This window comes from Amycolatopsis sp. NPDC006125, from assembly GCF_040614195.1.
GTDB classification, from domain to species: Bacteria; Actinomycetota; Actinomycetes; order Mycobacteriales; family Pseudonocardiaceae; genus Amycolatopsis_E; species Amycolatopsis_E tucumanensis.
In genome coordinates this window covers 1-57,671 of the sequence record NZ_JBEXTZ010000014.1, presented here as the reverse complement: position 1 = coordinate 57,671, position 57,671 = coordinate 1, and the positions used below count along the sequence as shown (strand labels likewise).

20 protein-coding genes (1 of these 20 running past the window's edge) are annotated in these 57,671 nt (G+C 72.2%); 10 read left to right on the top strand and 10 right to left on the bottom strand.

The genetic code is table 11. From position 1 onward, the window contains the following. The 3 genes in view from ABZ193_RS09960 to ABZ193_RS09950 are tightly spaced (at most 52 nt apart) and all read right to left on the bottom strand, a layout consistent with a single transcriptional unit that may run on beyond the window. On the bottom strand, positions 1-35,822 hold the 5' portion of the coding sequence (locus ABZ193_RS09960) for a hypothetical protein (RefSeq protein ID WP_354709583.1). Its footprint begins 17,077 nt before the window's first position; only the first 35,822 of its 52,899 coding nucleotides appear in the window; it begins with the start codon at positions 35,820-35,822; its stop codon lies beyond the left edge, outside the window. 52 nt (positions 35,823-35,874) lie between these two features. Beyond that, on the bottom strand, positions 35,875-36,213 hold the full coding sequence (locus tag ABZ193_RS09955) for a hypothetical protein (RefSeq protein ID WP_020416784.1): 339 nt from the start codon (positions 36,211-36,213) through the stop codon (positions 35,875-35,877). Further along, positions 36,210-36,629, bottom strand: a complete 420-nt coding sequence (locus ABZ193_RS09950) for a YbaB/EbfC family nucleoid-associated protein (RefSeq protein WP_027935672.1) — start codon at positions 36,627-36,629, stop codon at positions 36,210-36,212. Before ABZ193_RS09950 ends, ABZ193_RS09955 begins: the two co-directional genes overlap by 4 nt. An 80-nt stretch (positions 36,630-36,709) precedes the next feature. Between ABZ193_RS09950 and ABZ193_RS09945 the strand changes: the two genes are divergently transcribed. Beyond that, positions 36,710-37,987: a S8 family serine peptidase gene (locus tag ABZ193_RS09945; RefSeq protein WP_235716066.1), complete on the top strand. Its 1,278-nt coding sequence runs from the start codon at positions 36,710-36,712 to the stop codon at positions 37,985-37,987. Positions 37,988-38,088: 101 nt separating this feature from the next. Here ABZ193_RS09945 and ABZ193_RS09940 read toward each other — a convergent pair whose 3' ends face one another. From ABZ193_RS09940 to eccD, 4 genes are all read right to left on the bottom strand, one after another. After that, positions 38,089-38,376, bottom strand: coding sequence for a WXG100 family type VII secretion target (locus ABZ193_RS09940; protein ID WP_020416781.1), 288 nt, complete (start codon positions 38,374-38,376; stop codon positions 38,089-38,091). 29 nt (positions 38,377-38,405) lie between these two features. Further along, a complete protein-coding gene (locus ABZ193_RS09935) occupies positions 38,406-38,756 on the bottom strand; it encodes a hypothetical protein (RefSeq protein ID WP_020416780.1) in 351 nt (116 codons plus the stop codon). Between the two features lie 149 nt (positions 38,757-38,905). Further along, a complete protein-coding gene (gene eccB, locus ABZ193_RS09930; protein WP_354709580.1) occupies positions 38,906-40,306 on the bottom strand; it encodes a type VII secretion protein EccB in 1,401 nt (466 codons plus the stop codon). A gap of 9 nt (positions 40,307-40,315) precedes the next feature. Then, positions 40,316-41,716: a type VII secretion integral membrane protein EccD gene (gene eccD, locus ABZ193_RS09925; protein ID WP_354709578.1), complete on the bottom strand. Its 1,401-nt coding sequence runs from the start codon at positions 41,714-41,716 to the stop codon at positions 40,316-40,318. Positions 41,717-41,836: 120 nt separating this feature from the next. On the opposite strand from eccD, the gene eccCa reads away from it, so the two are divergent. The 4 genes from eccCa to ABZ193_RS09905 all read left to right on the top strand — a co-directional run bounded on the left by eccCa (position 41,837) and on the right by ABZ193_RS09905 (position 49,766). Further along, the gene (gene eccCa, locus ABZ193_RS09920) at positions 41,837-45,796 is read left to right on the top strand and encodes a type VII secretion protein EccCa (RefSeq protein ID WP_354709577.1); all 3,960 of its coding nucleotides are present in this window, start codon (positions 41,837-41,839) and stop codon (positions 45,794-45,796) included. Positions 45,797-45,921: 125 nt separating this feature from the next. Beyond that, complete coding sequence (locus ABZ193_RS09915; RefSeq protein ID WP_354709576.1) at positions 45,922-46,920, top strand: hypothetical protein; 999 nt, start codon at positions 45,922-45,924, stop codon at positions 46,918-46,920. Positions 46,921-46,926: 6 nt separating this feature from the next. Continuing rightward, on the top strand, positions 46,927-49,071 hold the full coding sequence (locus ABZ193_RS09910; RefSeq protein ID WP_354709575.1) for a hypothetical protein: 2,145 nt from the start codon (positions 46,927-46,929) through the stop codon (positions 49,069-49,071). A gap of 86 nt (positions 49,072-49,157) precedes the next feature. Beyond that, positions 49,158-49,766 (top strand): hypothetical protein, encoded by a 609-nt coding sequence (locus tag ABZ193_RS09905; protein WP_354709574.1) that lies wholly within the window; start codon positions 49,158-49,160, stop codon positions 49,764-49,766. Between the two features lie 255 nt (positions 49,767-50,021). On the opposite strand, the gene ABZ193_RS09900 is transcribed toward ABZ193_RS09905, so the two are convergent. Together ABZ193_RS09900 and ABZ193_RS09895 are read right to left on the bottom strand one after the other, a co-directional pair. Beyond that, complete coding sequence (locus ABZ193_RS09900; RefSeq protein ID WP_354709573.1) at positions 50,022-51,077, bottom strand: hypothetical protein; 1,056 nt, start codon at positions 51,075-51,077, stop codon at positions 50,022-50,024. After that, the gene (locus ABZ193_RS09895; protein WP_235716065.1) at positions 51,074-52,273 is read right to left on the bottom strand and encodes a type VII secretion protein EccE; all 1,200 of its coding nucleotides are present in this window, start codon (positions 52,271-52,273) and stop codon (positions 51,074-51,076) included. The genes ABZ193_RS09900 and ABZ193_RS09895 overlap by 4 nt, the downstream gene beginning before the upstream one ends. A 231-nt stretch (positions 52,274-52,504) precedes the next feature. Here ABZ193_RS09895 and ABZ193_RS09890 point away from each other — a divergent pair, with 231 nt between their 5' ends. The 3 genes from ABZ193_RS09890 to ABZ193_RS09880 all read left to right on the top strand — a co-directional run bounded on the left by ABZ193_RS09890 (position 52,505) and on the right by ABZ193_RS09880 (position 55,572). Then, complete coding sequence (locus ABZ193_RS09890; RefSeq protein ID WP_020416771.1) at positions 52,505-53,425, top strand: sigma-70 family RNA polymerase sigma factor; 921 nt, start codon at positions 52,505-52,507, stop codon at positions 53,423-53,425. 417 nt (positions 53,426-53,842) lie between these two features. Continuing rightward, positions 53,843-54,718, top strand: coding sequence for a biotin-dependent carboxyltransferase family protein (locus ABZ193_RS09885; protein WP_020416769.1), 876 nt, complete (start codon positions 53,843-53,845; stop codon positions 54,716-54,718). A gap of 422 nt (positions 54,719-55,140) precedes the next feature. Next, entirely contained in the window at positions 55,141-55,572 is a 432-nt protein-coding gene (locus ABZ193_RS09880; RefSeq protein WP_051123479.1) for a C40 family peptidase, read from the top strand. On the opposite strand, the gene ABZ193_RS09875 is transcribed toward ABZ193_RS09880, so the two are convergent. Next, entirely contained in the window at positions 55,548-56,177 is a 630-nt protein-coding gene (locus tag ABZ193_RS09875; RefSeq protein ID WP_354709572.1) for a TetR/AcrR family transcriptional regulator, read from the bottom strand. The two genes, ABZ193_RS09880 and ABZ193_RS09875, sit on opposite strands and share 25 nt — an antisense overlap. A gap of 44 nt (positions 56,178-56,221) precedes the next feature. Here ABZ193_RS09875 and ABZ193_RS09870 point away from each other — a divergent pair, with 44 nt between their 5' ends. Then, positions 56,222-57,073 (top strand): virginiamycin B lyase, encoded by an 852-nt coding sequence (locus ABZ193_RS09870; protein ID WP_354709571.1) that lies wholly within the window; start codon positions 56,222-56,224, stop codon positions 57,071-57,073. A 62-nt stretch (positions 57,074-57,135) separates the two neighbouring features. Further along, on the top strand, positions 57,136-57,671 hold a 536-nt coding region (locus ABZ193_RS09865; RefSeq protein WP_354709570.1), incomplete at its 3' end, for a carboxymuconolactone decarboxylase family protein.

Genomic DNA, 57,671 nt, shown 5'->3' with positions numbered 1-57,671 from the left:
GCCGGCACGAAGTCGGCGTCCGAGCCGGGGAGCAGCGCGTGCGCGGTCAGCCCGTCGGGCAGGCTGTGGAACGCGTCGCCGATGGCGGTGGGGTCGGCTTCCGCGAACTGGCGGCGCTGCGCGGCAGTGACGAAGTGGTCGCCCAGCACCATCAGCGCGGCGACCTCCCGCAGCCGCAGCAGGTCCGCCTGCGTCAGGTCGGCGGGGATGCCGGCCCGCTCCAGCCACTCGGTGAAGGCCGCCGTGTCGTCCGCGCGGAAACCGAACCAGGGCGCGGCGTCCGCGATCGACCGCGCAACCACCTGCGGCGGAGTCGCGTTGAGCGCCGCGGTCAGCCCGGTGCCCAGGTCATCCGGCCAGCGCTGCGCCAGCTGGGTCAGGTACTCGGCGCCGTGGATGTGCGCGGCCCGCACGGCCTGCGGCAGGAGGTCACCGAAGGTGCGGTGCAGCGCGGGCAGGTCGAGGTCCCGGCCCAGCAGCGCGTAGGCGTTGTCCGCGTGCTCGACGGTCTCCCGCAGGACGTCGAACGGCACCGACGGCGTCGGGCGGGCCGGCACGGCGGGGATTTCGGCGCCCTGCCACGCCGGATCGAACCGGTTGAAGGTGAACCCGCGCTCGACGCGCCGCACGTTCCACGGGGCCACCTCGGTCGGCGCGGGTGGCCGCGGCACGGGCCGCTCGGCCAGCATCTCGCGGGTCCGCGTGCTCAGCCGCTCCAGCTTGACCTGCTCGAAGTCGAGTCCCGCCGGCAACGCCCGCCGGATCTCGTCCTCGAGCGCGAGCATGTCGGCGAGCGTGGTGAGCTGACGGCCGGCACGCTGCTGGGCCATGACCTCGAGCACGGCCAGCCGGCCGACCACCTCAGCCGACGGAACCGGGAGCTTGCGCCGCCGCAATCCGCGGAACAGCCGCTCCGCGGGCAGTTCCTCCAGTTCGTGACGGGACTTGCCGATCTGGAAGGCGATCTCCCGCGCGGTCACTTCCGGGGTCAGTCCCGCCGCGACCGCGATCCGGATCGCGGGGCCACCCCGGCCGCCTGGTTCCAGTCTCGACGCGGACCTGGCGCCGCCGAGTTCGCCGTCGTCCCCGATGACCACCTCGGCCGGAACGCTGCCGACGTGGAACCGGACGCGGCCGCTGCCCTCCTCGTCGATCCTGACGCGCGGCAGGCCGGCACGCACGGACTGCATCGCGGGGGCCAGCACTTCACCGGCGCTCGTGTCCACGACGCGAGCGGAGATCACGACCCGGCCGTCCTCACGTGACGTGGTGATCTCCAGCCGCCCTCGCCGCGCGGGCGGTGCCGGGTCCAGGTCGCGCGTGCCGGTGGTGATCCGCACCTCCGATCCCGGAGGCAGCGTGGCGCCGAGCTTCTCCAGCTGGTACCAGCTGAGCTGCCGGGTCGGCCAGTGTTCCATGTGGACGGTCACCGGGTCACGGGTGGCGGCCGGGGCGCCGGCGGCCTCGGCCCGGTGGACCGCGAGCCGCTCCTGAGCGTGCTGCAGTTCGTAGGTGTGGTCGTTCGGCCGGGCGGAGAGACGCTTGACCGCCTCGGTGTAGGCCGCCACGTAAGCCGCCGCGTCGGTGGCGCCCTTGCGCGCGGTCACCGTCACCCCCGGCTCGCCGGTCAGCACGATCTCGGTGGCGCCGAGGGTGACGAGGAGGTCGACGAGATCGCCTGCCTCGTTGCGCACCTTGCTCGCCGGGAAGGTCACGGCGCTCTGCTCGGCGGCCCGTGCCCGGAACAGGCCGCCGTCGCGGAGGGCTTCGAACGCGGCCACGATCTCGCCCGTGGACGGTGGGTGCGAGATCGCCTGCAGGCCGTCGATCGTGACCTCGGCGAAGGAGCCGCGTGCCGGGGCCGCGGGGGCGATGTCCCGTCGCGACTCGGGCCAGGTCAGATGCCGGGCGGACAGGACGACATCGGCGGGGCCGGGGGCCGGCAACGCGGACGCCTCGCCGACCAGCAGGCGCGGGCCCTCGGCTCGCGGCACGGCGGGGAACTCGCGCGGCAGCGCGGCGACGAGCCGGCGTTCGCCGGAATCCGACGTCTCCTCGTGCACGCGCAAGAACCATTCGCCGAACGCCGCACGCGCCTCCACGATGAGGTCCGCGTCGGTGTCCGGGCCGAAGGCGACCACGACGCGGCCGTCGCTGTACAGCAGACGTGCCACGCGGGCCGCGGCCGCGCCCATGCCGCCGGTGACCGGATCGCGGGCGAGCCGGTCCAGGACGATCTCGTCGTACTGCGCCGAGTCCGCCACCTCGTCCAAGCGCCGTGCGTCGAGCGTCCCTGTCCACGGGGTCTCGGCGTGCCACGGCAGCCCGGGTTCGTCCATCTGCGCCCGCGGTTGCTCGTACCGCCCGTCCGCGGCGAACTCCAGCGCGAGCAGCCCGGTGGCGCCCACCGCCGCGATATCTGCGGGCGACGGGAAGCGCTCCGTGCCGAACGGGTGCTCGGCGGCGCGGCGGAGGACCTCGTCCGCCCGCGCGACCTCACCACGCAGGACCTCGGCCAGGTGGGCGCGTACGGCGTCCTGGTCTCCCCGCAGCTCGGAAGGGGTCAGCCGGTGGCCCCGCACGCGACGCTCGACGTCCTTGACCGTCTCGGTGTCCCAGCGCTTGGCGCGCTCGACGCGGGCGAGCAGGTCTGTCACGACGGCGCGCCGTTCCCGCAACAGCTCCACGACCTCCGCGGCGTCCCGGCGGCCCTGGTCGTCGGCGGCCCAGCCATGGGCGCCCGGCTCGAACCGCTTGACGCCGGTAATGGCACGCGAGGGCAGGTGATCGAGGTCGAAGCCGGCGCCGCGCAGGGCGTTCTCGATGACGGCGCGGTCGGCGTTCCGGCCGGTGGTGATCGACACGGTCGATCCGACCGGCAGCGCCGCACCTGCCGCGCGGAGGACCTCACCGGTCAGGTCCGCGTGGTCCCACCGTTCGATCCGCAGCCGCACCGGCGGCCGCGGCTCCACGGTCTGCGCGGCGGCCGCCGCCTGGTGCCGGGCGTGCTCCGCGTGGGCGTGCTCGAGCATCGCCCGCAGCCGCGCGTCGTCGCTCCGCGAAAGCTCCGCTTCGATCCGGTCGATCGCCGTGGCGTAGACCTGGGCGTAGCCGGACGCGTCGGAGGGACCCTTGACCATGTGCACCGCGACGGTGTCGGTCCAGAGGCCGGTGAACGTCAGGTCGGTCGCGCCGAGCGAGACCGCCGCGGCGACCAGGTCGCCGGCGTGCGGCGCGAGGTCCGCACTCGTGACCATCGACACCCGGCCGCCCTCCGGCACGGCCTCGAAGGCGTTGGGCAGCGCCCCGATCGCCGGGCCGGTGAAGGCGTCGATCCGCACACCCTCGAAGTGGACGGCGTCGAACTCACCCACGGGCAGCGGGTTCGCCGCGGCATCAGGCTGGGTCACGGCGTCAGTGTTCACCGCGAGGTCGCCCGGGCCCGGGGGCGGCGTGCCGGGCGCGCGATCGCCCCCGATCACAAGCCGGTTCCCGGCCGGGATGTCCGGGTCCACCGGCCGTGCGCGCTTCGCCCAGCCGACGAGACGTCCGTCGCCCCAGTCGTCGATCTCGGCGCCGATCTCACCGAAGTACCACTCCAGGGCGGCGCGGATCTCCGCCACGGGAGCGCCGCGTTCGACCTCGACCACGAGACGTCCGTCGTGACGCAGCGAGCGCCAGGCCGCGCCGACGACCTCGGCGACGCCACCGGTCGCCGGCTCCGGCCGGACGCCGCGCAGCACGATCTCCGGGGCGGGCTCCCCGCGTGCCGATCGCACGGCGTCGGCGGTGGCGTCGTCGACCACCAGCTGTCCGGACGGCGCCGGCCGCGGACCCGGCGCGGTGCCCGGATCGTCACCACCGTCGTCCCGGGACAGGTCCTGGAACGCGGCCCACGTGCCTGCGGCGCGCAGGACGTCCTCGCCCGGCCAGGGATCGGTGTAGCCGTGCAGCAGGACCGGTGCACCCACCTCGACGACGTCGTTCGGAGACGGGAATCCGGTGGTGCCGAACTCGTGCTCTGCTGCCCGGAGCAGCACGGTGTCGGCATCCCGTACCGCGAGCCGCAGCCGGTCGGCGTGCAGCGGGCCGTGCTCGGTCTGGAACGGGCTGCCCTGCCCGAGCGCTCGGGCCATCGCGTCGCGCTGCTCGCGCAGGTGTGCCAGTGCCCGCGCGGCGTCCTGCCTGCCGCGCTCCCCCGGGTGCCAGCCGTACCCGGCCTTGGCGAGGTCGACGCCACGGTGCCCGCTCACCTCGTGCAGGAGATGGGTGAGACCGGCCTCGCGGTAGTTCGCCACCAGAATCTGGTTCACCTGCGAGGTTCGCTCCGAGTACCGGCGAGCATCAGGAGAGTCCGGGTTGCGGTGCTCGGCCCACATCCGGCCGTCCGGCTCGCGGTGCAGGCGCACCTGCAACGTCGCGTCGTCCGCGTTGCCGCGGCCGATCGCGAAGGTCAGCGTGACGGTGTCCCGGCCGGCGGCGCTGACGGTGGCCAAGTCGGCGAGCCGGACCTCCCGGCTGGTCAGGTCGATGTAGGGGAACCAGCCGCGCACCGTCTGCTCGATGTCCGGCGCCCATTGTCCGCGGTGCGGGAAGAACCCGGCGATGCCGTCCGGCCGCTCACCCGGCTCCGGCGCGGGGGCGCCCTGGAGCGGCACGTCCATCGGCGACCGGGTGTATCCGCGGAGGACGGCCTTGTCGGTGCTCGTCTCCAGGGTGACCTGGACACCCGCGGTGTCCAGGATCGTCCGGATCACGGCCACCGGAGCGGCGGCGGACGTGCTGATGTGGACGGTCGACCCCGCCGGCAGTGCCTCAGCCAGCTGGGCGAGCGTCTCGCTCGTCAGGTCCCGGTGGTTCCAGTGGTCCAGGCGCAGCTCGACCGGGCCAGGGCGCCGTCCCGTCGCGGTGTGGGCGGCGAGCCGCTCGCGCGCGTGCGCCAGCGCGTCCCGCAGCTCGGCCGGGGCGTCCGCGTTCGCCGCTCCTGCCGCTTCGAGGCGCCGCACCGCTTCGGTGTACACCCGCGCGTAATCGGGGTCCTGGTCCTCGGCGAACCGGCTGGGTCGGCCGTCGAGCTGTTCGATGGCGGGGCCGCCCTTGCGGGCCGTGATCGCAACGCCCACATCCCCGGTCGCGGTGATCGAGACGGCCCCCGAAGCGATCAGCGCGCGCACCAGATCGGGCAGGTGCGGAGCGACCCGGACGCCACCCGTGATCGTCAGCGTGCCGTCCGTGCGCACAGCCGACATCCCGTTCGCCACCGCCGCGATCGCCGGCCCGGTGAACGCCGCCGGCGGCAGGTCCTCGAACAAGACCTGGGCGAACTCGCCGTCCGGCACGGTGCGCGCGATGTCCGCCCCGGCGGTGAACACCGGCCCGGGTCCGGGTGCGGTCAGGACCGGGCGGCCGCGCGGCACCCAGGCGACGATCTGCCGCGCGCCGTCGGAAGCCCGCTCTTCGCGGGTGCGGGCGAACCACTTGCCCAGGCTGTCCCGCAGCTCGCTGACGTACCCCGGCGACGCTGTGTCCGGGATGCGCACGACGAGCCTGCCCTCGGCGCTGAGCAGGTGCCACGCCTCCCCGGCCGTCCGGCCGAACCCGCCGGTGCGCTCATGCCGGGGCAGCTCGCCGAGGACGATTTCGTCGTGCACGACGTCGCGGCGCTGCAACACCAGGTCCGCGCCGGTCGCGAGTTCCAGCACGGCCACCGGCCCTGGCCGCCACGACGGTTCCCGCGCGGGCGCCGTCAGGTCCTCCCGGAAGCGGAGCGACGCCGGCTCGGTCAGCGCGGCCCGGCCGGGCGCGCCGAGCTCGGCGATCTCCCGCGGCGTCGGGTAACCCGCCGTCGCGTACTCGTTCGCATCCGCGCGGCGCAGCACGTCCTCGACGGCCGCGATTTGGCTCTGCAACGCCCCGGCGTCCGGCACGCCGTGACGGCGGAGAGTCTGTTCGACGCCTGCCCGCGCCCCGAGCGCGAGCTGGCGGTCCAACCGTGCGGCACTGTCGCGCAGGGTGCCGAGCTTCTCGGAGAGTGCGCCGATGACTTCGCCTGCGGCGTTCCGCCCGGAGGCGCCCGGTGCCCAGTCCTGGCCCGCCAGCGGCCTGGCCACGGCCGTCTCGCCCGCGGCGAACTCGTCCACAGAGGACACGCCCCACTCGCGGTAGCGCTCGCGCAGGAACTCGTCCAGAGCCGTGGCGGCCGGCGAATCGGCGAGGTGGTCGTGCCGCGCCCGGAGCGTGTCGCCGTCCCAGAAGAAGGTGCGCAGGGCGACGAACTCTTCGTCGGCGGAGGCGAAGCGGAGGTGGACCGAGTTCTCGTCGGTGCGAGCGTCGGCGAGGTGAACTTCAGCGCCCGCGAAGGTGGTTCCCCGGACCAAGCGGGCGAACCCGCGACCGGCGTCCGCGGAGGACAGTGGCGTGCCGGGGCGCGGAACGAAGTCACCGATCCCCGCCGGCGCCGGCACCACGGGCTGCACGAGGTTGGGCAGCAGCCGCAGGGCGTGGGTCATCGTCTTGCCCAGGAGCACGGTGCGGTGGGCGGCATCGGCCGGCATCCACGGCAGCTTCACCTCGGCGAGACCGTCGTCCCCTGGCGGGTACAGGCGTGGCCGCGGCGCGTCCGGATCGACCGTCACCCGGGCGCGGAAGGTGTTGCCCTGCGGGTCGGTGAACTGCCACACGCCCTGCTCGTCCTGCTCACCGTGGCGGTTGCGCATCCAGGCGCCCAGCGCCTCGGCGAATCCGTCCTCCGGGTCGGCCGCCTGGTCGACGTTCCAGGGACGTCCCAGGACGTGGTGCGGCCGTTCCCGGAACGGGACGACCTCGGGTTCCCCGAAGACGTTTCCCTCACCCGGGGTCTCGCCCGGCGCGGAGTGGTAGGCGAACGCGCCGCCGGCGAGGCCGCCGGGGTCGCGGCCGGTACGCGGCGCCGGAACCGGCGCGGTGTCGATGTCGACGCGCCCGGTGCCGAACGGGTCGTCACCGCGGTGCACGGTCCGCGCCGGGCGGGCCGGGCCCTGCGCAGGCCCATCCCCGCGGTCCGCGGTCCGAGCCGGACCACCGGCCTCCGTCGGCCCATCGCCGCGGTGCACGGTCCTGGCCGGGCGGCTCGGGCCCTGCGCCGGGTCGCGACGGGTGCCCGGGCCGCGCGACGCGCGCCGGGCGTGCTCGGCCAGCTTCTCCGCGTCGTCCTCGCGAAGGTTCTCCGCGACCTTGGCGGCGAGCGTGGACCGTTCGGCCGGGGTGGCGGGCTCGGGCTGGTGGGAGAGGCGGCTGACAGCGTCCAGGCCTCGCCGGACCCGTCCCCACGACAGCTGGGTGCCGTCGCCGAGCGCGGTCGCGGCGATCTCCGGCCGCTCCGCCCGCTCCGGCGAGTCGCCCTCGTACCGGGTGTGCACGGCCGGCTTGAACCGCTCGATCGCCCGGAACCTCGCCCACGCGCCGCGGGCGAGGTAGATCGCCGGGCCGGCGAGTGCAAACGCCCCGGTCGCCGCCAGCACCACCGGATTGGTGGTGATCATCGACGTGCCGATCGCGGTCAGGGCGCTCTGCGCGAAGAACATCGCGCCGGGACCGAGCTTGGCGCCGACCCGGCCCTCCTTGCGCTCGATCTTGAAGCCGATCTGGGTCAGCTTCGCGGTGGCGGCCGTCAGGCTGGTCGCGACGACGGCATTGAGCCAGTTCCCTTCCGCGATGTACTGCACGGTGAGCGCCGCGTTGCCCAGGGTCAGCAACGGGAACGCCAGCAGGTTCTGGAGCTTGCGCATACCCGGCCGCGCCACCGGGTCGTACTGCGCCCAGATGCCGGGCACCGCGGTGATCGCGAAGAACAGCGAGGACGGCACGTAGGCCAGCGACACCCACGCGGCCAGCCCCACCGTGTGCAACCCCTGGTACAGCTGGTTCAGCCCGTTCACCAGCCACGTCAGTGCCGTGACCACGTGCGAACCGCGGCCGAAGAAGCCGGCGGTCGGGTTCATCCGGTTCATCGAGTCGGCCGTGGCGCCGATGATCCGGTTGACGTAATCCTTGAGCTGGGAGAACTTCATGTTCGCCCAGACCCGCCTGCTCTGCGCGGTCACGCCGTCCGGAAGTCTGAAGTGGACGGTCACGATGTAGTCGATCAGCATCTGCTTGACCCGCTGCTCGAACTGCGTGACGACGCGCTCGACGATGTGCGCGAACCGCTCGCGGAGGTTCTTCCCGCCCGGCGCGATGTCGTTGACCATCAGCTGCCGGGTCATCTTCATGAGCCGGTGCACCGACTCGACGTCGACGCGCTCCCGCTCCATCATCGACTCGACAGTGACGCGGAGGTCCTGCCCGTGCGCGACCTTCAGGTTCGACAGCAGCGACCGCGTGACGAACGCCAAACCCGCGATCGCGGTGGCCGAGCCGACGATCGCCGCGGGCACGGCACCGACCACGACGGCGGTGGCCGCGGCCGCCGTCCCTGCCGTGACGGTCGTCCAGCCGACCAGGCCGCGGTTGCGCCAATACTTGTGCAGCTTCCGCTGCGTCTCCTCGGTCGCGAGGCGCTGCTCCTCGGTCCTGGTGACGTCGCCGAACACCTTGCCGACGAACTTCCGCCGGTCCTCCGGGCTCAGGTCTTCCGCCGCCTGCAACGCGAAGTGCGCGGCGATCAGCGCCTCCACCGGCGTTTTCGAACCGTCCCGCTCCACGGGCTCGAGCCGGTCGCGGTTGCGCAGCTGGGCCCAGCGCTCGGCGACCGTCCGGCGGATCTGCGAGCGCATGTCGCGCACGACCTGCTTGGCGGCTTCCGTGCGCCGGAAGTCGCCGTAGGCGATCCGGTAGGCCTGGATGGACGACTGGATCTGCGGGTTCTCGCGCCAGATCCCATCCCGTGTGCCTGCCGGGCCGGCCGCCTGGCCTCGCGGGCGGAAGCCCTGGTCCCACAGCTCCTGCGCGCGGGCCTGAAAGGCCTGCCGCACCTCCTCGGGCGCGTCGGCCATGGTGTCCAGCCAAGCTTTGCGGTGGTCGGAGTAGTACTCGTCGACGAACCGCTGGCTGCGGTCGTCCGGGGTTTCGGCCTGCCGCGCGTCGGACCAGTCGCCCATGCCGACACCGGGGCCGACGGCCTGGTCGGGGTGCGGCACGAACCCCTTCTCGATGAGTTCGGCCGCCTTGCGGTGGAAGCCCTCCTGAACGTGCTGCGGGTAGTTCGACAGCAGCTCCACCCAGGCGTTGTGGTGCCGGGAGAAGTACTCGTCGACGAACCGCTGGCTCGCGTCCCGCTCGGCCTCGTTCATCACCCGGACGTAGTTGCCGCCGCGCATCTTCGCGACGATCGCCTCCCCGTCCGGGAAGCGCTGCATGATCGCCCGGTAGACCGGCTCCATCTCGGTGGAGTGCCGGTCCAGCTGGGTGCTGGGCATCATGCTGATGCCGTCCGACCCGAAGATCAGCCGGTCCTGGTATTTCACCGCGAACTCGATGAACCGCTCGAACACCGCGGGGTCGTCGCGCATGTACTGGCCGAGCGGCGTCCACGAGAAGTCGTAGTGCAGGCCGGGGACCAGCTGCATCATCCGGTCGAGCATGTCGATGTGCTCGGGGGTCAGGTGGGTCCAGTTCCCGACGCCGAGGTGCGCCCAGATGATCCGGTTGTCCCGGAACTCGGGGTGGTGCTTCATCAGCGCCATCATCGGGATCAGGCCGCGCTCGTCCGGCTCGCCCGCCCGGAACAGCCCGTTCAGGTCGACGGTGGCGAACCCGTTGTCCTTGTGCAGCAGGAAGGTCTGGCCCGTCATCCGGTTCCCGCGCAGCTTCGACAGCAGGTGCGGGTTGAACATCCCCGGCACTTCCGCGGGCAGGCTCGCCGCCATCTCCGGATGCCCGGCCGCGCGCAGCAGGTACCGCAGGGTGTCACCGTTGCGCACCAAGTGCTCCAGGTAGTCGGCCTGGTCCACGGGCGAGGTCACGGACTGGGAGTCGCCGACCAGCGCCCGGGCCTCCTCGGCCGCGGTGCCGGTCAGCCTGCCCTCGGCCAGGTCCTTCTTGACCTGCACGGCGGCGGCGACGGACAGCTTCAGCTGGTTGATCCACCGGGGGTTGTAGGTGGTGTTGGCTTCGTCGCCGAGGAGCTGCTTGATGGCCTCCTTGTCGTCGGTCTGCTCGGCGCCGAGGTAGGCGAACTCGGCCATCAGCATGGTCAGGTCGTAGCCCTCGGCGCCGGTGATGTCCCAGCGGGTGCCGACCAGGCCCACGTCGGCCCGCCACCGCACGTCCTCGGACATCTCGCGGTACATCTTGAGCATCAGCGCGTCGGCGAGCTTGCCCTGCAGTTCCAGGACGTTCTTCTTGTCGATCAGGCCGGCGCGCAGCGAGTGGACCAGGCCGTAGTAGGTCGCGCCACTGGCCGCGGCGAGGCCGAACGCCCGCTCGCGGATCGCCGAGTACAGGATCCGCCCGAGGTCGCCGCGCGCCGCCCGGTAGCGCAACTGCCGCTCGGCGAGGCTCATCTTCGGCTCCTGCTTGAGCCACTCGAGCAGGAGCTTCATCCGGGTCTTGGCTTCTTCGGTGTTCTCCCGGCCCGCTCCGAGGTACTGGTTGTCCAGCGCGTAGCTGAGCAGGTGATGGTGCACGTCGCTGATGTCGCGGGTGGACAGGCGGTTGGTGAACATCGCCAGCGCCGTGTCCATCGACGTGCCCAGGTCGAGCAGCTGCTGCAGGGCGTCCGGCGAGTTCGGGTCGATCGCCTCGACCTGCGCGATGAGCCCGTCGATGTCGATCAGCGCCTGCGTGCCGAGGAACCGGCGGCCGAGCTTGGCCAGCAGGCCGCGGCCCTCGAGGTAGCGGTCGACGTACGGCAGGCTGTATCGCGACTCCGTCTCGGCTCGGCCGGAGGCGACCACTCGCCCGGTGATCTCGCTGACCTCGGCGTCGGTCAGGCCCGTGCGGTGCGCGATCTCGACGAGCCGGACCCCGTCGTCGGCGGCGGCGTTGACCGCCGGGCGCAGTGCGTTCACGTATTGCTCGTGCGCGGCGTCCCGCTCACGCTCGGCGGCCAGGTAGGCGTCGATCGCCCGGTCCAGCTCGGCCTGCGCGGCGCGGACGGAGTTCGCGGCCTGGCGCAGCACTTCGGCCCGGTTGCCCCGGAACGGCAGCTCGGCGTCGGCGGCCTGGCTCGCGGTGACGTACCGCACCGGGAGGTTGAGGGCGTTGGCCACCACCTGCGCGGCGCCGGGCGAGTCGCCCTCGTTGCGCAGCAGGCCCGGCACCCAGCCACGGCGTTCGTTGAGCCGCGACCGCGCCTGGCGCAGGTCCGCCGCGGCCGCGCGGTATCGCCGCTCCGCGGCGCGGCGAGCCGGTTCGTTGGCCCGCACGGCACGGGAGAGAGCGCGGCGGGTGCCCACCAGGTCGCTCGCGCGGAACCGGCGCACCCCGTAGGTGATCTTGTTCGTGCGGTGGTCGAACTCTCGCGGTGTGAAGCCGGGCCGCCTGCTCGCGTCGAGGATGCGAGCGAGCGCCTGGGAAGTCGCGTTCCGCGCGGCCCAGTCCGGCAGGCCGTCGTCGATCGCGTCCTGGCGGACCCGTTCCAGTTCGCGGACGCCGCCGTCGCGCTCCCGGGTCCACCGCTGCTCGGCCTCGACCATGCGGTTGCCGGCGTTCTCGGCCGCCACCAGGAGGCGATCACGGTGGTCGGCGACCAGCCGCACGGTGTCCGCGGCGTCCTGCCCGATGATCTCGCGCGCGATCTTCGGCGGCGGCTCGACCACGCGCGCGTTCGGGAGCACCTTCGCCGGTTCGACGATGCGCGCCTCGATCTCCGCGCGGGGAAGGTCGTACGCCGTCTCCAGGGCGTCGAGCACCCGGCCGTCGTTGAGCGGGACGCCGAGCAGGTCGGACAGCCGCTGCGCGACCCACGGCAGGTAGGACTCGTCGTCCTCGATCGCGTTCAGCGCGGCCAGGTGCGCCTGCTGCGCGCGGAGGAATTCCGCGTGCGCCTCGCCGACCCGGTCGGCGATCCCGTCCGCTGCGGTGCGCAGCGGCTCTGCCTGCGGGAACAGCGCGGTGAGGTCCATCGACCGGATGCCGAACTCCGCAGGCAGCGCCGGGTCGGCGGGGATCGCGGGCAGCAGGTCCGCCTGGCTGTCCGGCGCGGTCGCCGCGCGTGGCGGCGGCGGGTCCCCCAGCCCGAGCGCGGCGTGCCGGTACCCGAGGACGTTTCGCAGCCCGTCGGCGACCATGCGGACCTGGGTCGCCTGCGTGGCGCCCGGCGGCACCTCGACGACGTAGGGCCGGTGGTCGCCGACCGCGACCCGCAGCCGCGGGGCGTCGATGCCCTCGACGGTCCGGAACTCGACGCGGAAGGGCCTCCCGCCGGAGTCGGTGGCCCGGACGGTGACCGTGCCGGTTTCCGGGCCCGCCGTGACGAGCAGGTCGCGAGCCGAGCTCCCCAGGCTCGCCCGCGCCACCCCGCGCTCGGCCACCGCGGCCGGGATGGCTTCGCCCCGCTCGTGCGAGAACCGGACCGCGTCCGGGGTGTTGAGCTGCGCCCGGAAGCGGGACAGGGTGATCTGCAGGACCGCGTCGGCGACGACCGCGGGCAGCGTGTCACCGAGCGCCGCCAGGGGCAGCTGGATGTCGTAAGTGTTGCCGGTCCGCAGCCCGAACGTGTCGTCGCGCGGTGGGACGCCGTCGCGCAGGTCCTGGAAGTACGGCCACACCTCGCTGCCTTCGCGGACCACGACGGTGAAGGGCCGCTGGTCACCGTAAGCGACACGCAGGTGGACCTCGTCGGCGGCGGCACGGGTCGCGGTGACCTGGACCGGATGCCCGGCCATCCGGGCGACGACCGTCTCGGCGAGTGTCCGCATCGGACCGTCGCTGCCGTCGCCCTGGCGGATCCAGGCGGGAGCAACGGGTTCCACGACGGGCGCGGGACGGGACCGGATCTCGGCCGGCGCCGGCGACTGGATCTCCTGCGGGCCGGGCCGCAACGGCTCGGCCTCGGCGAGCGCCCATTCGGCGGCGAGGCTGCGCAGCTCGGCGGTGATCATCTGAGTGCGGATCTCGTCGGTGGCGTCGCGCGGCACCGTGAACCGGGCCGTCCCGACCCAGCGGCCCTCCGGCTCCACGAAGTGCCCGTCGCCGAGGCTGATCCGAGCGCGGAACGAGCGGCCGGCGCGGTCGATCACCACGACCTCGACGTGGTCGGCCTCGCGCACGCTGGCGGCCTGGCCGCCATGGCTCCGCAGGCCGGCGTCGACGACGGCGCGTTCGACGGAGGCGTGCAGCGCGGCGATGGCGGCCTGCTGGGCCTCGTCCGGCGCCGCGGCGGGTTCCGGCGCCGCCGTCGGCAGCAGCCTGTCCAGCGCTCGCTGAGCCAGCTCCGCCGGCGTCGGACTCGGGATGGTGTGCCCGATGCTCGGCAGCAGGATCTCCGGCTCCTGGGACCGCGCTCCGACAACCGAGCGGAGGAGCCTGTTCAGGTCGCGCGCCCGACCGTCCTCGTTGGTGAACGCGGGAATCGCCATCCGTTCGACGCCGTCGTCCCGGTTGGGCAGTGTGGCGATGTACGGGTAGATCGCCGTCCGGATCTCGACGGACCGCTCCCGACCGGCCGCGCTCACGGTGATGCCGTCCGCTTCTCGCACCACGGTGAACTCGGAGTCGCTCCACCCCAGCTCGCGCATCGCGGCCGCGATCTCGCCGGTGCTCACCAGCTCGGGCGCCGCGGTGAGTCCGGAAGGCAGGTCCGTGCCGAACCGCTCCTCGATGCGCCGGACCTGCTCCGTGATGTCCTCCGCCGGCGCGCGGGGCGACAGGTGGACGGACTGGATCGAGCCGTCGGCGTAGTACAGCTGGACCAGCACCAGGCCGTTGCGGACCCGCGCCATCACGTGCACCGGAGTGCCCCGGCCGGCCGGGGCACCGTCCAGGGCCATCGTCAACAGCCACTGGTCATCCGCGTTCCCTTCGGCCGGGGGCACCACCTCATCCACGTCGACGACACGCGCGGTCGACTCCACGATCTGGCGCAGCGCGTCCGCGATCCGGTCCGCCCGGCTGCCGTCCCCGGCCCACTCCGAGACCACCACCTGGTTCGATCCACCGGGTGAGGAGATGGCGAAGACGTCGGCGTCGTCCCCGGACCGGATCTCGACCCGGTGCGTCCCGCCGGCGCGGTCGCGCACCGTCAGGTCGGCCCCGTCGGTGTGTTCGGTCAGCATGAACGAGCCGTCCCGCACTCCCAGCCGGGCGAGAGCAGTCGTCACGTCCTCGACGACTCCGGTTGCCGGTGGCTCGGTCCCGAACCGCTCCTCGACAAGCCGGACCTGCTCAGCCAGCTCTTCGGCGGGCGCGATGGGCTGCAGGAACACCGTCGCGGTGCGCTGCCCGCGGTAGTGCACTCGCACCGCCACGCGATCCCCGTCGACGTGCGCACTCACGTGGACCGGGGCTCCGAGCTCCGCCGGCAGACGGTTCTCCGCCATCCGCAGCAGCCAGAGGTCCTCGTCACGCCCCAGACTCGGCTCGACGATCGGCTCTCCCCGGCTCAGGGCGAGTGTGAAGCGATCGACGTGGTCCGTTGTGGACGGGTACCGCCACCGCAGGACCTCGGTCAACAGCTCCGGCGTCCAGGTCCGCACCTCCGCCAGCTCCGCAGGCAACGCTCCCTGCAACCCCCGCACCCACTCCAGCAGAGCGAGGTGGTCCTCGATCTCGCGCTGCAACATCAAGTCCGCCGGCGATCCCTCGAACTCCGCCGCGGCCACTGCGGGGTCGGGGCGGAAGGAGGTGATGACCTCCTTCACCAAGCCCGTCGCCATCACCGCGAGCGGGTCGCCCGGTCGCAACCCCACCCGGCCCGATGCCCAGTCGTACACCGCCGCCGCACCGACGTACGGCGACAACCGCTCGTACGCCGCGCCGTCGGAGACGAACTCCGCAGCCAGACCGTCATCGGTCAGCTCGAACGCCGAAACGGCCTTCTCCTCGATCCGCCGCTCCAGCTCGGCGATCGACACACCCAGCACGTCGGCCAGCGCCCGGAGATCCCGCTTCGCGAAGTCGGCGATGTCCTGGCGCGCCCCCGCGTCCAGGGTCCCGACCACGGTCTCGGCCGGTGTCCGCACGCCGTGGAAGTCCGGGTTCGGCAACCACGTGACGGATTCGATCTCGTCCGCGAGGTCCCGGCTGACCTGCCACCAGCCGGAGATCTCGCTCAGCGGAACACCGGAGTGCAGAACGAGGTTCTGCTCCGTCGCTTCGTTCCCCTGGAGGGCGTTGGTGGCATCGACGTCGAGACCACCCGGAGCGTGATGTTCGTAGATCCACCCGCTTCGCGAACCCAGGATCCGCAGCGCGGCCACGAGGTCGCCGCCGGACACGACCAGGTGCCACGGCGTCTCGCCGCCATCCAGCCCGCGGACGTCCGCGGCGGTGGGCGTCCGGCCGCGGTTCACAGCGGTGATTCCACCGCGGGCCGCCACTTCGGCGGGGCTGAGCGTACTCACGTGATAGACCGGAGCCTGGGGATGCAGCCGGGTGCGCTGGGCGCCCGGGACCGGCTCACCACCGGGATCGCTCAGCGGCACCGTCCGCAGGTTGGCTGGCAACGGATCGCCGGGGCGAGGAGCGACGGTACCGCGCTCACGCGTCGCGCCTTGTTCGTGCTGGGCCAGTGCGCGGTTCAGTTCCCACACCCGCGCTCGGGACCCGCGGCGGCTCTCGCCGGCGATCTCGTCCGGCACGAGCCGGCCGGGAACCGGTCGGCGGTGCTCGGGGACCGCGGCGATGACGGGACCGGTCATCGCGTCGATGGTGCGCGGCACCATGTCGAGCCCCTGGCGGAGCACGAGTTCCAATGCGATCCGCCGGGCGGCGCCGTCGACTGGCACACCCGGCGTGACGACCTCGATCGGTGCTTCCTGCTCGATCCGGTCGCCGACCCGGAGCGCGCCGACCTGCAGCCACGGCCCGGTCAGCTGGTCGTCGGCCCGGAACCGCAGCGCGAATTCGAGACCGCCCGTAGTCGTGACGAGCCAGAGAACGCCGTCGTCACCGGGGTCCGGCACGGTACGCACCGACTCCACGCCCGCCACCCCCTCGGCGAACAACTCCGCGAGGGTCGAGTCGATCGCCGCCGGGTCCGCGGTGCTCTCGCCTCGCGGCCAGACCTCCGACAACGCGAGAGCGCGCCCGGGCAGCCGCACCGAGCCGTTGCTCGCGAACCGCATCACCGCGGTCCTGGCCGCCCTGCCCATCTCAGGGACGAGGGCGGACCGCACCGGGTGCTCGCTCCTGGTGCCGGCCTCCGGTGAGTAGAGACCCTGGAACCCGAGGGTGTTGATCGTGCCGTCAGGACGGGTCACGCGCACCGCGTCGGCGACACCGGAGCGCCCGTCCGTCCCCACGCCGTCGATCAAGAGCTCGACTCGACCGTGATCACCGACGTAGGCGCCCTCCGCGGTGTTCCACGTCAGCCGCGCGTCCCAGCCGGGGGCGCCGTCCTCGGTCCCGGGCACACTGACCACGAGCGACCCGGTCGTGGGATCCGGCTGAATCCAGACGACACCGGCGTCGTGGCCAGGGGACGAGTAGTACAACCACCGCCCGGACAACCGGTCCACCGCCACCGGTTCAGGCACGTGGTGCACGGCGAGCGTGGTGGCGCCGTCGAGCATCCGCTCCCACAGGCGCTTTCCGGGCGTGGGCACCTCGAGGTCGTACAGCGACGCGATCGATCCCGTGTGGACCTTCCGCGGGGTGGAGCCGACGATGTCGAACTCCCGGGCCAGACCACTGCGGTGGAGGACCTGCCAGCTGGCGTCGGGGATCACGAACGGACCGACCGGAAGCCCCGGCCCCGGATGCCAGTTGTACCGGTCGTAGACGTGCACCTGGTAGTCAACCCGGACGTCCGGGCGAGCACCGTCGGCACCCGGCACGACGGTGACGGACCCGCTCACCGCGTAGTAGAACGTGCCGACACCCAGGTACCAGTCCTGGCTCTGCTCCGCGACGGTGACCGTGTCGAACCGCTGCCACCCCGACGAGAACGTGAACCTGCCTGTCTCGCCTCGTGCCTCCGCGGCCTGGGCGAGGCGGAGCGCCTCGTAGCGCACTTGGGCCGCCGCGTTCTCGCGCAGTTGCGGGATGTCCCGGAGGAGACGGTCGGGCTCGACGATGAAATCCTCGCCGGTGTTGCCGAGGAAGTGACGCATCATCCCCGCGGCGACTGGCCTGCCGGTCAGCAACCCGCCAAGGACGATGGCGTACCCGAGGGCCTTGGTCCGGTACGCCCGAAGACTCGGCGTCTCACTGTTCCAAAGGCCCGAGCCGCCGCCCATCATGTTGGCACCCGGCGCGGGCTTGGCGGGGCGGCCGGGCAGGACGGGGCCGGCACTACCGTCCCCTTGTGCCGGTGCCCCCCAATCCGGGGTCGACACGTCCACGCCGTGCATCCCGAGCGTGAGCAGGCTGTCGCGCAGCCGTGCGAGCGCATGGGCCACCGTGCCGATTTCGCCGGGCTCAGCCTCGGCGAGCGCATTGTCGAGAGCACGGGCGTCCGCCACGACCGCGTCCAGCGCCGCGCGCGCTTCGGTGGTGCGGCCGGGCTGCTCCGCCGCACGTGCGGCGGCGGTGAGCACCCTGCCCGTCAGGTCCGTTCCCCCGCCCGCTCCATGCACCGCAGCGGTGATGTCGAGGAGGTCGCCCAGCGAAACCCCGTCGAGGAACGCCGGAGCCGACGTTCCCGTGGGCAACAGCTGCATCGCGACGAGGTGCCACTTGGCGGACAGCTCGGGGCCGATGTGCCTGCCCAGTGCGGCAACCAGGTGCAGCCGCGCGAGTTCGCCGCGAGCGGGAACACGGTCCAGGAACCGCCGGTCGAGCGGACCGCCGGTCGTGTCCATCCAGGACATCAGAGCGCGCTGGGTGCGCAGGTGCTCGAGCATCGAAACGCCCGGGAACGCGTTCGCGCGCACGGTCAGTTCCGGCGCGTAGCGGAGGAACCACTCCGCGGCCCGCACCATGTTGTCGTGCAGGGCCGAGATTCCCTCGGCCGGCGCGAAGGACCGTCGCGGCCCGTGCAGCTCGGGCCAGCCACGCGCGAGCGCCACCGCGCCCGAATGCGTCCGGTACTGCTCGGAGATGTGCAGCGCGTCCGACGGGTCCCTGGTCCGGTCCAGGTAGCCGTAGGACCGCTCGACGGCATCCGCGACGTCCCGCAGAAGCTGTTCGAAGTCGTCGTTGTCGATCCAGCCCCGCGCACTGTCCCGTCCCGGTGGCGGAATGTCCTCGGTCCCGGCGGTCAGCGCCCGGTACGCGGTCATCGCCCGCAAGGCGTCCGCGATCGCCCGCTCCTGGTCCGCACGGTCCATCGCGGTCGGCAGGTCGAGCAGGTGGGTCGACGGGTCGCCGGTCGACAACCGCAACCGCGGCTCAGCGAGTTCCGCTTCCGAGCTGATCCGCAGTGCGAACTCACGACCGGCCCGGTCGACACCGGTGATCGTGACCGTGGGCGGGCTGTGCACGATCTCGACGCCGCGGAGGAACCCGTCGAGGCGAGCCTTGCCCAGGCCGCTCCGGACCACCCCGTCCCACGACTCGCGGGTCTGCCCCGGTTCCGCTCCCCGTGTCCGCTCGGCGGCAACCGGAGCGCCGCTCGTCTGGTCCTGCCCGAACTCGATCTTCATGAGGTCGGCGATCATCTCGCCCAACAGCGGCGACGACAGCTCGCCGAGCTTCGCGAGCGGCAACGAGGCCTCGAAGGTGTTCGTCGCGTCAGCAGACCGGGATGGCCTGGCCGCGATTCCGTCGCGCACGACCATGGTGAAGCTCACGTCGCCCATCGCGACGTCGAGGAGCAGGCCGACCGCCGGCTTGTCCACCAGATCGAACACGCGCGCGCGGACGCCGGCCATGCCGTCGGTGACGGCTGCGGCGACAGCCTGCGCGACGCTCCGATCCCGTCCGAGACTCGGCTCGACGACCGGAGAACCTTTCCGGATCGCGGTGGTGAACCGGTCGACATGGTCGACGGTGGACGGATACCGCCACTGCAGCACCTCGGTCAGCAGCTCCGGCGTCCAGGTCCGCACCTCCGCCAGCTCGTCCGGCAACGCTCCCTTCAGTGCCTTGACCCAGCGCAGCACGACCAGGTGATCCTGGACCTCCCGCCGCATCAGCACGTCCGCGGGTGAACCGTCCAGAGCCGTCGGCACCGTCCGGAACGAGGTGACGACTTCCTTCACCAGACCCGTCGCCATCACGGCGAGCGGGGTCCCCGGCCGCAGACCGACGCGGCCCGTCCCCCAGTCGTACACCGCCGCCGAGTCCAGGTAGGGCGACAGACGGGTCCGTGCGGCCTTGTCGTCCGGGAACGCTTCCGCCAACCCGCTTTCGCTCAACTCGAACGACGAAGCAAGCTTCTCGTCGATCCGCCGCTCGACCTCCTCGGCCGGTATGCCCAGTGCATCGGCCAGCTTCTCGACGTTCTGCTTCGCGAACGTGGACAAGTCTCGCCGGGCGCCGTCGTCGAGGGTGTCCACCACGGCTTCAGCGGGACCGGGCACCCCCCGGAAGCGGGGATTCTCGTACCAGGTGACCTGTTCCAGGAACCGGCCGGATCGCCGGGTGATCTCCCACCAGCCGGCGATCTCCTCGATCGGGACCCGGTCGTGCCGGATGCGCGTCTCCCCCGTCGCGTCATCGGTTTCCGCCTCGCCCCCGCCGGCGTGGTGCTCGTAGATCCAAACCGTCTCCACCTCATCGGCCGTCGCGACCGCCACAGCGTTCGCGAGGTCGGCGGTCGACACGAGCGGGGACTTGGTCAGCAGAGTTCGGTGGGAGTCCAGTGCACGCGGGCTCAGGTCAGTGGTGGCGACGTAGAGCGGAGTGCGCGGCCGGGTCCCGGCGTAGACGATCTCGAGGTCTTGCGGCGGTTGCTTCCGCCCACGTGCCTGCCCGATCAAGATCTCGTCGAGCCGCCACTGCCGGAGCGTCCACTCGCGGAGGCCCGTCCGCTCGCCGTCTTGTTCGCGGATCACCTCCGGGACGAGGTCACCGGGCTCCGCCAACTCCGGTCCCTTGGCTTCGGCGACCGCCGCGAGCATCGAATCGAGGGCCTGCGGCAGCAAGTCCACCGCCTGTTGCAGGATCCGCCCGAGCACGGCGCGCCGTGCGCCGCCGTCGGCGGGGAGTGCGGGAACGGCGAGTTCCATCGGAATGAGCTGCTCCACCCGCTTGGACACGCTCAGCGGAGCGACGTGCAGCCAGGCGCCGGTCTGCGTTGTCTCGGCCGTGACGCGCAGCGCGAACTCGGAACCGCCGGTCAGCCGGACGAGCCAGAGCACACCGGAACCGGAGGGATCCGGGATCCGGCGTGCGCTTTCGACATCCGGCACACCCTCCCCGAACAACTCGGCGACCGTGGCTTCGACGGCGCCGGCATCGCTGGTGGTGGGAGCGCCACCGGGCAGCTCGGACGTCAGCGCGACGTCGCGCCCCGGGATGCGCACCGGCTCCTGCCGTCGCCAATCTTCGCGAATCTCGTACCGGGCGACCACGTCTTCGGTGACGGCGTCACGCACGCCGACGATTCCCGAGTGCGCCGGATGCCCGTTCACCCGGAGCTGATCAGGGGTGTGGACGCCCTGGAACGCGAGAGTTCCCCGCAACCCGTCCGCGAACCGGACCCGCAAGGTGTCTGCCACTCCGTCGAGGCCGTTCGTCCGCGTGCCGTCGAGGAGCAGCTCGATCCGGCCGGCGTCGCCGACGTACGCTCGCTCTGCCTCGTCCCAGTGCAGCCGTGCGGTCCATTCGCCGTCCGGGTCGTCACCGGGACGGCTGACGAGCACGGATCGCGACGGCGCGTCGAACCGGATCCACGTGGCCGCGGTTCCGTCTTCGGAAGCGGCGTAGTGGATCCACGTGCCTGCGACCTGCTCGACCTTCTCCGGCTCGAGGGCATGGGGCAGGACGGGGCGCAGCACGCCGTCCAGCAGGCGGTCCCAGCGGGAGGGCACGCGTCCGGCAGACACCTCCAGGTCGTACAGCGACGCCATCGTCCCGTGGTGGACCTTTCGCCCCGTCGAGCCGACGATGTCGAACTCCCGCGCCAGGCCCGCGCGATGCAGGGTTTGCCACGCCTCGTCTTGAACGTGGACCAGCCCCTGCGGGAAGGGCCCGACCTGGAACAGGCGACCAGGATCGTTCGCTCGTTCGAGCAGCCGTCCCAGTTTGGTGCCTGCGACGCGACCCCACAACGCGGGCGGAATGTTGAACTTGGTGAGGGTGAGACCCGGTCCGGCGTGCCAGCTGTACCGGTCGTACACGTGGACCTGGTACTCCACCTGCACCTGGGGGCGTCCGCCCGTGGGGCTCGGGCCGACGGTCACGACTCCGGTGACGGCGTAGTAGAACGTGCCGACCGCGTGGAACCAGTCATTGCTGGCTCCGGTCGATCCAGGCTCGTAGCGCCACCAGCGCGTCGAGAACGTGTACGTCCCGCCCTCATCACGCGCTTCGGCGGCCTGGGCGAGCCGGAGCGCCTCGAACCGCACGCGCTGCGTCACGCGCTCACGCAAACCAGGGATCTCGCGCAACAGGACATCGGGCTGGACCACGAAGTCCTGCCCGGAGTTGCCGAGGTAGTGACGCAACATCCCGGCGGCGGCAGGCATTCCCCGCGCCAGACCGCCGAGCACGATGGCCCTTCCGAGTGCCTTGAACCCCTGGGACCACACAGTGGGCCGCTCCGAGCCCCATTGACCGGAACCGCCGCCCATGAGGTTCTCGCCCATGGCGGGCTTCGGTGGCGCGGGAGGCAGGAAAACTTCGGCGCCCGTGCTGTGCGCGGCCGGCGAGGTCCAGGTCGGCGACGAGACATCGATGCCGAAGACGGCGAGGTGCCGCAGACTCTCGCGCAGGTCCGACAACGCGTTCGCGACCGGATCGATCTGGCCACGCTCGGCGTCGTGCACCGCGTCGTCGAGCCGCTCCACCCGTTTCGCGACTTCCGTCAGTGCCTCGCGCTCCGCATCCGTCAACCCCGTCACGCGCAACGCGTCGTCGACCGCAGTCAGGATCCTGGACACGAGAGCCACTTCGGCGCCGGGCCCGTACACGGCAGTGGCGAGGTCCACCAGGTCAACGACCGACACACCGTCCTCGTAGGACGGTGTGCCCGGACCCACCGGCAGGAGCTTCTGCGCCGCCGGGATCCAACGGGCGTTCTCCTCGGGGCCGATGTGCCGTCCTAGCGCGGCGACCAGGTGCGCCTGCGCGAACGTGCCCCGTGCCGGCAACCGGCTCAGGTAGCGGCGGTCGAGGGGCCCGCCGATCTCGCGCATCCAGGTGGTGAAGGCCTGCTGTCCGCGCAGGGTCTCGAGCAACGACGAAGCCGGAGCCGGGTGCGCCCGTGTGACGAGGTTCGGCTCCTCGTGGTGCAGCCACTCGTCGAGGAACACCATGTTGCTGTGCGTGCTTTGGACTTCCTCGGTCAAGCTCACGAGATCCTTCTCGTGGGTCGGCGCCATCAGCGTCGAGCTCGTGTTCTCGATCGCGCGAGCGAGGTAGCGCGCAGACCAGCGGTCGGTCGGCGACTGGCGTCCCCCGATTTGTTTGACCGTGCGGAAGAACTGCGCCGCCGCCGCGATGTTCTGTGCCGCCTCCTCGAGAACCTGCCCCAGATCCCACGCGGAAATCCACCCGGCGGGGACTTGCGGGCCTCGCTCGCCCGGTGCCGGAAAACCACCCTCGCCGGTCAGCAGCGCCCGGTACGCGACCACCGCGTGCAGGGCCAGCGCGACCTCGCGCTCCCGCCTGCCCGGAGCCAGCAACAACGGTGACAGCTCGAGCCGGTGGACTGCGGGATCGCCCGTGTGCAGCCGCAGCGCCGGGTCATTCCCGAACGGGGCGGTGATGACCAACCGGAACCTCCGACCCGCGGCGTCCGTTCCCGCCACTGCGACGCCATGCGGAGCGATGGGCATGAGGACGAGGTCCGGGACGTATTCGGACAGCCCGGCGCGCGAAATCCCGCGACGGACGATCTCTTCGAGATCGGCCTGGCCGATGCCCTGGGCCGCGATGCCGGCGGCCGTGGCCGCCGCGGCACCGGACTCCCCGGCTGACGCCTCTGGGCCGGCGAGAGTGGCGGCGATGTCGCCGAGAACCGGCACGACCAGGTCTCCCAGCCGAGCCAGCGGCAGCTCCAGTGCGACCTCGCCGCGGTCCGCCCCGGCGTCGGCCAGCCGAGCCCGCAGCGCCGGGAGATCGACCCTGCCGGAGCCCTCCCGGACGACGATGGTGGTGTCACGATCGGCCGTCGACACCCGGATCGTCACGCCGGACGGGTGAGCCTCTACTTCGGCGACAGCGCCGGGCAGCCGATCGTGGACGGCTTCGGCGAGCGCCTGCCTCGTCGTGCGTTCCCCGCCCAGGCTCGGCTCGACCACGGGCTTGCCCTCGCGGATCGCCGTGGTGAACCGGTCGACGTGGTCCACTGTGGACGGATACCGCCATCGCAGGACCTCCGTCAGCAGCTCCGGCGTCCAGGTCCGCACCTCCGCCAGCTCGGCGCTGAGCGGTGCGTCGAGGGAACGGATCCAGGCCAGCACCGCCTGGTGGTCGGCGATCTCACGGTCGAGCAGCAGGTCGGCCGGGGAGCCGGCGTAATCGTGGGCGGCTTCGGCGGGGGATTCGCGGAACGAGGTGACGACTTCCTTCACCAGGCCGGCCGCGACGACGTCCAGCGCCGCGCCGGCCGCGAGGCCGACCCGGCCCGACGCCCAGTCGTAGACCGCCGCCGAGTCGAGGTACGGCGTGAGGCGGTCCCAGGCCGCCCGGTCACCGCCGAACGCGCGGACGATTCCGCGCGGCGTGAGGTCCAAGACCGACGCGAGCTTCTCGTCGATGCGGCGCTCGACCTCGGCCACCGTCACCCCGAGGGCTTCGGCGACCGCCTCACTGCCCTGCTTGGCGAAGGCCCCGATTTCCGCGCGCAACGCGGTCGGGGACGTCACGACCGGGTACGGGGACGGGACGAGGTCACCGGGGTGCGGGAGTGGCGGTTCCCCGGTCAGCGCGCTGTCCAGGAACCGCACGTCGCCGCGGATGTGGCCGTTCACCAGCTCGACGGTCGCAGTGGCCAGTTCGGTGAGCGCCGCCGCGTCCGTCGTCGGCGGCACGACGAGCTCCACGGGGGCCGCTTGGATCCAGCGGCCGTCCGCGACGCGGCTGCCGGAACGGCCGTGGCCGGCCATCGAGCTGTGGCCGAGGTGCAGTTCGACGGCCGGGACGCGCACCCGCGGCGCGGACGCGTCCGGATCGACACGCACCTGGTACTGCCAGCGCAACCCGTCGGCACGCACGATGCCGATCGCCACACCGTCGACAGATGTGCCGACGCCGGCGGCGGCGAACGCCTCGTGCACGGCACGGACGACCCCGTCCGGATCAGCGGTGGGATCCACGGCGGAGGACGGCAGCCCCATCTCCGACGGCCCGGTCGCCAGCACAGCGGTCGAGGCCGGTGCCGGCGGCGCGACCGTCGCCGTGCCGGCGAGAGGTTCGGTGGCGAGGTGGGCGAGGTCGGGCAGAGTCACCGCCCACCGCCCCCGGAGGTCCTCTACGGAGGAGCGCAGGGCTTCCGGCAGGGTGACGCCCAGGGCGACGGCGACGGGGACCAGCGCGCGGCGCTGCCAGGACGGTTCGACGGGCATCGGGGGCACCACGACCTCGGCGACGCCGTCCTGCACCCAGCGTCCGCCGGCCAGCCGCGCCCACGAACCGCCCTCCGCCGCGGCTGTGACGTCGGCGCGAAGCTCCAGGCCCGGCTGCACGACCCGGGCAGCGGTGGCGGCCGGATCGACACGCACGCGGAACCGGATCACCGGTCCGGCGTCGCGAGCCACGAGCAGCCACGTCGTCCCGTCACCGTCCGGGTCGGGGCGGACATCGCCGGCCCAGTACGCGCCGGTGAGCATGTCCAGGAGCGTGCTCTCGATCCGGTGCACGTCCGTGGTGCTGGTGCGCCACGACTCGCCATCCAGCCGCACCGGCACGTCCCGCTCGCGTCCCGGCAGCGTCACGACGGTCTGCTCACCCCGGGGCGGCTCGACCGCCACGGCGGCGCGGGAATGGGCGTTCGAGGAAAGGTCCGTCAGGGACGGCAGGTCATCCTGCCGCAGGTTCTCGATGACCCGCTTCACGGGCTGACCGGCTTTGGACTGCGCGTCCCGCAGCGCGGACACCACCATCGCGTGCCGGGAGACCGGATCCACCGCAACCGGCGGCAGCACGATCTCGACGGCGTGTGACTGCTCCCAGCGGCCGTCCCGCAGCCGGGTCGCCGGGTCCGCGGCTGGATCGACGCGCAACCGGACGACCGGCAGCGTCACGGACGGGTGGGTTGCCCGGGGGTCGACCCGGACGGTGAACCCGAACCCCTCTGGCCCGAAGACCCCGGACACCGTGGTGCCGTCGAAGGTGACGTCGCGGGCGCCGGTGTCGTGCAGCGTGCCGTTGATGGTGGCGGCCACGAGCGCCGGGTCGGCCGACGTGGTCAGCCAGGGCAACACCGGGGCGACGTCGAGTGCCACGGTGCCGTCCAGGGTGTGGAACACCAGTGCCGGGTCGACCGCCAGCACCACGGACGGGTCGGCCGCGGCCGTGCCGGATTCGGGCGCGGTGATCTCCCGGGTGGCCAGCGCCGGCCACCCGGTGGACGCCACGTCTTTAGCGAGCCCGCGGATGGCGGGAGGCACCCGCGTCAGGAGCGCCTGGACCAGCGCTTCGGCCACCTCGGCCTGCCACATCGGATGCACCGGCACCTGAGGGACCACAACCGTCACCGGGTCCTGGACCCAGCGCGCACCATCGAACCGTGGCGGCGGCACCGTCACCGCGGGCTCGGTGGCGTCCGGGTCCACGCGAACCGCCAACCGCCACGAGACGCCTCGGTCCGTCAGCGTCCAGGTCGTGGTCGCGCCATGGGCCTCGCGGTCGGCGTGCACGCCGGCGCCGGCGAGCGCTCGTTCGACCGCATCGGCCATCCCGTTCTGGTCGGGTGCCGTCACGAAGATCGACGAGGAGCGCGGCAGCGCCACCTGCAGCACGCGCCCGGCGCGCTGCTCGGCACCCAGGTTCGGCTCGGGCATCGCGCGTCTGCCGTCCGCCGCCGACAGCACCTCGCCGACGTGGTCGATCCGGTCATGGAATCCGAGCTGGGGCGCGGCGCCGAGCACTCGACCTTCCCGGGCCCGCACGTCCGCGAACACCTCGCGCCGCGGACCGTCGAAACTGTCGAGCCAGGCCATCACGACACGGTGGTCCGCCGCCCGGCGCCGGGCCGTCAATCGCCGGACCTCGGCCGGGTCGCGGGAGTCGAGACCGCGGACCTCCTCGGCCAGGGGCGTCGGTCTCAGCGAGGCGATGACACCCCGGGCGAGTTCGGTGACCACGTCAGCCGCCGGTACGCCGAGCCGGACACCGACGCGGCCGGCCTCCGCGTCGTACACGCTCGCCGCGGTCACGTACGGTGTCAGCCGCTCCCGAGCGGCGTCATCTCCGGGGAACGCGCGGGCGATGCCCTGCTCCCCCAGTGCGAACGCCGTCGCCGCCAGCTCGTCGAACCGGGCCTCCACTGTGGACAGCGGCACGCCAAGCGCGTCGGCGATCGCCTGGGCGCCGGACTTGCCGAAGTCGGCCAGCGCCTGCCGCGTGCCGTCGGCGAGGTCGGTGACGGCACGGGCGTCCGCGATCAGCGCTCCGGGATCGCCAGCAGTCCCTCCCGGGACAGATCCATCGCGTCCAGCAGCAGCCACAGGGTCCGGCGTTCCGCCGCCGTCACCGGGATCCGGTGCCGCGACAGCAACCGTACCGTCGCCTGCGTCAGGTCCTCCCAGTCCTGTTCGTCCTCGGCGTCCTCCAGTTCCCAGCGGTCCGTCTCCGGAATCCGCTCGCCGAACGTCGCCCGTAGGGTCTTCGCCTTCTCCGCGATCTGCGGCTCGCTCAGGCTGGTCACCTCGGGCAGCCCGGTCAGCGCCCTGCGCAGCCCGTCCAGCGTCGTCGCCAGCCACTCCGGCTGTCCCGGCTTCGCGAACGTCCGCAGCAGTTCCCGCAGCTGTGCCCGTTCCCGGGTCGACACCGGCCTGTCCGTCCGCGCCAGCGTCCCGATCAGCACCTGTGCGGTCTCCAGCCACTCCCCCGCGTCGCGGTCCTGCCGCACCGTCCGCAGCCTGTCCGGCGGAATCCGGTCGGCCAGCCGTTCCGGCAGCTTCGCCATCAGCGCGGCCACCTCGTCCTCGGACAGCGCCACCGCTTCCACCCTCTCCCCTCGGCGGATTCGTCCGGACGCCCGGCGCGTCGGCGTCCGGCACGGCGTCGCGGATCCTGTTCTGCTGGTCGATGAAGATCTCGACGTCGACGCCAGCGTAGTGCGCGTGCACGACGTCCCGGTCGTCCGATCCCGGCGCCGGTTCGAAGTTCCCCGCCAGGAGCGCCTCGTCGGTGATCCGCGTCAGGACGCCCTCGATACCGCCCGGTTCCCGGGTCCAGGCCTCGGGGAACAGGGTCACTCCCGGCGCCCGGCTCGCCGGCCCGCGCCGCTTCAGGAGCTTGTCGAGCGTCTTGGGCAGGATGCTGGCCGGTGTGGCGTGCCGCGGCGGCCCCGCCGGGTTCTTGACGACACCGCGGCCGTCGATCGGGTAGGCGGTCTTGATCTGCCCGCCCGGCAGCACCACGACCCGGACGAGCACCCCGTCCCGCTCGGCCTCGAGCCGCCACGCCGGCCCCCGGTCAGGGTCCCACTCGACGCGGTCGGGGTGGCGGGCGATCGCCCGGATGATGTCCAGGACAGCCGGGTCCTCGCCCCACCGCGCCGGGAACTCGGACTTGTTGGGCACGCCCTGACCAGAGCGGTGCCCGCCGCCGGTCTCGTCGCCTTCGAAGATGTGTCGGCGCCGGTCCTCCTCGACGCGCAGCGTGGACAGGTCAGGGCGCTGCGGATGCCTGGCCACCTCGGGCGAGTCCCAGCCGTTCGGGCGGGTGCCGTCGGCGAAGGCGGCCACCGTCTCCGCCACGGTGCGGCCGTCCACGAGCGGCGCGACGGCCATGCCGACGACGGCGTCGCCCAGCGCCGCCTTCCCGACGAGTGCGACCGGCAGGGTGGGGCCCACGACTTCGAGCTCGGCACGCAGTGCCGCGAGGTCGCCGTGCAGCCGCACCACCGCGACATCGGTGCCGTCGGCGCGCCGCAGCGTGAAGTGCGCGGGCACCGCACCGGTCTGCTCACCGTCGACCCGGACGAGGGTCACCTGCCCCTGCACGCCCAGGCGAGCGGCCGCGAACGCGGCGACCTTCCCGGCGGCGAACTGGCGCATCGGCCCTGCTGAGTCGCCACCGTCCCGTTCGGCCACGACCAGGCGCTCCAGGAAACCGACGTCGACGGGTTCCCGGTCGTCGCGCACGGTGTCGGGGGCGCGCGCGGGCTCGGTCGTGCCGTCCGGGTACCTGGCGGCGAGGTCGTCGCGGCGGGCGATCGCCATCTCGGCCAGCTGCCCGGCCAGGACGGGGTCCGAAATGATGCCACGGACGGTCCGGCGGATCGCGTCGTCGCTGATCGACGTGACCGCACGCACCGAGGCGCGTTCCAGGTCGGCGGGCATGTCGCGGAACAGTTCGGCCGTCTGTGGGCTGCGCACCGGCGAGCGGAGGTGCTCCGCCTCGATCACCACTGCGCCGAACGGGAGGTGACCGGCGATCGAGCTCTTCGGGTCACCGGTGTTGGCGTGCGTCATCGTGCCGCCGAACTCGACCCGCATGGGCCCCTTCGCGGTCATCACGATGTTGCTGCCCTCGAAGCCACGCAGATCGGAGTGGCCGAGCCAGGCATCCGCGCCGAACAGCGCCCAGAACACCCGCTGCTGCTGCTCGTCCAAGGCGGCGAAGTCGGTCAGCGCTCCGGTGTTGTCCACCCAGCGGCTCGCGACACCGACGGGCCGGCTCTCCCCGAAGCGGCCGTCCAGTCGCACGAGCCTGGTCTCCGGCACCGGGGCGTCGATCCCGGTCGCGGTGCGCACCTCGTCCGCCACCATGCGGTAGAAGGATGCGGCGAGCACCTCCACCTCCGCCTGTTCGACGGTGACCGGCGCCTTCACGTACCAGCGGCCGTCGGGGCCTTCGAACACGCCGCCGCGCAACGACCCCTGCCTGCCCCCCACGTGGTTCAGGTCGTCGAGCCCGGGCAACGACTGTCCGGCGACCGCAGCGTTGAGGACCTTCGCGTCGTTCTCGGCAACCCGCAGCAGCGCCGAGTCGGTGTACGGCCAGCCCTTGCCCTCCCAGTGACGCTGGTAACGGCCGGTCTCGAACAGCTGATGCCCGGTGATCCCGGCGCGCAGCACTTCGACCTGCTGCTCCGGCTCCAGCGAGCCGACGAGATCGCGCAGGGCGTCAGCGCGGACGACGTGACCGTCCAGGCCGGCGGACCACCGCAGCACACCGGCCAGTTCGGACGACGGCGCCTGCGCCGCGGTGATCATCCGCGCGGACTCGATCGAGCCGTCGGCGCGGACGACGACGGTGAGCGGCAATCCGTCGTGGGCGCCCCGGACCTCGAAGGCGCCGAACAGACCCCGGGCGGTGGCGAGGATCTCTTCGGGCTCCCTGGCGACCGACAGCAGCGCCTCCCGCACCCGGTCCGCGGCGTCATCACCCACTTCCGCCGCCACGGCGGCGACCACGTCGTCCGCGACGGAGACCGTTCCGGGATAGGCGACGTCGGACCAGCCCTCGGGGGTCACCCCGTGGATCCGCGGCGAGCCGGCCACGTCCGGCCCGTCGAGCACGGCGCCGAGTTCGTCGGCGAGCGTGCGGGCGAAGACCCGGGGGTCGCCGGTCAGCGCGTCGCGCGGGACGTCGGCCGCGACCGTGACGAGCACGTCCTCGCCGGACCACGGGCTGTCCTCGGCACGCAACTGTTCCGCGGCCCGCCGCGCCAGCTCGTCCGGTGCCGACCTGCCCTCGCCGTCGAGGACGACGACCGCCGGCTGACCGGGGTTCTGGTGCACGACGACTCCGGCGCTCCGGTTCTCCGGCAGACGCAGCTGGTCGGCGCCGGAGGGCACCGGCGCGGTCCGCAGGATCTCCAACCTGCGCGCGGCGAGCCACCGGCGCTGGAGGGCGTCGGCGCGGCCGAGTTCGGCGATCCGGCGGTCGATCTCGGCCACCCGCCCGGCGTGCGCCACCGCCTCGGGCGTCGTGAAGCGGATCGTGAGCGAGCGGCCACCCAGGGTACGCCAGGTGGTGCGCCAGCCGTGGTCACCGCGGCGGCCCCACGCGATGTCGGCGTCCCGCAGGGTGAGCCCGCGCCGCGCGAGGTCGTCGATCACCGTTTGCGCCCCGTCGGCGAAAGAGTCCTCGGCGAGGGTGATCGTGTAGCTCAGCGGCTCGTCCGTCGTCACCGCCGCGCCCGGCACCGCCCGCACCGCTTCGCCGACCGCGGGCACGTCCGTGTCACGCCGGTCGAGGGAAGCGGTCACCGGCTCCTCGAACCGCAGGTGCAGGACCTGACCGGAGTCCTGGTGGGTGACCGCGACCCGGCCGTCCGCCGTCATCCCCGTGCGGCGGAAACCGTTGTCCTGCAGAGAGTCGAGCACGGTCCGGCTGTCACCGGCCTCGGCAACCTGCACCAGGTACCGGACGGGACGGCCCGCGCTCAGGTCGGCCAGCGACGCGGCCGCCTCCGGCAAGAGCAGGGCGCCCTCGGCTGCGCCGACCGCCGCCACCAGCGGCGAGAGCCAGCGGCCCGCGTCGCCGGGCCCCGGGCGCCCCGCCTCGGTGTGGGGGCCGGGCGAGGGCTGGCCACGCAGGATGTCGCCCCGCTCGCTCAGGAGAAGGTTGAGAACGACGCCGTCCCGCTCGCCCCGCACGAGCCACACGTCCCTGTCGGCGTTCCACTGCACCCAGTCCGGCCGCCGGGCGATGTCCCTGGCGAGGGCGCCGAGCGCGGTCCGCGGATCCGCGCCCTCGTCGAACCAGCCGGCCGCGATGCGCAGGCGGCGCGGATCGGTCGCCGTGGGGCCGTGTTCGTCCGCGAGCCGGTCGCGGACGTCGGCAGACAGGTTGATGTCGCCCAGCGCGGGGCGCTTCGGGTGTCCGATGACCTCCGGCGAGTCCCAGGCGTTGGGCCGGGTTCCCGCTCCCTGCGGAAGCGCGATCTCGTCGACGCCGTGCGGCGCGATCGCGGCGCCCAGGATCTCCTGCCGCTGCTGCGGCGAGGCGTCGTCCAGCCGGGCGAGGTGGGCGCGCGCGGCCACGGAATCGGGCGTCTCGAACCGGAGGACGATCCGCTCCCCCGACTCGGTGCGGGTCCACTCGGTCGTCACCCCGGGATCGTCGCCGTCCCACGCGAGCCGGGTGGTGTCGAGGCGGAGCCCGGTGTCGGAAAGCGCTTGCAGCACCGCCGTGGTGTCGTGCGCGAACGTCGCGGGCTCGGGCATCCGCACCGAATACCGCACCGCCTCACCGGGACCGGGTTCCGGCGCCAGCGGATCCGGCACGAGCCGCGCACCCCGCACCGAGGTCGCCACCGCGTGCGCCACCGGCCGTAGCGCGGGATCCATGTGCGCGGCGACGGAGCCGTCGGAGAGGTCGCCGAGGCCGCGCACCATGCCGTGCAACGTGCCGAGCGCCTGGCGCATCAGCATGTTCACCACGAACCGCTGCTGCGCGGTGTCGCCGGGGGCCTGGCCGGAGATGCGGATCTGCGCGGGGCTCACCTGCACGCCTTCGGCGGACACGCGCGGCGGGACGACGACGTAGGTGCCTGGCGGCAACTGGGAGTCCACCACCGGAGCGACGTCGAGGTTGACGTCGTCGTAGAACACCCGCGCGGTGCGGGCGCCGATCTCCGCCCTGCCGGGCAGGACGGGCTGGTCGCCGTCGAGCCGCACCGGCATCGCGTCACCGAGGGACGGCGCGGTCGGGGTCAGCACCGTGGTCGGTGCGGCGGCTTGCCCGAGGCCGCGGAGGTAGTCCTCGATGCGGTTGCCGACCTCGGCGCTGTGGTCGGCCGTCTCCGAGCGCAGGGTGCCCACGGTCCGCTGCACCGGTTCGGTCGGCACCTGCTGGATCTGCCGCAGGCCGACCGCCTGGTGCGGCTGCTCCAGCCCGGGCACGCCCTGCGCGAGCGTGCGCAAACCGTTGTCCAGCAGGGAATCCAGCTGATCGGCCGTGGTGCCCTCGCCGATCAGGATGGTCCCCTCGGTCACCTGCCGGGCCGTGCCGTCCGCGCCGACCAGCCAGGAGCCGGGGTCGACACGCACCGTGCCGGCCGGGACACGCCCGTCCAGCCCGACGTCGAACGCGACGCGGGTGCCGCCGTCGAAGTGGGCGAGCATGGTGCCCTCGCCGGGGTTCCCGGTGAGGGCGTGCAGGCGGCCGCGGTCGGGCAAGGCGGTGGAGCCGGGGACGGACGCGCTTTCCTGGCGGTGGCGGAGCGCGCCGGCGAGGGTGTCCTCGGTCGTCACCTCGTCGCTCCGGGGCTCACCGGCGCTCAGCGAGCGGGGCAGCGCGCGCCAGTGCGTCCCCTCGGGGTGCCGGGTCATACCGCCGCGCGGAACCGACCGCCCGTGCGCGGCGGACACCGAGTCCGGCCGCACCACCGGCGACTGCGCGAACAGGTGGTCCATCGCCTGGTTCAGCGCGAAGTGGGCGTTCCGGCCGAGGGTCGACACCTCCTCGACGTACTCGCGCGGCTGGCGGAACTTCGGGATGAGCCGCCGCTTGACCACTTGCCCGCGGTCGAGCGAGACGTGCGAAGAGACGTGGAGCACCGCGGGAGCGACCTGGACGGCGCCCTCGAACCGGCCCGCGTGGACCTCGACCGTCTCGGCGGGCAGGGTGCTGTCGAGCACCACCCGCACCTGGACGACCTGGCCGTCGGACGACCTGAGGGTGAACACGCCGGTGTTCTTGTCCAGCTCGATGTGACCGTCGGGCCGGAACCCCTCCAGGAACCGGGCGACGACGGACTTCGCGGCGTCGGGCCACTCCGTGGTGGACTCCGGCGTCTGCGGACTCGCGAAGCGCTGGACGCCCGCCGCTTCGGACCGGTGGTCGGTGGTCCTGGGACCGGCCGCCGGTTCCCGTTCGCTGTCGGGGATCTGGTCGTCCGGCGTCCGGGTCCGGTGCTCGTCGAGGCCAGGAACCTCGTCCGGGGCCGCACGGGTGTCGCTGGTCTTGGGGCCGGTGGGCTCGCGTTCGCTGTCCGGGATCTGGTCGTCCGGCGTGCGGTGGCGCTGCTCGTCCAGACCGGGGACGTGGTCACCAGCCCCGCGCCGGTCGGTGACCTTGAGGCCGGTCTCCTCCTCGTCGGCCGTGCGGTGGTCGTCAGTGGTGCGGCCGTGATCCGGAGCGGTGCGGTCGTCGCCCTGGCGCCCGGTTTCGTCCTGGCCGCCGGTGTTCACGCCCTGACTGTCGCCGGACCGGCCGTCGTTCTGACCGCCCGTGTCCGCGCCCTGGCGGCCGGCGTCCGCGGGCCCGCTGCCCTCACCACCGGCGTTCGCGCCCTGACTGCCGCTGTCGGCTGACCCGCCGTCCCGGCCACCGGAACCCTGGCCGCCGGCATCCGCGGACCCACCGTCCCGGCCGCCGGCGTTCGCAGCCTGGTCACCGGTGTCGGCGGACCGCCCGCCGGCATCCGCGCCCTGGCTGCCGGCGTCCGCCGGACGGCCGTCGCCGTTGGCGTTCGCGGCGGAAGCGCCTTCGGGCGCCGTCGTGCCGGGGCTCGCGCCCGCGGCGACCTGCCGTCCTTGCTGCGCCTGGGAACCGTTGTCCGCAGCGGTACTGGCGGTGCGGCCGCTGTCTGCCTCGCCGGAACGCTGCCCGCCATCGGCACCCTCGCCTCCGGAACGTCGCCCGCCGTCGGCACCCGCGCCCGCGGAACGTTGCCCGCCATCGGCACCCGCACCGCCGGAACGCTGCGCCGTGTTGCCGCCGTCGGTCTGCCGTCCCGGACCACTGCCGGAATCTCCCCGGTTGGTGCCGCCGCTCTGGCCCGACGTCTGCGCACGCGTCCCGGTGTCGCCGCCGCGTGCGCCCGTGTTCCCGCCGCCCTGCGACCCCGCGGAACCGGAACCACCAGAACCCCCGGCCGAGCCCGCGCCACCGGGATCGCTGTACCCGCCCCAGGCGCCGACCGTCGACGGTGTCGCCGTGGGGGACGGCGCGACGAACCGGGTGAAGTCGGGGGTCGTCAGGTGCTGGAAACTCGTGTTGAGGACCTGGAGGTTGAGCCCCGCTTCCTTCCAGCTCGCCTCGCCGATGTACTTCTCCCAGGCGCCACCGACCGCACCACCCCACGCGGCCTGTTTGATCGCCTCCCAGCCGAGCGGGTTGTCGGCGCCACCGCGCTGCGCGCCGACGGGCACCACGTCCCCTTTGCTGTCGACCCCGTATTCGTTCCACTCGCCGGTCTTCGCGAACTCCACGAGGCTCTTGCCGAACCCCTTGAAGGCTTCCGGGTTGGTGAACGCCACGGAGCCGAACTGGCCGGCCGCCCCGCCGAGGGCGCCGGCGGCCAGGTAGCCGGGCAGTTTCGTCGACAGGCCCAGTGGCGCACCACCGAGAGCGGCACCGGCGAACGCCCCCAGGGTGCTCATGCCGTTGTACGAGAAGTCGCCGCTGACCGGCTTGCCGTTGTCGAACTTGCCGTACTCCTTCAGCTGGAAGTAAGTCTTGGCTTGCCCGACCACATCGGGGATGACGCCGTAGATCGCCGCGCTGCGCAGGCCGTAACCGACCACCCGGCCGCCGACGACCCGCCTGGCCGTCAGGCCCTCGACCCGGAGCGTGTGCCGGACGGCGTCGTCGATCACGCCGCGCATCGCGGCAGGCACCCGGGCGCCCGCCGCGATCGCCTCGCCGCGGAACCCGCGGCCGAGCTGGATGGCGATCTCCCGCTGCACCGCGCCGCCGCCGAGCTGCCGGAGCTCCTGGAAACCGAGCTGGCGGCCGGCCGCGTTCTCCAGCGCCTGGCGGATGATCTTCTGCTGGACCTCGCGGGCGGCCTGGCGTCCGGCGATGTTGGTGAACCTGAGGTTCTGCGGGAGATGGGTGACGATTTCCAGCCCGCGCCGTCCCGCCGCCGCCCCGAGGTGGACGAGGCCGCTGCCCAGGCGCTCGAGCCCCTCGATCAGCCCGTGGATCGCCGCACTCCGGGCGCCCGCCCAGGTGAACTCGCGGAGGGCGACCCGGATCGCGATGTTGCGGATCGCGTCCAGCGCCTCCATGATCAGGCGCCGGAGGGTGATCGACACCGTGGTGATGATGATCGGGATCTCGATCAGCGAGACGCCCCACGTCGCCAGCGCCTGGAACAGCGCTCGCCCCAGCTCGAACGCCATCATCGCCAGGTTGAGCTGGTAGCTGTTCTTCGTCAGCACCACGGTCTGCAGGAACTGCTGGCTGGCCTCCATCATCTGACGGCTGCCCTCGGCCAGCTGCAGCACCGTGGTGTTGAACTGCGACATCATCATGCCGAACTCGGCCGGCGCGGCTCCGTGGTACTGCTGCTGGATCCGCTCGGTGAGCTTCGACGCGTCGATCTGGAAGTCGTAGGTCGCCTGCTGCTGGTCCGCCCAGAACTTGACGACCTCGACGATCTTGTCCGGGTCGCCCTTCGGGTACTCGCCGAACAACCCGCGGATGAGCGTGGTGGTCTTGACCGGGACGAGGGTGACCCCGAGGAACTTCTCCCAGGCGTCGATGTAGGCGTCGACCTGCCCGGCGAAATCCATCATCGCGTTCGCGAAGGCTTCGGTCCAGTCATCCGTGGGACTGCTCACCGATCACCTCCCCGACTCGACGACACGAAAAAACGTTGCTGGCGCGGAAGAACTAGGTCTGAACGTCGTTCACCATCTTGAGGTTCTCCAGCTCCCCCTCGTACTGCGTCATCGCAGCCTTCTTGACCATACCGCCGATCTCGGCCAGTTGATCACCGAGAGTGCCCTGCGCCTTGAGGACCTTTTCGGGGTTGTCGTTCTCGCCGTACTTGGCGAAGAAGCCCTCTCCCATGCGGTCGTTGCCGAAGGTGTCGAGTGTGGCCAGTTTCGCGTGTTCGGCCTTCGCGGCCGCGGCCTGTCCGCTGAACTCGGTGCCGATGCCGCTCAGCTGACCGCCCATGGACGCGATCTCGTGGGCGCTGGTGTTGATGGAGACGAAACCACCGCTCATTGCTCTGCCTTCCGCTCGGCGTAGATTTCGGCGTCGGTCCGCTGGAGGTAGTCCATGGCGCCGGCGCGTTCGGGCTGCACCTGGTTCTGCAGCTCGGTGAACACGGGCGAGAAGTTCTCGGCCATCACTTCCTTGATCTGAGCCTGCACCTGGGCCACGGCCTCGGCGGACGCCTCCAGGATCGCGGCCTGAAGCGCGGCGGCGTCCGGCTTGCGGAACACCCGCGGGTCGATCTCCAGGTCGACGAGCTGGCCGCGCAGCCCCACGACCACCTTGACCGTGCGGTCCGGCGACCAGGCGACCCCGGTCATGCCGAGCATCCGCTCCTGCGCCGCCGGGAGGTTCGCGGTCGCCTGCCGCAGTTCGTCCAGCATTTCCTCGAAAACCGGGTCCACCCGGTCGGAAGAGAAGTTCAAGCCCGTCTCCCATCCGTTCGTCCACCCGGCACAGCGGCGACATTGCCACATGCGGCGGGCACTCCGATAGCATTCGGCGCGTGCAAGCCAAGCGTCTTCGATCGGCACTGGCCGCCGCGGTCACCGGGCTCGCCGTCGTCACGGTGACCCCGCAGGCCGCGCAGGCCCAGCAGAACTGTGTCGTTTCGGGGGAGCTCCTGGTTCCCGTTCCGTGGTCCCAGAAAATGCTCGCACCCGATCGGGTGTGGCCGCTGAGCACGGGGGCCGGGCAACGCGTGGCGGTCCTCAGCACCGGCATCAGCGACAACCCGCTCCTGGCCGGGCACATCGCGGAGCGCGCGAACTTCGCTCCGGCCGGCACCGGTCAGCCCAGCGGCCTGCCCGACTGCCTGGGCAACGGCACCGGGGTCAGCGGCATCATCGCCGCACAGCCGAGCGGCGCGGTGGGGTTCCACGGCATTGCGCCGGGAGCGCAGGTCCTGTCCGCGAAGGTCGTCGCCGACCAGTACCCGTCCAACCGAAACCCGCGCGAGACCGTCGCCCCGGAAACGCTGACCGCGGCGATCAACTGGGCCGTCGACCGCGGCGCGACGGTGATCGCGGTCCCGACCATCACCTACGACGACAACGCCGCCCTGCGCGGCGCCGTGCAGCGGGCGCTCTCCCGCGGCATCGTGGTCGTGGCTGCCGTCGGCGAAACCGCGAGCAACGAACCGCCCGGCCTGGTCCCCTACCCGGCGGCTTACGACGGCGTCGTCGGTGTGGGCGCGATCGCCGAAAACGGCGTCGTGACCCAGAACTCGCGCCCCACGGCCGTGGATCTGGTGGCGCCGGGCGCGAACGTGGTGACGACCTTCCCGAACGCCGGCCTTGGCACCGCTTCTGGCACACAGTTCGCCACCGCGTACGTGGCGGCCACGGTCGCGCTCGTCCGTTCCTACCGGCCGCAACTGTCCAACACGGACGTCGTGCAGCGGCTGTACGCCACCGCGTCCCCGGCTCCCGAAGGCACGGGCAGCGCGTACTACGGCTTCGGTGTCGTGAACCCGTACCAGGCCGTGTCCGACGACATCGCCGCCGGCAACCCGGTGACGCTGCCACCGCTCACCCCGGTCACCGTCGACCCCGAGGTCGCCGCGCGACAGGCCGCCGAAAACCGCAGTGACGACTGGGCGTTCATCCTGGCGGCCGCCGGTTTCGCGCTCGTGCTGCTGGTGACCGCGATCGTCGTGTTCGGACCGCTCGGCCGCCGCCGCCGCTGGCGCGCCGGACTCGCCCCGGTTCCGCAGGACCGGCCCGAGGACGAGCGTCCGGAGCCGCCTGTCGAACTGTTCAGCGACCGCCCCAAGCGGTCCTGATCCCCTGCTGCACAACGATTCCCTCCCCGGTGTTCCCAGCGTGAGACAAGCCGGTCCCGGAGCGTGTTCGCGCTCCGGGACCGGCTTCGGCGGTCGAGCTCTCAGATGTTGAAGTAGCCCCTCGCCTGCATGTCCTTGTCGAACGCGTTCTCGGCTGCCCTGATGACGGCGTTACCCATGTCCTGGTGGGTGCTGCCGAAGTTGTTGACGCGCTGGTTCCAGATCTCCTGGGCCTCGTCGAACGCCGTGGCGGCCGCACCGTTCCAGTCTTCGGCCAGGATGTTCTTGGCCTTCTGCTTGAACTGTTCGAACAGCTGGATCAGCTCGCCGGATTTCGTGATGTTCGTGGTGCCGGTGTCACCGACCGTGCCGTCGTAACGCAGAACCATGTCTGTCCCCTTCCGAAGCTGCTGCGCCGTCAGGCGGAGGCGGTTCCGCCGAGCCGGCCGAAGTTCATGCCGCCGGAGCCCGGCGCGATGGCGTTGATGACGTTCTGGCTGTCCTGGTCCTGGTTGGTCAGCAGGTTGGTGGTGCTGAGGATGCCGTTCACCAGGTTGTCGAGGATGGGAGCCAGCTGGCTCTTCCAGAAGTTCAGCATCTCGTCCTGCTTGCCGAGAGCGGCGGTCGAAGCGCCGCCCAGCCAGCTGGCGCCGACCACGCCGGCGTAGTCGCTGTGGATGCTCGAGCAGAGCTGCTCACCCTGGTCCTTGGCATCGCTGAGCAGCGTCCTCAGGTGCTGGGTCTGTGTCTCATCGAGTTTCAGGACCACGCCTGATCACCCCCATATCACGGGACATTTATCAGCAGAATAGGCGGCGCGGCTGACATCCCCCCGTCGCCCCGTACCACCCTGGCACGAAGCAAAACCGCTGGTCAAGACTTTCTGCCAGAGATTCACGGACGCCCGGTGCGGGCCGACTACGGGACCGCCGACACCATCGCCGCGGACGGGTTCAGCGTCGGGCCCTCCGGGATGCGCTGCACGAGCGCGGCGGGCATGTCGACGGCCGACGACGCCGAGTACCCGAGCTGGGCCAGCACGTCCTCCGACGGCACCGGGTACCGCAGGCCGGTGTCGGTGACCAGCGTGTACGCGCCCGTGGTCGCCGTGGCCGACGGCAGCACCCGCACCACGGCGACGCTGCCCGGCGGGACCAGCACCCGGTCGGCAAGCTTCGTGCCGGTGCCGCTCTCCACAGTGGTGTCGATGGCGGCCGTCATCGCGTTCGGGTCACCGCCGATCGAGATCACCGGGTCGGTGCGCGCGTCGTGGGTCTCCGAGCACAAGGCGGCGCGGCCCTCGTCCGGCACGATGGCGAGCTCCGGCGGCAGCGACGGCGGGGCCGCCTCACCCTCCGCGGGTGCCAGCGCGTTGCTGGTCGGGGCCGCGTTCGCGGCCGCCGCGGGGATCTCCTTGGGCTGCATGGAGTACTGGCCGGAGATGATCCGCACCTGCAGCTCGGTCAGCGGGGCCAGCCCCTCCTGCCGGACCAGGTAGTACTGCACGCCGCGGGACAACGGGTAGTAGACGACGTCGCCGACGGCGAACCCACTCAGCACTGTGGACGGCGATCCCTGGCCGGGCACGTCGATGCGGCCGATGTCCTGCCCCACCGGCAGCCCGTTCAGCCACGCCGTCCCCGCGTCCACCGCGGCGGCCTGCGCGCCGAACACCGAGCGGATCACCGCGGCGTCGGTGATCCGGTAGCGGTGGTTGTTCCACACCAGGTAGACGGTGCCGTCGGTGAAGTCGCGGGCCAGGATCGCGCGCTGCCCGAGCGGTGCGCCGCCCGGCATCGGCTGCCCGACCATCAGCGTCGTCGTGGTCAGCGGGGCGCCGGCCAGGTTCTGCCCCAGCACCGAGCACATCGTCCACGGCGTCGCGGTCGCGCGGTTCGCGGGCGGCAGCGAGGCAGGCGCGCCGGGGATGCCCACGGCGGGCCTGCGCGGCAGCCCGGCGAGGTCCTTGCCGGACACGCGGTGCGGTCCGGCCTTGTCCGCGCTGGTCAGCAGCCGTGCCGAGGCGTAGTTCAGGGTCGGTTGCAGCTCACCGGACTGGTACACGAACGTCGCGCCCGTCTCGCGTTCGATCACCACCGCGCCGTCGGTTTTCCAGGACGTGCCGCCGACCCCGGTGAACACCCCGTAAACACCGAAGCCCGCGGCGACCAGCACCGCGATCATCACCCCGGCGAACACCGCGCCCACTCCGCGCCGCAACGGGGTCAGCTCCGGATCGGTCTCGTGCACGATGAGCGCGGAGGTCACCCGCTGCATCATGAACTGGTAGGCCTGCAGCTGGTCGCGACGAGTGGGCACGCCTATCCCTCAGCCGATCGAGGCCATCAGGCCCTGGACGTATGCGAAGAATCCGGTGATGAACCCCGCGAACGGGATCAGGGCCACGATAGCCATGACGTCCACGATGTCCGCGATCCGGCCGAACCACGGCGACGGGTTCTTGCGGGAATAGACCAGCCCGGCCGCCGCGACCAGCAGCGCGAGCACCACCAGCGCCAGCAGGAACAGCCCGATCCCGCCGTTGCCGGACGCGGTGGAAAAACACCAGTCGGCCAGTAGCGCGAACACCCACAGCCCGGCGACCAGCAGCGGGATCCGCTGGCGCGGCACCGGGAACAGCCGGGCCCGCAGGAGCAGCGCCGCGCACGCGAGGATCAGCATGATCAGCCGCGATCCGCCGCCGTGCGCGGCGAGGGGGATCGACGACAACGCGCTGATCAGCGCGGCGCCGGTGAGGAAGCCGGTGAGCAGTTCGTCGGCACGGGCGGCGGCGTCGAACACCGCCGGGGTGGCCGGGTGCGGTTCGTCGTTGAGCAGGTCCGCCGAGCGCTGCGGCAGCGCGGGCAGCGGGACCCGGCCCAGCCGCAGCGCCAGCCACGGGTACCCGGGCAGCAGGCCGATCGCGATGGTCAGGACCAGCGCGCCGGCCGCGTCCGGGTCCATCCAGCCGCCGAACAACGCGCCCAGCGCGCCGAGGAACCCGGTGCTGATCGCGGCGACGAACACGCGGCTCATCGCGCCCACGCCGAGGTAGCCGACGATGCCGAAGACCAGCAGTGAAATGGTCCCCAGCAGCAGCTGCGCGGACCCGAAGGAGAACAGTCCCAGGTGGTCCGGCGCGGTCGGCAGGTAACCGCCGAGGAAGGCGTACGGCAGCGCCGATCCGGCGAACACCGCGCCCGCGTAGGCGTCCGGCACCGCGCGCGCCACCACGATGCCCAGCGCGGTCAGGGCCACCGCGGCCCCCAGCGTGATCAGGCCGGCGCTCAGCCACGGTGGTTCGAACAACAGGGCGGCGAGGCTGCCCGCGCACAGCAGCACGGCCGCGATCACCAGCCCGGCCCGCCGAGTGGCCGCGCGACCCCAGCTGCGGCCGTAGCGCCGGGCCCCGCTGGCGATGGCCTCGACCAGGTCGTCGTATTCGATCTCGGGCCAGTCGACCGGGCCGGGGACCAGGTGCAGGATCTCGCCGTCGCGCACCTGCTGCGCGGCGAGCGTCTGCTGCCCGTCGAGGCGCTCGCCGGTCGGGCGCCGCAGCGACCAGCCGCCGTGCTGCTCGCCGGTGTCCGGCGCGTCCTCCCCCGCGTGGCGCAGGATGTAGGGCAGCAGTTCCGCGACCGGCACGTTCTCCGGGAGCGCGACGTCGATCCCGCGTTTCGGGGTCGTGATGCTCACCTTCGCGAGGGTCGTGCCCATCGCCGACGTCATGCTGCCCCTACCTCCAAATTGGACCCCGAGACCGGCTGGGAGAGTATCAATTAAAGCGCGACACTAGGCTGGCGGAAAGCTCTATGCTGGCGCACCCGGGCGCTCGGGAGGTTTTCGGTCTTGGGAACGATCATAGTCAAGCGGCCACTGCGGCGGCCCGCGCCTGACCTGCCGTCGGGCGACGTGGTGCTCGATCCCCCGCCGGAAAATCCGCCGCCCGCGGGCAAGAGCTGGACGCGGGTGCTGATGATCCTGCCCATGCTCGCCGGCACCGGCGGCATGGCGCTGCTGATCGGCGCCGGCCGGTCCGGTCCCCTGATGTACGTCGCCGGCGGTCTGTACGGCGTCGCGGTGCTCGGCATGATCCTGTTCCAGATCATCAGCCAGAACGGGCAGGGGCCGAGCAAACAGGAGATGATCGCGAACCGCCGCCGGTACATGCGGCGGCTGTCCCAGCTGCGCGCGCAGGTGCGGGACACGATCGACCAGCAGCGCAAGGCGATGTTCTACCGCCACCCGGACCCGTCGCGGCTGTGGTCGACGGCGCAGAGCGCGCGCGTGTGGGAACGCCGTCCGGGCGACTGGGACTTCACCGTCATCCGGATCGGCCTCGGCTCGCAGGAGCTCGCCACCCCGCTCGTGCCGCCGGAGACCAAGCCGATCGACGAGCTGGAACCGCTGTGCGCGATGGCGCTGCGGAAGTTCGTCACCACCTATTCGACGGTGCCCGACCTGCCGGTCGCGGTCGCCTTGCGCGGGTTCTCCCGGATCTACCTGACCGGCGACGACGACCGCAAGCGCGCGATGGCCCGCGCGCTGGTCGCGCAGCTGGGCACCTTCCACGCGCCGGGTGACGTGCTGACGGCGTTCTGCGTGCGCGAGCGGGAGCTGTGGGACTGGGCCAAGTGGCTGCCGCACGCGCTGCACCCGACCAAGACCGACGCGGTCGGCCAGATCCGGCTGGTGGCGCCGAGCGTGACGGCGCTGGAGGCGATGCTCGACGACGTGGTGGCCAACCGGCCGCGCTTCAACCCGGGCACACAGCCGATCGAGGGCTCCACGCACGTGGTCGTGTTCGTCGACGGCGGCGACACCGGCGGGTCCGAGCACCTGATGATCGAGGGCGGCGTCGAGGGCGTCACCGTCATCGACCTCTCCGGCGAGCCGCCGCGCCTGCTGGACGCCGCCACCCTGGTACTGGACATCTCGCCCGACGGCAACCTGACCAGCCGCACCATGGACGGCGCCGGCAACATCGGCAGCGCCGACGGGCTGGGCGTCGAGGAGATGCGCGGCCTGGTGCGCACGCTCGCGCCGCTGCGGCTGTCCGCGCTGACCGCGAGCGAGCAGCCGCTGTCCGGGTCGCTGGAGCTGACCGACCTGCTCGGCCTGGGCGACCCGTACGAGTTCGACCTGGCGAAGAGCTGGGAGACGCGGTCCAACCGGGACCGGCTCCGCGTGCCGATCGGCATCACCGCCGACGGCCGCCCGATGGAGCTGGACCTCAAGGAGTCGGCACAGGACGGCATGGGCCCGCACGGCCTGCTCGTCGGCGCCACCGGCTCGGGCAAGTCCGAGCTGCTGCGGACGCTGGTGCTGGCGCTGGCGGTCACGCACGATTCGGAGATCCTCAACTTCGTGCTGGTGGACTTCAAGGGTGGCGCCACGTTCACCAAGCTGGACCGGCTGCCGCACACCAGCGCGGTGATCACCAACCTGGCCGACGAGCTGCACCTGGTGGACCGCATGCTCGACGCGATCGGCGGCGAGCTGGTGCGCAGGCAGGAACTGCTGCGCAAGGCGGGCAACTACGGTTCGCAACGCGACTACGAAAAGGCGCGCATCGCGGGCGCCCCGCTCGACCCGCTGCCCGCGCTGCTGATCGTCGTCGACGAGTTCTCCGAGCTGCTCACCGCGCGGCCGGACTTCATCGACATGTTCGTCCAGATTGGACGCGTCGGCCGTTCGCTCGGTGTTCACCTGCTGCTCGCCTCGCAGCGGCTGGAGGAGGGCAGGCTGCGCGGGCTGGACTCGCACCTGTCCTATCGCATCGCGCTGCGGACGTTCTCGGCGATGGAGAGCCGGGTCGTGCTCGGCACGCCGGACGCGTTCCAGCTGCCCCGCTCCCCCGGCAACGGCTTCCTCAAGACCGGGGTCGACGAGCTGACCCGGTTCAAGGCCGCGTACGTGTCGGGGGTGCACCGGCGCGGCACGATCCAGCGCACCGACGACGAGGGCCGCCAGATCGACCCGGTGCAGGACTACTCGACGGCCTACCTGCGCCCGCGGCTGGCGGAGAAGCCGGTGGAGCAGCCGCAGCCCGCCGAGTCCGACGACCTGGGCGAGACGCTGATGGACGTGCTGGTGGAGCGGCTCGAAGGCCAGGGCGTGCCGGCGCACCAGGTGTGGCTGCCGCCGCTGGCGGAGCCCCCGTCGCTGGACAAGCTGCTGGAACCACTGGTGCACGACCCGCAGCGCGGGATCACGACCGGCCAGGAGCAGTACCGCGGCGCGCTGCACGCGGCGGCGGGCATCATCGACCGGCCCGCGGACCAGCGCCGCGACGTGTGCTGGCTCGACCTGTCCGGCGCGGGCGGCAACATCGCCGTCGTCGGCGGCCCGCAGAGCGGCAAGAGCACGGTGATCCGCACGATCATCGGCAGCCTCGCGCTCACCCACACCCCCGCGGAGGTGCAGTTCTTCTGCCTCGACTTCGGCGGCGGCGGATTGACCGCCATGCGCGACCTCGCCCACGTCGGCGGGGTGGCGACGCGGCGCGACGTCGACCGGGTCCGGCGCAGCATCGCCGAGGCCAGGACGCTGCTCGCCGAGCGCGAGCAGCGGTTCGCCGAGCACGGCATCGACGGCATGGCGACCTATCGCAAGCTGCTGCGCGAAGGCCGGTTCCCCGAGGACCGGTTCGGCGACCTGTTCCTGGTCATCGACGGCTGGGCCACGGTGCGCGCGGAGTTCGAGGACCTGGAACCGGGCGTGACCGAGCTGCTCAACCGTGGCCTGGCGTTCGGCATCCACGTCATCGCCAGCTCCAACCGCTGGCTGGACCTGCGGATGAACGTGCGCGACATGTTCGGCAGCCGTATCGAGCTGCGCCTCGGCGACCCGGTCGACTCGGTCATCGGCCGCCGCCAGGCCGCCGGTGTGCCGGAGCAGTCCCCGGGACGCGGCCTGTCGCCGGACGCCATGCACTTCCTGTCCGGGGTGCCCCGCATCGACGGGCAGGAGACCGCCGACGGGCTCGCCGACGGCGTCCAGCACCTGGTGGAGACCATCAGCGGCGTCTGGACCGGCAAGCCCGCCCCCAGGGTGCGCCTGCTCCCGGACGTGCTGCCGTACGCCGAGCTGCCCGCGCCGGACGAGAAGCGGGGAATCCCGATCGGGATCTCCGAGACCGACCTGCAGCCGGTCCACCTGGACTTCGTCACCGAACCCCACCTGGTCCTCTTCGGCGACGTCGAGTCCGGCAAGAGCACGTTCCTGCGGGCGCTGGCCAAGAGCATCATGGCTCGCTACACCCCCGACGAGGCCCAGATCGCGCTGATCGACTTCCGGCGCAGCATGCTCGGCCTGGTTCCGGACGAGTACTTGATCGGTTACGCGACGACGAGCGGAACCGTTCAGGAAATGACGCGTCTGACCATCGACGCGATGCAGAAACGACTTCCGGGGGGTGACATCACGCCGGAGCAGCTCCGCTCCCGCAGCTGGTGGAGCGGCCCGGAGCTGTTCATCCTGGTCGACGACTACGACCTGGTCGCACCGAACCCGCACGACAACCCGCTGACCCAGCTGCTGGAGTTCATGACGCAGGGCCGGGACATCGGGCTCCACCTGATCGTCACCCGGCGCATCGGTGGCGCCGCGCGGGCGATGTACGACCCGGTGATCGCCCGGATCCGGGACCTGGCCTCGCCGGGGATCCTGATGTCGGGCAGCCGCGAGGAGGGGCCGCTGCTGGGCAACATCAAGCCGCAGAAGCTGCCACCGGGCCGCGGCTGGTTCATCACCCGCGGCGCGGGCGCCCGGCTGGTCCAGCTCGCGCACCTGCCCGCGGATGAATAGGACAGTTTTCCACCGGGGTTGACATCGGATGGTTACCTGAGAGAGGCGGGTGCCGTCCGACCCCTACCCCCGGTCGGCACCCGCTGCCAGGCTCGTCAGGCAGCACGAGGTCAGGGAGGGACACGATGGCTATTCCCGACGAGGGCGAGGGCACCCCTCTCGCGAAGTGGGTCACCGAGGGCAAGCCGCTGAAGATGGAGCCGAACTCGTTCCGCGGGTACGGCAAGAACATCGCGACGCTGCAGAGCAACCTCCAGAGCGACATGCTGCCCGCCTCGACCTCGCTGCAGGGCGTCGGCAAGGACACGTCGATGAGCACCGGTGGCTTCCCCCCTGGCACCCAGATGGCGCAGCTGGCCGCGCGCAACGCCGGTGAGGTGGCGCAGTTCCTGCCGAACATCGGCCAGAACTGCATGGCGATCTCCTCGGTCGCCTGCATCATGGGCGACGTGTTCGAGGGCATGGACGGCGACAACGCCGAGATGCTCAACGCGATCCAGTGGGCGCTGGGCATGCCGGGCGCCAAGAGGCCGGACAACGCTCCGGCCTACCTGGATCCGAAGAACACCCTCCAGAGCCTCGCCGCCGAGCAGGACAAGAAGACCGCCGAACCGGGCGAGGACAAGCTGATCGGCTCGTACAACTTCCCCGGCGGGCACGTGGAGCTCTACCGGACCGGCGACGGCGGCACCCGCAGCATCACGAGGACGGCCGACGGCATCACCGAGACCGTGACAGACAAGGACAACAACACCGTCTACACCTCGACGACCACGCCGAGCGGGCAGACGACCACCGTCAACTACCGGGACGGCAAGCCGGTCGGCAAGACCGTGACCAGCACGCAGACGGTGCAACGGGCGCGGGGGATGACCGACGAGGTCACGACGAACACCGAGTACGACGCGGACGGCGACGTCGTGAGCACCACGTACGACCACGCGGTCACCACGACGTTCCAGGACGGGACCCACACGCGGGACTACTACTCGGTCGACGACAAGGGGAACAAGTCGGAGACGCGGCACATCGGGGTGCAGGGCGATCCGGTCACCGGCCAGGACTGGACGGAGCTGGCACAGAAGCGGATGGAGGCCACGCGGCGGGCCACCGGGGGGATGTGACGCGGGATGGCGGACGAAAACGACCCGTACTTCGGGTTCAACACGAACTCGCTCGAGCCGGGCTACATGCCCGTCCCGTACGCCCCCGGCTACCAGCCACCGCAGGGCCCGCTCCTCGGCAGCAACTTCTACTACTCCGACATCGAGAACAGCCAGAACGGCCAGACCGGCGCCCAGGGCGACGACGGCGGCGGGGATGCGAGCGCTCAGGTCGACGGGGCCGACATCGAGGTCATCAACAAGTGGATCATGGGTGAGCAGCCCGGCACCACCGCCGAGCGCTCCCAGCAGTGGACCAACATCGCACAGCTGCTGCAGAACACCGCCGACACCCTGCGCGAGCAGACCCAGGCCCTCGCGGAGAACTGGGAGTCGCCAGGCGCGAAGGACGTGTTCCTGAGCAAGGTCGGCGAGACGCTGGCGTACTTGCGGGTGTGGCAGGACGCGGCGATCAAGAACTCGGTCGCGTTGTACGGCCTGTCGAACGTCATGTACGAGGCCCAGGCCGAGATGAGGAAGCTGTACCTCGAGTACTCCTACGTGGTGGGCGGGCTGCAGTACTTGGCCGACCTGCCGCCGGTCGGCACCCCGGTCGGCGTGGCGAAGGCCATGCCCCAGCGCAAGGTCGACGAGGAGAAGGAGAAGTACGACAAGGAGGCGCGTGCCCTCGCGAACCGGTACATCGGGGAGTACGCGCCATACCTCGCGAAGCTGCAGGCCGGGCGGGCGAAGGCGCTCAGCCCGCCGCTCGACGCGATCGCCCACCCCACCGCGCTGGGCCAGGACATCCCGAAGATGCCGCCGGTGGCTCCCCCGGGTGCTCCCGGCGGGACGCCACCGGGAACGCCCGGCGCCACGCCGCCCGGCGCGACGCCACCGGGCGCGCCCAACCCGAACACCCCCAACGCCCTGACCACCCAGCCGCCCGGCACCCCACCTGGTGATCCCGCGGTCAACCCGCCCACGACCACCGCCACGCCGCCGGGGGCCACGCCGCCGGGCGCGCCCGAAGTCACCCCGCCCGGGACTCCGCCCGGCGCACCACCGGCCATGCCACCCGGCGCCACTCCGCCGGACGCGACGAGCGTGCCGCCGGCCGCGTTCGGCGGGGTGCCGCCCATGGTGACGCCGTTCGCGTTCAACGGCGGCGGGGGCAAGGTCGCGCCGAACGCGTTCTCGGCGAACACGTTGGCGCCTGGGCTGTTCGACGGCTCGCGGACGCCGGCCACGACACCGCCGACGCTGGGCGACACGTCGCTGAACAAGGCTCTGGGCGCGCCACCTGGCGGTCTTCCGCCGTCGTTCAACCAGAGCAGCCTCTATCCGCCGGGGACGATCACGCCGCCGCCCGGCGGGCAGGCGCCGCAGACCCCGCAGGAGAAGGCCCCTGGCGAGAACCAGCCAGGGATCCCGTCGTACGGCTCGCAGTCGTTCACGGACCACCTGGACATGGAGGCGAAGGCCATCGCCCAAGAGGCGGCCGCGGCCACCCCGCCGCCACCATTGCCGCCGGGCACGTCCATGCCGAACACACGCGAGGTGGACAAGGCCGCACCCGCATCGGCGTTCGCCGATGGCGGCTACACCGAGCAGGCGCCTGCCTTCACGCCGCCGCCGACCACCACTCCCCCAGTGCTGAACAACAACGCCAAGCAAGCCCGGCGTGGTGGCAGCAGTGCCGAGGCGCCGGCAACCCCGCCTGGTGGGCTCGGCCTCGGCGCCCCGCCAGTGCTGTCCAATCCGCACCGCAAGCCGCCGGAGAAGACGTTCACCGAGAAGCAGCGTGAGCGCGCCAGGCGCCGTGTCCTGCCCGGGATGCCGGGAGCCGAGTTCGCGGCGAACCTCCCGGCAGGCACGAGCCCGGTGTTCGACGGGCGGCTGTCCGCCGAGGAGCGGCTCGTCACCTCCTTCGGGGAGATCCCGCGCGGCCTGCAGGGCCCGGCGCCCGTGGTCGCGGTTCCGGACCGGCACGCCAAGCCGGTCGTGCACGCCGATCAGGCCAAGCGGGTCGCCCGCAAGGACGAGAAGGCGCCCGTCACCGACGAGTCGGTCTTCGAGGTGGAAACCCCTGGTGGGCCGGTCGTCGCGGGCGGGGAGCCGGACAAGCGGTACCGCAGGGCGGAACCGTCCGCTCTGGACGGACGGAACTGAACCGCTTTCCGGTGCGTCGGATCCACAGAAGACGTTGACCGCGTCCTCAGTGGACTGACGCACCGGAAAGCGAGTTGTACCCCTTCATGAAGAGCACCCGTATCGCCGCCTTGCCCGTTCTCGCCGCCGCCGTGCTGGCGCTGTCGGCCTGTGGTGGCGACGAGGAGCCCAGCAGCCCGGCCACCACCACCGCGGCGGCTTCGTCGTCCTCGGCGGCGCCGAGCTCGTCGGCGCAGGCGGCGCCCGCCGGTGCGGCCGAGAAGACCGCCCCGGGCACCAAGCTCAAGGTCGGCGACCGCGCGGTCATCTCGTGGGACAAGGGCACCGCGGCGGTCACCGTCACCGCCGTCGAGGCCGGTGACAAGGCCGCGATGGAGCGCCAGTACGGCGACCGCGCCAAGGGGCTGACGCCGTACTACATCCGGTACACCGTGGAGAACGTCGACGGCGCGGACCACGCCTTCGCCTCGTCGCCGAACTTCAGCCTGGCGATGGCGGACGGCGGCCCGACCGGCGTGGTGATCACCGGCGAGCTGGGTAGCTGCACCGACGACGGCGCCCCGGAGGACTTCACGACGGCCGGCGCCAAGTACGAGGCGTGCGACCTGTCCGCCACCCAGGACGGCGCGCAGATCGCCGGAGCCGAATTCGACGACGACGAGTACAGCGACGCCCCGCTGATCTGGACCAAGTAGTCCTTCCCGAGCTGCGCGGCCGCACTCACCTGGGGGTGGAGTGCGGCCGCGCTGCCATGTCCGGAAACGGCAGAGGGCACCCGCCGCAAGGCATCGGGGCGGGAGAGGGGGCGGGGGTGGTCGGACCCAGCCACAAGGACCGGGCCGGGGAGGTCGGACCCAGCCACGAGGGACCGCACGGGAGGCCGGCAGCACCGGATCACAAGGGACCGGGCGGGGAAGACCGGCAGGCGGGTCGGCCTTCCCCGCCCGGAGTCAGTACCGCCCGGGCCGTCCCAGGCGCGCTCGCTCGGCCGGCGCCGGGTCCACCCACACGTAGTGGTTGGTCTCGCCCGCGAGCACGGCCAGCATGTCGTCGCGCAGCATCTGCAACTGCTGGGTGGTCCGCTGGGCCAGCCGGAGCGCCGGGGCGAGCAGTGACGCCTCGTTGGGCGTGAGCCGCTGCATGAGCACCAGGTCCGAGCCCGGCACGGCACCCACCCGCTCGGGCGTGAGCCGCCGGTGCAGCAGCACCCGTGTCTGCCACGCCTCGGGCTCGCTCTGCGACTGGGGCGCGTCGTGCAGGCACAGCACGGGCGCGTCGGCGCTGGCGGTGACCGCGGGCGGCGAACCCGGCGCCACCACGGCGACCCGGTCGGTGCGGCCGGTCGCCGACTGTCCCAGCTGGACCCAGTCGGCCGGGTGCTGCGAGAACACCAGCAGCCGCGCGCCGGCCCGCAACGCGCGGTACGCCATCAGCCGCGCCGCCCAGGCGCCGCCGATCAGGCTCACCGACACCGGCTCCGGGCGGAACAACGTCAGCGCCACCGGGAACCCGTTCTGGTCCCGCCCGAGCGGCAGCCCCACCGACGACGCGGACACCTGCAACAACTCCAGCGCGGCATCAGACGCGTGGTGCGCCCCGATCCGCAGCCGCGGGATCGAGCGGTGCCGCCGGGTGCGCCAGTCGCGGTGCTCGCGTGGCGCGCCCACGACCGGACCGGCGGGGCCGGGACCGGGCGGTTGCGGCGGCGTCGGCGTCGGCACACCGATGGCCAGCGCGGGACGGGCGACCTCGACCGTCGTCGCGGCGGCCGCCTCGGCCGAGCCTGCCTGCTGGGTCTGCGGCGCGGGCGCCGCGACGTTGACGACGGCGGGCGCCTGCGGCATCGCGGGCGCCCCGAGCACGGCCTGACCGGGCGGCATGGGCTGGTGCTGTTGTTGCTGCTGCGCGGGCGGCGGCCCGGGCTGGGCCTGTGCCGGCGGCATGGGCCGCGGCATCGCCTGCGCCGGCGGCTGCGGCCGCGACGGTGGGTACTGTCCCGCGTTCATCGTGCACCTCCCCCGCTCGGTGCCGAAGCATACACGGCCGGGCCGTGCTGACCGTCCAAACGCGACACCCGGGCGCCGTTGCGCTCGGCCAGCTTCTTGACCAGGTCGCACACCTGCGGGTACCGCTGCGCGGTCGCGCCGACCCGGACCAGGCAGCGCAGCGTGGTCCCGTCGAACGACGGCTCCAGCAGCAGCGCGATGCTGACCAGGTCCGCGGGCAGCTCGGCCAGCGCGGCGAGCAGCCCGGTGCCGCGGTCGGGGTCGGGCCAGGACTGGATCCAGAAGCACCCGTGGGTCAGGCGCGTGGAGTGCCACGACTCCCAGGCCTCGTGCACCCGCGCCGGGCCGCCGCCGGGCAGCAGGTCGCAGGAGCGGGCGAGCGCGTCGACGACCTCGTCCGCGGTGAGCATCCGCGCCCGCAGCCCGCGCCGGCGCAGCACGCGCTCAGCGCGGCGGGTGATCTCGGCCAGCACGGCGGGCACGTCGAGACGCCCGCCCGGCGAATCGATCATGGACTCGGCGACGGCCCGCGCGTCCAGCCGCACCGCGACCCACAGTGCGCGGTCCCGCGTCCCGGGTTCGCGGCCCGGCACGGAGTGCGTGACGACCTGCATCACGACACCGGCCTGCTCGGCGTCGGCGGCGGTGCGGGCCAGCGCGGCCAGCGGCACCGGCGGGGTCGCCACGTCCGCGCCGCCGGACACCTCGAGCACGGCGAACCAGCCCGCCTCGTCGCTGCCCATGCCGAGCTTGGTCTCCCCCGGCCCGTCGATGTCCTCGACGACGAGGTCCGGCGCCAGCTCGCACAACGCGGTCAGCCGCGGGTCGTCCCGCTTCTCCCCCGAGGTGCCGCGGCGCGACCGGAAACCCATCCACAGCATCAGGCTTTCGGTCCACCAGCGGCCCTTCGAGCGGCCGAACATGCCGATGATCACCGCGAGCCCGATCACGCCGGCGGCGATCATCGCCCACAGTTCCTGCACGCCGACCGCGGCGACGACCATGAGCACGATCTCGAACGCCAGCAGCCGGGCGAGGCTCACCACACCGAGCCGCCCACGGCCACGGACCGGCCGGAACCACGCCTGCCCCCTGGCCTGGGCGCGCAGCTCGGCGGAGCCGCCGCCGCGCGCGTCGAACTGCGCGGCTGCCTGCGGCTGCTGGCCAGTCGTGATCACCTGCGGAGCCCCTTCCACCAGCCAACGATATCCCCGGACCCGGCCGTGATCACCCAGCGAAAATCCGCGGTGCGCACGGCGGTCCCGTAGCCGACCCGCACCGTACCGCACTCCGGCGCGACCGGGTTTCCCATGACCTGGCCTTTTCCGCTTCGACGCACGTCGACCGGCTGTCGGTTCCGTGCCAGCGCGTTCGGCCACTCTGTCAGGCGTAGCAGACTCCCCCTGGCTTGTCGGAGGCAACGGCAGGTGACTCCACCGCTCTTCGAGCCGGCCGATCCGGTCCGCGCGTACCTCACCGGCATCAGCCGCGCCGGCCTCCTGACCATCGAGGAGGAGGTCACGCTCGCCAAACGGATCGAGGCCGGGCTCTACGCCCAGCACCTGCTCGCGACCACGCGGGTGCTCGACCCGCAGCGGCGCGCCGACCTGCTCACGATCGCCGAGGAGGGCCGGGAGGCGAAGAACCGGCTGCTGGAGGCGAACCTGCGGCTGGTGGTGAGCATCGCCAAGCGCTACACCGGCCGCGGCATGTCGCTGCTGGACCTCATCCAGGAGGGCAACCTCGGGCTGATCCGCGCCGTGGAGAAGTACGACTACACGCCCGGTTTCAAGTTCTCCACCTACGCGACGTGGTGGATCCGGCAGGCGATCAGCCGCGCGCTGGCCGACCAGTCCCGCACCATCCGCATCCCGGTGCACCTGGCCGAGCAGGTCAACCGCGTGCTGGCCGCGCGCCGGGAACTGGCCGCGCGGCTGGGCCGGGAGCCGGGTCACGAGGACATCGCCGCGGAGCTGAGCCTGACGCCGTTCCAGGTGATCGAGCTGCTCTCCTACAACGAGGAGCCGATCAGCCTCGACCAGACCGTCGGCACGGACGGCAGCAGCGTTCTCGCGGACCTGTTGTGCCACCCGGACCGGCCCGGCGTGCCGGCGTCCTACCACGTGCTGCGCCGGGAGATCGACGAGCTGCTGTCGACGCTGAAACCGCGGGAGCAGCAGGTGATCCGGCTGCGCTGCGGTCTGGACGACGGCCGTCAGCGCACGCTCGAGGAGGTCGGCCGCGAGCTGGGCGTGACGCGGGAGCGGATCCGCCAGATCGAGCGGCGCACGCTGGGCAAGCTGCGGGAGGAATCGCGCACCGCCCGGCTGCAGGCCTACGTCTCCTGAGTCCGTCGTGGACAACCGCAGTCCCGCCGTGGTCCCGCCGTACCGGAGTGGCTGACCTGCGGTTTCGATCTTCGCGGGCGGTCAGGCCGGTGCGCTCGATCCGCCAGCGCGGCGGCGCACACTCGATCGGGCAACGACCATCGAGGGGGAAGATGGGCAGGCTGACCATGGCTGACACGAGCACCCTCTGCCGGACGTGCGGGGACTCGGGTGGCTGGATCCTGGAGACCGACGTCGATCCGGTGACCGGTCTGATCACTTCGCGCGAGGCGCCGTGCCCCCGGTGCCGGCCGGCCTCGCGGAGGCAGGACGACCCCTTCGGTTTTTGACGTTTCGGGTCCATCTGTCACAGATTCCTCTTGCAGGATCGTTCAACAATCTGTACGGTCACGACACCCGAAACGAATCGGAGTTGTCATGGCCGCCGTGCTCGAGGTCGTCGACAGCGGGCCGTTGTCGACCGTGCAGGACCTGGGCCGGCCCGGGTACGCCGACATCGGCGTGACGGAGTCCGGCGCCGCTGACCGGGCCTCGCTGCGGTTGGCGAACCGCTTGGCGGGCAACGACGAAGGCGCCGCCGGGATCGAGGTGACCTTCGGCGGATTCGCGGCGCGCGCGACCGCCGACGTGACGATCGCGGTGACCGGCGCGCCGTGCCCGATCACGATCGACCGGATGGGCGCGCCGATGAACGCGGCCGTGCGGGTCCCGGCCGGGTCGGAGTTCCGGCTGGGCTGGCCGGCGACCGGGTTGCGCAGTTACGTGGCCGTGCGGGGCGGCATCGCGGTGGAGCCGGTGCTCGGCTCCCGGGCGACTGATCTGCTGTCCGGCTTGGGCCCGGACCCGTTGCGGCGCGGGGTGTTGCTGCCGTTGGGCTCGGCTGTCGCGCCGGTGTCGCCGCCGCGTTTCACGCCCGTTACGGCACCCCCGTCGGACGAGTTGGCGCTGCGGATCCTGCCCGGGCCGCGGGACGACTGGTTCACGGAGTCGGCGTTGCGGACGCTGCTGGCCCAGCCGTACGCGGTGACGTCGGAGAGCAACCGGATCGGCATTCGCTTGGAGGGCCCGGTGCTGCCGCGAGCGCGGCACGGCGAGCTGGTGAGCGAGGGCATGGTGACCGGGGCGCTGCAGGTGCCGCCGTCCGGGAAGCCGACGCTGTTCCTGGCCGACCACCCGGTGACCGGCGGCTACCCGGTGATCGCGGTGGTGGTGGCGGAGGACGTCGACAAAGCGGCACAGGCGAGGCCGGGCTTGCAGGTGCGGTTCGACCTGGCGGAGCCGGCACGGGTTTGAGCGCTCGGCGACGGTTGGTTTTGTAGCGAGGGCGGGGTCACGCGGCTGATGGCGAGGGTCGCGCGGCCGGTGGCGCGGGGTCCCCACGGTCGGCGGGCACGGGTTCGTCTTGGCCAGGGCAGGTTTGCACCGCTGCCGGCCCGGGTTCGACCCGTAGCCTCCACGCAGGTTCGCGCGGTCACCGGCAGAAGACCTGCAGTGGAACCCCTGCTACAACCGGTAGACCCGCGCACATGCGCCAAACCCACAAGCCGACAGTGTTCTAATTCACCATTCCGGGTGTATACCGTTTCGTGATCGGCGCCCTGGGAATTCGGTCGCTGGTTCTGACTCCGGCCGGTGGGTCAGTTCCGGAAAGAAGAACCGAAACGCCTTCAAGGACTGAAGGAGGGGTTCACACCGTGCCCACTCGAATACGCAGGATGATCGCCATTCCGATCACCTGTGCCATCGCGACCGCCGCCCTGCTGGGGCTCACCGCGCCGGCCGGCGCGACCCAGCTGTCCACCGGCGATCGCATCGTGAACGCGGCCGCTGCGCAGGCCGGGACGCCCTACCGATCGGGCGGCGAGACCCCCAGCGGCTTCGACTGCTCAGGCCTGACGCAGTACGCCCACAAGCAGGTCGGGATCGACCTGCCGCGCACCGCTCGCGACCAGCGGGCCGCCGTGCGCAGCGTGTCCAAGTCGGACATGCGACCCGGTGACCTGGTGTTCTTCTCCAGCGGTGGCAGCGTCTACCACGTGGGGATCTACGCCGGGAACAACAAGATCTGGGCCGCCCCCGAATCCGGCGACGTGGTCCGGCTGCAGAACATCTGGACCAGTTCCTACTCCGTCGGACGGGCCTGGTAACCGGGTCCACCGATAACCGGCACAACCGAACAGGCCGCGTCCCGCGCGGCCTGTTCGGCCATTTCCGCGCGCGGCGGTTCACCCATCAGGACGAGCCGGTGGTAAAGCGGCGCCGTCGCGGCCACCAGTAGCCGGTGCGCGTCCACCTCGCCCGCGATTTCGCCGCGCCGCCGGGCCCGCGAGACCACCACTTCGCACCGCCGGTACCGGTCCCGCCAGAACTCGCGCAACGCAGCCGCGGCTTGCGCGGACCGGAACGACGCCGCGATCAGCGCCCGCGTCACCGACGACTCGTCCCGCAACGACTCGAAAACCTCCTGGTTGAGCGCGACGAGGTCGCCGACCAGCGAACCCGTGTCGGCCGGGACCCAGTCGTCCCCCGCGGCCGCGTCGAACACGTTCGCCAGCAGCCCGCCGACATCCCGCCACCGCCGGTAGACCGTGGCCCGGTGCACGCCCGAGCGCTCCGCCACCGCGTCGATGCTCAGCCCGTCGTACCCGGCCTCCACCAGCAAAGACGTCACGGCGTCGAGCACGAGCGCACGCGTGCGGGCGGTGCGGCCGCCGGGCCTGCGCAATCCGGTTGCGGGTGCCGAGTCGCTCATGCCATCATCTTAGCGCGACAACCGTCGCATTAGGGAGGCAGCACGTGCAGATCGACGAACTCACCGTCCCGGGCAAGGGCCCCTACGGGATCACCGCCGGGCCGGACGGCGCCGCGTGGGTCACCCTCGTCCACAGTGGCCAGATCGCGCGGATCTCCGGCGGCACAACGGTTTTCGACCTCGACCCGGGCTGCGGGCCTGCGGTGATCACCCCCGGCCCGGACGGCGCGCTCTGGTTCAGCCGCCTGCACGACCACCGCATCGGCCGGATCACCACCGACGGCACGACGGCCTCCGTCGAACTCCCGCCGGAGTGCGGCCCGTACGGGATCACCGCGGGCCCGGACGGCGCGATGTGGTTCACCGAGATGAACACCGACCGCGTCGGCCGCCTCGACGACGGCGCCGTCGAGGAATTCCCCTTGGGCGTCAAGGGTTCCTATCCGTCCACAATAGTCGCCGGGCCGGACGGCGCGCTGTGGGTGACGCTGAACCAGGCGGACACCATCACGCGCGTCACCACCGGGGGCGCGGTCACCCACTTCGCCCTGCCCACCGAGAAGGCCGCCCCGGTCGGCATCACCGCGGACGACCAGGCCGTCTGGTTCGTCGAGATCGGCGCCGGGCAGGTCGGCCGCGTCACGCCCGACGGCGAGGTCACCGAATTCCCGCTGCCCGACCGCGAAGCGCGCCCGCATGCGATCGTCCCGGACGGCGAAAGCGGTTGCTGGTTCACCGAATGGGGCGCGAACCGCGTCGGGCACATCACCGCCGACGGCGAGTTCGACCACTACCCGCTGCCGACACCGGGCTCCGAGCCACACGGCCTGACCGTCCTGGACGGCAAGGTGTGGGTCGCGCTCGAGAACGGCAAGGTGGCCCGCCTGCGCCCGTAACACCTCACATCCACGGCCACCGCGTCGTCGGACTTCCAGCAACCATCGAGAAAGGGAAGCCGATGACCACTCTTCGCTCGCGACTGCCCGACCCCGCCCGCTACATCCCCGAAGTGGGCACGATCGCCGGCGCCACCCAGCAGGCCATCCACAACGGGGCCGTCCCGGACACCACCATCCACCTGGTGCAACTGCGCGCCGGTCAGCTGGTCGGCAGCACCTACCAAACCGTCCGGCAGACCGAGGGGCTGCGCAAAGCCGGGGAGACCGAGGAGCGCATCACCGCGGTGGCGTCGTGGCGGAACGCGCCGTACTTCACCGACGGGGAGCGGGTCGCGCTGGAGCTGACCGAGGCCGTGCTCACCCCGAACCCGTCCGGCGAACGCGTTCCCGACGAACTGTTCGCCAGGGCCGCCGCCCACTACGACGAGCGGGAACTGTGGACGCTCACCCTGGTGATCGCCCAGATCTGCTTCTTCGTCCCGGTCGCGCTCATCGCCAAGCCGATCCCCGGCGCGCCACCGACGGCATCATCGACCGGCCGGACGAGTGCAGCTACGACCCGCGCTCGCTCGTCGGCAAGAAGGTGCTCTGCGAC

Excerpts from the sequence above, each read along its gene's own strand:
- ABZ193_RS09955 (WP_020416784.1), bottom strand. The coding sequence starts at position 36,213 with ATGAGCGGTGGTTTCGTCTCCATCAACACCAGCGCCCACGAGATCGCG.
- ABZ193_RS09940 (WP_020416781.1), bottom strand. The coding sequence starts at position 38,376 with ATGGTTCTGCGTTACGACGGCACGGTCGGTGACACCGGCACCACGAAC.
- eccD (WP_354709578.1), bottom strand. The coding sequence starts at position 41,716 with ATGACGTCGGCGATGGGCACGACCCTCGCGAAGGTGAGCATCACGACC.
- ABZ193_RS09915 (WP_354709576.1), top strand. The coding sequence starts at position 45,922 with ATGGCTATTCCCGACGAGGGCGAGGGCACCCCTCTCGCGAAGTGGGTC.
- ABZ193_RS09910 (WP_354709575.1), top strand. The coding sequence starts at position 46,927 with ATGGCGGACGAAAACGACCCGTACTTCGGGTTCAACACGAACTCGCTC.
- ABZ193_RS09905 (WP_354709574.1), top strand. The coding sequence starts at position 49,158 with ATGAAGAGCACCCGTATCGCCGCCTTGCCCGTTCTCGCCGCCGCCGTG.
- ABZ193_RS09900 (WP_354709573.1), bottom strand. The coding sequence starts at position 51,077 with ATGAACGCGGGACAGTACCCACCGTCGCGGCCGCAGCCGCCGGCGCAG.
- ABZ193_RS09885 (WP_020416769.1), top strand. The coding sequence starts at position 53,843 with ATGGCCGCCGTGCTCGAGGTCGTCGACAGCGGGCCGTTGTCGACCGTG.
- ABZ193_RS09880 (WP_051123479.1), top strand. The coding sequence starts at position 55,141 with ATGATCGCCATTCCGATCACCTGTGCCATCGCGACCGCCGCCCTGCTG.
- ABZ193_RS09875 (WP_354709572.1), bottom strand. The coding sequence starts at position 56,177 with ATGAGCGACTCGGCACCCGCAACCGGATTGCGCAGGCCCGGCGGCCGC.